At 56.5% G+C, this 56285-nt stretch carries 55 protein-coding genes (2 of these 55 cut by a window edge); 23 read left to right on the forward strand and 32 right to left on the reverse strand.

Going from position 1 to position 56285, the window contains the following annotated elements; genetic code table 11:
• Window positions 1-85: the start of a serine hydrolase gene (locus QCD69_RS05185; RefSeq protein WP_253454758.1), read on the reverse strand. It extends 1118 nt beyond the left edge of the window; only the first 85 of its 1203 coding nucleotides appear in the window; the start codon lies at window positions 83-85; the stop codon falls past the left edge of the window.
• Between the two features lie 234 nt (window positions 86-319).
• On the opposite strand from QCD69_RS05185, the gene QCD69_RS05190 reads away from it, so the two are divergent.
• Window positions 320-976, forward strand: a complete 657-nt coding sequence (locus tag QCD69_RS05190) for an HAD family hydrolase (protein ID WP_301251310.1) — start codon at window positions 320-322, stop codon at window positions 974-976.
• Window positions 977-1021: 45 nt separating this feature from the next.
• On the opposite strand, the gene QCD69_RS05195 is transcribed toward QCD69_RS05190, so the two are convergent.
• The gene (locus tag QCD69_RS05195; protein ID WP_301251245.1) at window positions 1022-2134 is read right to left on the reverse strand and encodes a PQQ-dependent sugar dehydrogenase; all 1113 of its coding nucleotides are present in this window, start codon (window positions 2132-2134) and stop codon (window positions 1022-1024) included.
• A 201-nt stretch (window positions 2135-2335) separates the two neighbouring features.
• Between QCD69_RS05195 and QCD69_RS05200 the strand changes: the two genes are divergently transcribed.
• Both QCD69_RS05200 and QCD69_RS05205 read left to right on the forward strand, forming a co-directional pair.
• Entirely contained in the window at window positions 2336-3043 is a 708-nt protein-coding gene (locus QCD69_RS05200) for a phage antirepressor KilAC domain-containing protein (RefSeq protein ID WP_253454759.1), read from the forward strand.
• 655 nt (window positions 3044-3698) lie between these two features.
• Window positions 3699-4547, forward strand: a complete 849-nt coding sequence (locus QCD69_RS05205) for a manganese catalase family protein (protein ID WP_253454760.1) — start codon at window positions 3699-3701, stop codon at window positions 4545-4547.
• Window positions 4548-4594: 47 nt separating this feature from the next.
• On the opposite strand, the gene QCD69_RS05210 is transcribed toward QCD69_RS05205, so the two are convergent.
• The 6 genes from QCD69_RS05210 to QCD69_RS05235 all read right to left on the reverse strand — a co-directional run bounded on the left by QCD69_RS05210 (window position 4595) and on the right by QCD69_RS05235 (window position 11389).
• Window positions 4595-5044, reverse strand: coding sequence for a DUF4385 domain-containing protein (locus QCD69_RS05210; protein ID WP_253454761.1), 450 nt, complete (start codon window positions 5042-5044; stop codon window positions 4595-4597).
• Between the two features lie 61 nt (window positions 5045-5105).
• Complete coding sequence (gene gsiD / locus QCD69_RS05215; protein WP_253454762.1) at window positions 5106-6011, reverse strand: glutathione ABC transporter permease GsiD; 906 nt, start codon at window positions 6009-6011, stop codon at window positions 5106-5108.
• A 9-nt stretch (window positions 6012-6020) separates the two neighbouring features.
• Window positions 6021-6941 (reverse strand): glutathione ABC transporter permease GsiC, encoded by a 921-nt coding sequence (gene gsiC, locus QCD69_RS05220; protein ID WP_253454763.1) that lies wholly within the window; start codon window positions 6939-6941, stop codon window positions 6021-6023.
• Between the two features lie 55 nt (window positions 6942-6996).
• On the reverse strand, window positions 6997-8529 hold the full coding sequence (gene gsiB, locus QCD69_RS05225) for a glutathione ABC transporter substrate-binding protein GsiB (protein ID WP_253454765.1): 1533 nt from the start codon (window positions 8527-8529) through the stop codon (window positions 6997-6999).
• A gap of 34 nt (window positions 8530-8563) precedes the next feature.
• Complete coding sequence (gene gsiA, locus QCD69_RS05230) at window positions 8564-10417, reverse strand: glutathione ABC transporter ATP-binding protein GsiA (RefSeq protein ID WP_301251247.1); 1854 nt, start codon at window positions 10415-10417, stop codon at window positions 8564-8566.
• 9 nt (window positions 10418-10426) lie between these two features.
• Window positions 10427-11389, reverse strand: a complete 963-nt coding sequence (locus QCD69_RS05235; protein ID WP_253454767.1) for an isoaspartyl peptidase/L-asparaginase — start codon at window positions 11387-11389, stop codon at window positions 10427-10429.
• A 253-nt stretch (window positions 11390-11642) separates the two neighbouring features.
• Between QCD69_RS05235 and moeA the strand changes: the two genes are divergently transcribed.
• The 4 genes from moeA to QCD69_RS05255 all read left to right on the forward strand — a co-directional run bounded on the left by moeA (window position 11643) and on the right by QCD69_RS05255 (window position 15890).
• A complete protein-coding gene (gene moeA, locus QCD69_RS05240) occupies window positions 11643-12878 on the forward strand; it encodes a molybdopterin molybdotransferase MoeA (RefSeq protein ID WP_253454768.1) in 1236 nt (411 codons plus the stop codon).
• Entirely contained in the window at window positions 12878-13630 is a 753-nt protein-coding gene (gene moeB / locus QCD69_RS05245; protein ID WP_301251248.1) for a molybdopterin-synthase adenylyltransferase MoeB, read from the forward strand. Before moeA ends, moeB begins: the two co-directional genes overlap by 1 nt.
• Before the next feature lie 127 nt (window positions 13631-13757).
• Window positions 13758-15302 carry a GGDEF domain-containing protein gene (locus tag QCD69_RS05250; RefSeq protein ID WP_301251249.1) on the forward strand — a complete coding sequence of 515 codons (1545 nt, stop codon included), beginning with the start codon at window positions 13758-13760 and terminating at the stop codon, window positions 15300-15302.
• Between the two features lie 207 nt (window positions 15303-15509).
• Window positions 15510-15890 carry an emp24/gp25L/p24 family protein gene (locus QCD69_RS05255; RefSeq protein WP_301251250.1) on the forward strand — a complete coding sequence of 127 codons (381 nt, stop codon included), beginning with the start codon at window positions 15510-15512 and terminating at the stop codon, window positions 15888-15890.
• Between the two features lie 56 nt (window positions 15891-15946).
• Here QCD69_RS05255 and QCD69_RS05260 read toward each other — a convergent pair whose 3' ends face one another.
• The 8 genes from QCD69_RS05260 to ompX form a co-directional block, all read right to left on the reverse strand.
• Window positions 15947-17539 carry an ABC-F family ATPase gene (locus QCD69_RS05260; protein ID WP_253454772.1) on the reverse strand — a complete coding sequence of 531 codons (1593 nt, stop codon included), beginning with the start codon at window positions 17537-17539 and terminating at the stop codon, window positions 15947-15949.
• Between the two features lie 102 nt (window positions 17540-17641).
• Window positions 17642-19129 carry a sugar porter family MFS transporter gene (locus QCD69_RS05265; RefSeq protein ID WP_253454773.1) on the reverse strand — a complete coding sequence of 496 codons (1488 nt, stop codon included), beginning with the start codon at window positions 19127-19129 and terminating at the stop codon, window positions 17642-17644.
• 448 nt (window positions 19130-19577) lie between these two features.
• Window positions 19578-21140 carry an efflux transporter outer membrane subunit gene (locus QCD69_RS05270; protein WP_301251252.1) on the reverse strand — a complete coding sequence of 521 codons (1563 nt, stop codon included), beginning with the start codon at window positions 21138-21140 and terminating at the stop codon, window positions 19578-19580.
• A 1-nt stretch (window position 21141) separates the two neighbouring features.
• Window positions 21142-22710 carry a DHA2 family efflux MFS transporter permease subunit gene (locus tag QCD69_RS05275; protein WP_301251253.1) on the reverse strand — a complete coding sequence of 523 codons (1569 nt, stop codon included), beginning with the start codon at window positions 22708-22710 and terminating at the stop codon, window positions 21142-21144.
• Complete coding sequence (locus tag QCD69_RS05280; RefSeq protein ID WP_253454776.1) at window positions 22707-23882, reverse strand: HlyD family secretion protein; 1176 nt, start codon at window positions 23880-23882, stop codon at window positions 22707-22709. The genes QCD69_RS05275 and QCD69_RS05280 overlap by 4 nt, the downstream gene beginning before the upstream one ends.
• A 108-nt stretch (window positions 23883-23990) precedes the next feature.
• A complete protein-coding gene (locus QCD69_RS05285) occupies window positions 23991-25106 on the reverse strand; it encodes an SLC13 family permease (RefSeq protein ID WP_301251255.1) in 1116 nt (371 codons plus the stop codon).
• 21 nt (window positions 25107-25127) lie between these two features.
• The gene (gene mntR, locus QCD69_RS05290) at window positions 25128-25580 is read right to left on the reverse strand and encodes a manganese-binding transcriptional regulator MntR (protein WP_253454778.1); all 453 of its coding nucleotides are present in this window, start codon (window positions 25578-25580) and stop codon (window positions 25128-25130) included.
• Window positions 25581-25915: 335 nt separating this feature from the next.
• Entirely contained in the window at window positions 25916-26428 is a 513-nt protein-coding gene (ompX, locus tag QCD69_RS05295; RefSeq protein WP_253454779.1) for an outer membrane protein OmpX, read from the reverse strand.
• Between the two features lie 377 nt (window positions 26429-26805).
• Here ompX and rhtA point away from each other — a divergent pair, with 377 nt between their 5' ends.
• From rhtA to ybiO, 7 genes are all read left to right on the forward strand, one after another.
• A complete protein-coding gene (gene rhtA, locus QCD69_RS05300; protein ID WP_301251257.1) occupies window positions 26806-27702 on the forward strand; it encodes a threonine/homoserine exporter RhtA in 897 nt (298 codons plus the stop codon).
• A 372-nt stretch (window positions 27703-28074) separates the two neighbouring features.
• On the forward strand, window positions 28075-28578 hold the full coding sequence (gene dps / locus QCD69_RS05305; protein WP_125288897.1) for a DNA starvation/stationary phase protection protein Dps: 504 nt from the start codon (window positions 28075-28077) through the stop codon (window positions 28576-28578).
• Window positions 28579-28674: 96 nt separating this feature from the next.
• Window positions 28675-28938: a DksA/TraR family C4-type zinc finger protein gene (locus QCD69_RS05310; RefSeq protein ID WP_253454781.1), complete on the forward strand. Its 264-nt coding sequence runs from the start codon at window positions 28675-28677 to the stop codon at window positions 28936-28938.
• A 266-nt stretch (window positions 28939-29204) separates the two neighbouring features.
• Entirely contained in the window at window positions 29205-29951 is a 747-nt protein-coding gene (glnH, locus tag QCD69_RS05315) for a glutamine ABC transporter substrate-binding protein GlnH (protein ID WP_253454782.1), read from the forward strand.
• Between the two features lie 81 nt (window positions 29952-30032).
• Window positions 30033-30692: a glutamine ABC transporter permease GlnP gene (glnP, locus tag QCD69_RS05320; RefSeq protein ID WP_125288792.1), complete on the forward strand. Its 660-nt coding sequence runs from the start codon at window positions 30033-30035 to the stop codon at window positions 30690-30692.
• The gene (glnQ, locus tag QCD69_RS05325) at window positions 30689-31411 is read left to right on the forward strand and encodes a glutamine ABC transporter ATP-binding protein GlnQ (protein WP_125288793.1); all 723 of its coding nucleotides are present in this window, start codon (window positions 30689-30691) and stop codon (window positions 31409-31411) included. The genes glnP and glnQ overlap by 4 nt, the downstream gene beginning before the upstream one ends.
• A 160-nt stretch (window positions 31412-31571) precedes the next feature.
• Window positions 31572-33803, forward strand: coding sequence for a mechanosensitive channel protein (gene ybiO, locus QCD69_RS05330; RefSeq protein WP_301251311.1), 2232 nt, complete (start codon window positions 31572-31574; stop codon window positions 33801-33803).
• Between the two features lie 21 nt (window positions 33804-33824).
• Here the strand turns inward: ybiO and rlmF are convergent, their stop codons facing one another.
• Entirely contained in the window at window positions 33825-34757 is a 933-nt protein-coding gene (gene rlmF / locus QCD69_RS05335; RefSeq protein WP_253454783.1) for a 23S rRNA (adenine(1618)-N(6))-methyltransferase RlmF, read from the reverse strand.
• A gap of 125 nt (window positions 34758-34882) precedes the next feature.
• On the opposite strand from rlmF, the gene QCD69_RS05340 reads away from it, so the two are divergent.
• The 5 genes from QCD69_RS05340 to QCD69_RS05360 all read left to right on the forward strand — a co-directional run bounded on the left by QCD69_RS05340 (window position 34883) and on the right by QCD69_RS05360 (window position 38350).
• Window positions 34883-35515 carry a flavin reductase family protein gene (locus tag QCD69_RS05340; protein ID WP_253454784.1) on the forward strand — a complete coding sequence of 211 codons (633 nt, stop codon included), beginning with the start codon at window positions 34883-34885 and terminating at the stop codon, window positions 35513-35515.
• Between the two features lie 271 nt (window positions 35516-35786).
• Entirely contained in the window at window positions 35787-36311 is a 525-nt protein-coding gene (locus QCD69_RS05345; RefSeq protein ID WP_253454785.1) for a 5' nucleotidase, NT5C type, read from the forward strand.
• Window positions 36312-36391: 80 nt separating this feature from the next.
• Entirely contained in the window at window positions 36392-37546 is a 1155-nt protein-coding gene (locus QCD69_RS05350) for a M20 aminoacylase family protein (protein ID WP_301251258.1), read from the forward strand.
• 95 nt (window positions 37547-37641) lie between these two features.
• Window positions 37642-38217, forward strand: a complete 576-nt coding sequence (locus QCD69_RS05355) for a hypothetical protein (RefSeq protein WP_253454787.1) — start codon at window positions 37642-37644, stop codon at window positions 38215-38217.
• Window positions 38198-38350 (forward strand): hypothetical protein, encoded by a 153-nt coding sequence (locus QCD69_RS05360; protein ID WP_253454788.1) that lies wholly within the window; start codon window positions 38198-38200, stop codon window positions 38348-38350. The genes QCD69_RS05355 and QCD69_RS05360 overlap by 20 nt, the downstream gene beginning before the upstream one ends.
• A gap of 196 nt (window positions 38351-38546) precedes the next feature.
• Here QCD69_RS05360 and ybiB read toward each other — a convergent pair whose 3' ends face one another.
• The 6 genes from ybiB to QCD69_RS05390 all read right to left on the reverse strand — a co-directional run bounded on the left by ybiB (window position 38547) and on the right by QCD69_RS05390 (window position 44187).
• Window positions 38547-39518 (reverse strand): DNA-binding protein YbiB, encoded by a 972-nt coding sequence (gene ybiB, locus QCD69_RS05365; RefSeq protein ID WP_301251260.1) that lies wholly within the window; start codon window positions 39516-39518, stop codon window positions 38547-38549.
• Between the two features lie 20 nt (window positions 39519-39538).
• Window positions 39539-41701 carry an ATP-dependent DNA helicase DinG gene (gene dinG / locus QCD69_RS05370; RefSeq protein WP_253454790.1) on the reverse strand — a complete coding sequence of 721 codons (2163 nt, stop codon included), beginning with the start codon at window positions 41699-41701 and terminating at the stop codon, window positions 39539-39541.
• A 127-nt stretch (window positions 41702-41828) separates the two neighbouring features.
• A complete protein-coding gene (locus tag QCD69_RS05375) occupies window positions 41829-42605 on the reverse strand; it encodes a DUF3750 domain-containing protein (RefSeq protein WP_301251262.1) in 777 nt (258 codons plus the stop codon).
• Between the two features lie 187 nt (window positions 42606-42792).
• A complete protein-coding gene (locus tag QCD69_RS05380; RefSeq protein WP_253454792.1) occupies window positions 42793-43161 on the reverse strand; it encodes a helix-turn-helix domain-containing protein in 369 nt (122 codons plus the stop codon).
• 70 nt (window positions 43162-43231) lie between these two features.
• Window positions 43232-43504, reverse strand: coding sequence for a type II toxin-antitoxin system RelE family toxin (locus QCD69_RS05385; protein WP_301251263.1), 273 nt, complete (start codon window positions 43502-43504; stop codon window positions 43232-43234).
• 152 nt (window positions 43505-43656) lie between these two features.
• On the reverse strand, window positions 43657-44187 hold the full coding sequence (locus QCD69_RS05390) for a GNAT family N-acetyltransferase (protein WP_301251264.1): 531 nt from the start codon (window positions 44185-44187) through the stop codon (window positions 43657-43659).
• Between the two features lie 217 nt (window positions 44188-44404).
• Between QCD69_RS05390 and QCD69_RS05395 the strand changes: the two genes are divergently transcribed.
• Complete coding sequence (locus QCD69_RS05395; protein WP_253454795.1) at window positions 44405-45136, forward strand: MerR family transcriptional regulator; 732 nt, start codon at window positions 44405-44407, stop codon at window positions 45134-45136.
• A gap of 132 nt (window positions 45137-45268) precedes the next feature.
• Window positions 45269-45373 carry a protein YohO gene (locus QCD69_RS05400; protein ID WP_125288804.1) on the forward strand — a complete coding sequence of 35 codons (105 nt, stop codon included), beginning with the start codon at window positions 45269-45271 and terminating at the stop codon, window positions 45371-45373.
• On the opposite strand, the gene QCD69_RS05405 is transcribed toward QCD69_RS05400, so the two are convergent.
• Genes QCD69_RS05405 through osmF form a run of 4 tightly spaced genes read right to left on the reverse strand, consistent with a single transcriptional unit; the run spans window position 45360 to window position 49102 of the window.
• Window positions 45360-46085 (reverse strand): ABC transporter permease, encoded by a 726-nt coding sequence (locus QCD69_RS05405; protein ID WP_253454796.1) that lies wholly within the window; start codon window positions 46083-46085, stop codon window positions 45360-45362. The genes QCD69_RS05400 and QCD69_RS05405 overlap by 14 nt on opposite strands.
• A 1-nt stretch (window position 46086) precedes the next feature.
• Window positions 46087-47019, reverse strand: coding sequence for an ABC transporter ATP-binding protein (locus tag QCD69_RS05410; RefSeq protein WP_301251265.1), 933 nt, complete (start codon window positions 47017-47019; stop codon window positions 46087-46089).
• Entirely contained in the window at window positions 47016-48170 is a 1155-nt protein-coding gene (locus QCD69_RS05415) for an ABC transporter permease (RefSeq protein ID WP_301251266.1), read from the reverse strand. The genes QCD69_RS05410 and QCD69_RS05415 overlap by 4 nt, the downstream gene beginning before the upstream one ends.
• Before the next feature lie 14 nt (window positions 48171-48184).
• Window positions 48185-49102, reverse strand: a complete 918-nt coding sequence (gene osmF / locus QCD69_RS05420) for a glycine betaine ABC transporter substrate-binding protein OsmF (protein ID WP_301251268.1) — start codon at window positions 49100-49102, stop codon at window positions 48185-48187.
• A 183-nt stretch (window positions 49103-49285) separates the two neighbouring features.
• On the opposite strand from osmF, the gene QCD69_RS05425 reads away from it, so the two are divergent.
• A complete protein-coding gene (locus tag QCD69_RS05425) occupies window positions 49286-50776 on the forward strand; it encodes an MFS transporter (protein WP_301251270.1) in 1491 nt (496 codons plus the stop codon).
• Here QCD69_RS05425 and idi read toward each other — a convergent pair.
• The 4 genes from idi to QCD69_RS05445 all read right to left on the reverse strand — a co-directional run bounded on the left by idi (window position 50745) and on the right by QCD69_RS05445 (window position 54469).
• Window positions 50745-51293, reverse strand: coding sequence for an isopentenyl-diphosphate Delta-isomerase (idi, locus tag QCD69_RS05430; protein WP_301251272.1), 549 nt, complete (start codon window positions 51291-51293; stop codon window positions 50745-50747). The two genes, QCD69_RS05425 and idi, sit on opposite strands and share 32 nt — an antisense overlap.
• A gap of 85 nt (window positions 51294-51378) precedes the next feature.
• A complete protein-coding gene (locus tag QCD69_RS05435; RefSeq protein WP_301251273.1) occupies window positions 51379-52485 on the reverse strand; it encodes a suppressor of fused domain protein in 1107 nt (368 codons plus the stop codon).
• A gap of 159 nt (window positions 52486-52644) precedes the next feature.
• Window positions 52645-53571 (reverse strand): hypothetical protein, encoded by a 927-nt coding sequence (locus QCD69_RS05440; protein WP_301251274.1) that lies wholly within the window; start codon window positions 53569-53571, stop codon window positions 52645-52647.
• A gap of 25 nt (window positions 53572-53596) precedes the next feature.
• Complete coding sequence (locus QCD69_RS05445) at window positions 53597-54469, reverse strand: oxygenase MpaB family protein (RefSeq protein ID WP_301251276.1); 873 nt, start codon at window positions 54467-54469, stop codon at window positions 53597-53599.
• Window positions 54470-54638: 169 nt separating this feature from the next.
• Here QCD69_RS05445 and QCD69_RS05450 point away from each other — a divergent pair, with 169 nt between their 5' ends.
• Window positions 54639-55124: a GNAT family N-acetyltransferase gene (locus QCD69_RS05450; protein WP_253454807.1), complete on the forward strand. Its 486-nt coding sequence runs from the start codon at window positions 54639-54641 to the stop codon at window positions 55122-55124.
• 56 nt (window positions 55125-55180) lie between these two features.
• Here the strand turns inward: QCD69_RS05450 and bglX are convergent, their stop codons facing one another.
• Window positions 55181-56285, reverse strand: the final stretch of a protein-coding gene (bglX, locus tag QCD69_RS05455) for a beta-glucosidase BglX (protein ID WP_253454808.1). It continues 1193 nt past the right edge of the window; the window shows 1105 of its 2298 coding nt (coding positions 1194-2298); its start codon lies off the right edge, out of view — the gene reads right to left on this strand; it ends in the stop codon at window positions 55181-55183.

Genomic DNA, 56285 nt, shown 5'->3' on the forward strand with positions numbered 1-56285 from the left:
CTGCGCGGCTGCTAAAAGAGGCCACGAGCAACAAAACAGGGAGCGTGGCAGCGTGAATTCCGGCGGAGAGGCGCATCATGGTCATGGCGGTTTCTGGCTATCCTTATGAAAAATAAAAGCTTGTCGCATTTACGGGCGAAGGGTCTTTTACGCTAGCGTTTATGGCCGCTAAAAAGAACCTTGATTCAGTAAAGTTTTTTAAAATTTATTAGAGAAACTCACCGCGCCACAGGGGCGTTAGTCTGATTTTGCAGCAGGCTGTTAAGTCCGTCACAAAACTCCGCTAATCTGAATTCAGTCTCTTGGTGGAGTCAACATGATGGATTTAGCCCTGTTCGATCTTGATGAAACGCTTATTTGCGAAGACAGCGCCAGCCTGTGGTGCCGCTGGCTGGTTTCGCAAGGGTATGCGCCGGCCGTGCTGGTAGAGCAGGAAAGAGCGCTAATGGCTCGTTATCGTGAGGGCCTGCTGCCGGCAGAGGAGTATATGCAGGCGACGCTAACGCCGCTGGCAGGCATGGGTACGCTTACCGTTGCCGGCTGGGTCAGGCGCTTTATTCAGCGCGATATCCTGCCTCGCCTCTATCCTGCCGCGCGCGAAAAGCTGGCATGGCACCAGCAGCGTGGCGATAAAGTGATGGTGATGTCGCCAGGCGGCGATCATCTGGCGACGCCTATCGCGCAGCAGCTTGGCGCAGATGGCGCGCTGGCTGTCGGCGTGGAGATCGTCAACGATCGCTACAGCGGCCGCCCCTGCAGCGTAGGCAATAACGGCAGGGATGCGACGGCCAGACTGACGGACTGGCTGGCGCTAGAGGATGACGCGCGGTTTACGCAAATCTGGGCCTATAGCGATTCCATTAACGATCTGCCGCTGCTGGAACGTGCCGATCGCGCCCACGTTATTAATCCAGCGGAGCCGCTCTATCAGCTGGCGCTACAGCGCGGCTGGGAAGTGTGCCGCTGGATCAAATAGCGGGCTGGCCTCGCTTTCCCTGGTAAACCGGCCCCTCGGCCGGTTTTATTTCGGCGCAATGCGCAGCAGTTTGCCGTCTGTTTCATCCGTTAATACGTACAAATAGCCGTCAGGGCCGGTGCGCACGTCCCGAATGCGCTCGCCGCGATCCTTAAGCAGGCGGGCTTGCTCCGTCACCTTTTCGCCGTCCACGGTCAGATGGATAAGACTTTTGTCTTTCAGCGCGCCGATAAAGAGCGAGTTTTTCCATGCCGGAAAGCGATCGCCCTGATAAAACGCCATTCCGCTGAGCGCAGGCGAAACCTTCCAGTAAAGCTGCGGCTGAACCGTATTCGGTGCTTCGCCGCCCTGAGAACCGGGCACTTTGTCGCCGCCATAATCTATGCCCCAGGTCGCCAGCGGCCAGCCGTAGTTTTCTCCCTTACGCAGAAGATTAATCTCATCGCCGCCGCGCGGGCCGTGCTCATTTTCCCACATTTCCCGCGTCGTCGGATTCAGCGCCAGCCCCTGCGGATTGCGCATGCCGTATGTCCAGATTTCAGGCCGTGCGTCCTTTTGCTGCACAAATGGATTATCTTCAGGCACGCTGCCATCCGCTTTCAGCCGCACAATTTTGCCGGTAAGCGTTTTAAGATCCTGCGCCGTCGCGGCCTGGAAATTATCGCCAAAGCTGATGTAGAGATAGCCTTTGTCATCAAAAGCCAGCCGTGAACCTAAATTGGCGCCGCCTGAGAGTTTCGGTTCCTGACGCAGTACAACGCGAAAACTCTCAAGCCCGGTATGGGCTGTATTCAGCCTGCCATAACCTACAACCGCGCCGGCACGTCCCTCTTTATCTGCTTCCGTATAGCTGAGCCAGACCCGACGGCTTTGCGCAAAATCAGGCGCCAGCGCGATATCCAGCAGGCCGCCCTGTCGTTCGGCCCAGACCTTGGGGACGCCTGTCAGCGGCGCCGACAGCCCCTTTCCCTGCTGCCACAGGCGCAGCTGCCCGCCGCGTTCGGTGATCAGTAATCCCTGCTCCTCCGGCAGGAAGGCGATGCCCCAGGGATGATCTAATCCTTTTTGGAGTTCGGTCACGGTAACTTCTTCGGCCACAGCCGTTCCCATGGTCAAAAGCGAGGCGCTCAGCAGGCAAGTTTGCAGCAGTCGGGACATACTTTTTCTCCAGATAAAAGGGGCTGAAATAACTCTAGTGGAGATGCTTTTCAGGCGGGCTACCTTTACAAAAATTCAAAATTGATAGCAGATTCAATTAACTCGATCGCTTAAAAAAAGTACTGGATATTTAAACAGGCAACTGTATAATATTTCTACTGCCCGCTCGGGTGTCTTTTGAAAAGCTTGGGGGTAAAACCTATGATGATTTCGACAGAAAACCTCAGCTCGCTGAATCAATCGGTCACGATGAGCAGCCGGGAAATCGCTCAGTTAGCTGGTATTCCGCACGGCGAAGTAAAACGGCTGATCAAAACGCTGGAAACCACCCAGCGTCTTTCTCAACCGCTGACGATTGGTGTTTACGAGCGTGATGGCGAAACGCGTCAGGAGTATTGCCTGAACAAGCGCGATTCGTTACTGGCCGTGGCGCGTCTTGCGCCCGCGTTTATCACCCAGGCGCTGGACAGCTGGCAGGAACGCGAGAGAAGTACTCGCCTGCCGGATTTCACCAATCCCGCAGCGGCGGCGCGGGCCTGGGCCGAACAGTTTGAACAGCGCCAGGCAGCCGAGCAGCAGCTTGCCCTTTTCGCCCCAAAGGCGGAGTTTTTTGACCGCTTTGTGCAGGTGGAAGATTCGCTGGGTTTTCGCCAGCTCTGCAAAATGCTGAAGGTGAAAGAACCTGAATTCCGTCAGTTCCTGTTTGAACGCAATATTATGTACCGCGCCAACGGCACGCTGATGCCGCAGCAGCACCATGTGCAGGCGGGCTACTTTACGGTGCGCACCAGCGTAGGCGAGAACCTGCACGCCTTTTCACAGGCTCGCTTTACTGCTAAAGGCGTGAAATGGGTGACTAACCTGTGGGCAGCGCATCTTGCTGCACAGCCAAAAGGCGCAGCGGCATAACAGCAGTAATCGGCCATGGACTGGCTGGGTTATAGCGTGTTGTCACTCTGATCGGGTGGCTGATGTTCCGGCTAAAATAATCCGCAGCACGCCCGCTTTCAGAACCGTTGTTTATGCGGAGGCTATCCCTTCCGCTTGTCGGTTATTCCGCCTGGAACACGGTACAGTTGGTCGGCTTTAAGAGCCGTCTTTTATGCTGAGGCTAACCCTCCTGATTGCCGGTTATTCTGTCTGATATCCTGTCTTAAACCCGGTACAGTTAATCGGCTTTCAAAACCATCGTTTATGCTATGACTCTCCCTTCCGCCTGACAGTTTCCTGCCTGAAACCGGCTGCAGTTAGTTATATGGGTTAAACTCGTTGCCTGTTGTAGCTGACCGCTGTTAATCATCCCGCCTGAAGATTTGTGACGCGCTGCAGGCTTCAGAAAAGTCTGTTTTTGCGGGGAGGCTTATCTGGAATATTCCGTTCGGTTTTAAGCGCTTTTCAGCGCCATGCCTGCTTTCCGCCACGTTTTGACGCGCGCTGTATCTGCTTGTTTTCTGGGCATCCGGTGTGGGTAAATGAGAATCTATCGTGTTTGCCTTCCCATTTTTACCAATTTCTACCAGGCTTATTGCGTTGCTTAACTAACGTAATCTACCAGGAGGAAAACATGTTTCATCATTCATCGAAACTGCAATATCCGGTAAAAGTCGACAAGCCCGATCCAGAATTTGCCATGCTGTTGCAGCAGGCCATCGGCGGTGTCGAAGGGGAAATACGCGTTGCTATGCAATATTTTTTCCAGGCGATGGGGACTCGCGGCGATCCACGCATTAAAGATTTGCTGATCTCCACCGCTACCGAAGAGCTGGCTCATATCGAAATGCTTGGTCACGCCGTCGCGCTTAACCTTGAAGGCGCACCGCTCTCCTATCAGGAAGAGTCGGCAAAGGATCCGGTAGTTAACGCTATCCTGGGCGGCATGAATCCGCGTCATATTCTGTCGTCAGGCCTGGCGGCCATGCCCGTCAACGCCAACGGGATGTCTTTTGATATGAGTCACATTTACGCTTCCGGCAACGTCGCTGCGGATATGCTGGCTAACGTTACCGCAGAGGCTACCGGCCGCGTACTGGCAACCCGCCTGTATAACCTGACGGAAGACAAAGGCATGAAGGATTTCCTCTCTTTCCTGATTGCCCGCGATACCATGCACCAGCAGCAGTGGCTGGCGGTAATTGAGGATATGGGCGGTATCGGTGCGTCTATGCCTGTTCCGAACAGCTTCCCGCAGTCGGAGGAGGCGCAGGAGCACTCTTATTACTGTCTGAACACTTCGCTGGATAAACCGCTGCCGAAAGGCCGCTGGAGTGAAGGCCCGGCCTACGACGGCGTAGGGCAGTTTACCGCGAAAGAGAAACCGGACATCCTGGGACAGGAACCTATCCTTGGCCCGGCCAGACCGGGTTCCGGCGCGCAGAAAGAACAGATCCAGCCGGGCGCTCCGCTGGAAAAATAATGCTGTATTCAGGCCGCTTAACCGCGGCCTTTTAACGTTTAACCGCGTTAGCCATATTTCGTCTGATGGGCTTTTTTACGTTTCAGGTAATCTTCGTCCTCACGGATCTTATCCCACCAGACTTTAAAAATAGCCGCCGCTTCCGCTTTCTCTTCATTCACGTGATAAGGCAGTACCTGCCGATCTTCGTCATATTTGCGGCCGCCTTTATGATTGGCGTAGCGCCTGGCTCGCGTATAGCCCATCTGAATAAATTTTCGCGCCATGTCCATACCGACAAAATCATCTTTTGCACGGTACTCTTCGAACAGCGCCATAATTTTTTTAGCCGAGGCTTCCGCAATGGCGGGCGTTCTGAAACGCCAGTGCGGTAATATTTCGCCTTTATAAGGCTCGACCATCAGGACGCCCTGTTCACCGCGCCCAACCTGATAAAGCTCAGGATGCTGACGAAAATCGATGGTTTTAAAATCCTGCTCGTAATCAAATTCCTTCACGGCCCACCTCTGGGTAAAGAGGTAAGCCTGGCACAGGAAAAGAAAAAGACGCCAGCATGGCTCAGTTTTTCAGTTTAGGATCCAGCGCGTCGCGCAGCCCGTCGCCCAGCAGATTAAATGCCAGCACGGTCAAAAAGATGGCGAGACTGGGGAAAATCGCCACGTGCGGCGCCATCACCATATCCGCGCGCGCTTCGTTCAGCATCGCGCCCCATTCCGGCGTCGGCGGCTGCGCGCCCAGCCCCAGAAAAGAGAGGCTGGCGGCGGTAATAATCGAGGTGCCGATACGCATGGTAAAATAGACCACCACAGAGGAGAGCGTACCCGGCAGAATATGGCGCAGGATAATAGTGACATCTGAAGCGCCAATGCTTCTGGCGGATTCAATGTATGTCATCTGTTTCAACACCAGCGTGTTACCGCGCACCAGACGCGCAAAGGCAGGAATACTGAAAATAGCCACGGCGATAACCACGTTCGCCATGCCGCTGCCCATAATAGCGACCACGGCAATCGCCAGTAAAATTCCGGGGAAAGCGAACAGCACGTCGCTGATGCGCATAATAATGCGATCCCACCAGCCTTCATAATAGCCCGCCAGCAACCCCAGCACCGTACCGATGGCCGCGCCGATCGCTACCGAAAAAAAGCCGGAAATCAGCGATAAGCGTGTTCCCAGCAGCACGCGGCTAAAAATATCGCGGCCCAGCGAATCGACGCCGAACCAGTGCATCGCCGATGGCCCTTCCGTCAGGCGATCGTAATCAAAGTAGTTTTCCGCGTCGAAGGGCGCCAGCCAGGGCGCCACAAAGGCAACCGCAATCAGCAGGATAATAAAGAGGCCGGCCGTCATCGCCACCGGCTGGCGACGAAAGCGCCGCCAAAATTCCCGCCACGGCGTGCGTACGCGATGCTGTTTTATCGTTGGCATCGCGGCCAGGGCCGCGCTACGTCGCCAGTTTTTCATCGCCCGTCCTTATTTGTAGCGAATAGTCGGGTTAATCGCCGCGTACAGCATATCGACAACCAGGTTAATAAGAATAAATTCCAGTGAAAACAGCAATACTTCGGCCTGTACCACGGGGTAGTCGCGCATTTCTACCGAATCCACCAGCAGGCGCCCCAGTCCCGGCCAGTTGAACACCACCTCCACCACAATCGATCCGCCCAGCAAAAAGCCGAACTGTAGGCCCATCATGGTGACGACCGGGATCATCGCGTTGCGCAGGCCATGCTTGATCACCACCCACGTTTCGCGCACGCCTTTCGCCCGCGCGGTACGCATGTAATCTTCCTGCATCACCTCCACAAAAGAGGCGCGGGTAAAACGGGCCATCACTGCGGCAACGGCCGCACCCAAAGTGATGGAAGGCAGAATATAGTTGCGCCAGCCATCCGCGCCGACGGTAGGCAGCCAGCCCAGCTCCACGGAGAAGATTTGCATCAGCAGCATGCCCAGCGCGAAGGCGGGAAAAGAGATGCCGGAAACGGCCAGCGTCATGCCGATACGATCCGGCCAGCGATTGCGCCAGACGGCCGAGACGATGCCGATAGTCATGCCGAAAATCACTGACCAGACCATGCTGCTCAGCGTCAGCCACAGCGTGGGCAGAAAACGCTGGGCGATTTCCGCCGAAACAGGTCGACGGGAAACCATCGACTGACCAAAATCGCCCCGTATCGCCTGGCTGATAAAATGCCAGAACTGCTGAATCAGCGGCTGATCCAGGCCCAGCTGCTGGCGTACCAGCGCCACGACGGTGGCGTCCGCTTCCGGCCCGGCCACCAGCCTGGCCGGATCGCCCGGCAGCATATGCACAAACAGAAAGACCAGCACCGCCACGATAAGCAAAGTGGGGATCAGGCCCAGCAGTCGTTTAATAAAATAGTTAAGCATAGGTTTCCTGACACGTTCACGGCGGCGCCCGCCACACCAGGCGCCGCCGGAGCGGTTACTTCAGATCGGCCTCTTCAAAGCTGAACGAAGTATCCGGCATGACATAAAAGCCCGTCAGGTTTTTGGTATTGGCTGAAACCAGCTTTTCCACCACCAGCGGTGCCCACGGGCGATCGTTCCAGATGCGATCCTGCGCGTCTTTATAGAGCGAGGCTTTCTTCTGAGCGTCGGTGGTGTTTAGCGCATCGGCCAAATCTTTATCCACCTGCGGATTGCTGTAGAAAGCGGTATTGAAAATCGTCGGTGGCCAGGACTGCGTGGCGAACAGCGGCGTCAGCGCCCAGTTGGCTTCGCCCGTCGAGGCGCTCCAACCGGTATAGAACATTTTCACGCCGCTCTCTTTCTGCCCTTTATCCTCAACCTGCGCCGCGCGCTGGCCGGCATCCATGGCGGTGACCGTAACTTTAATGCCTACCTGCGCCAGCTGCTGCTGGGTAAACTGCAATACTTTCTGCGCCGTGCTGTGGTTATGCGAAGACCACAGCGTGGTGCTGAAGCCGTTCGGATAGCCTGCTTCTTTCAGCAGCTCGCGCGCTTTCGCCGGGTTGTACGCCAGCGGCGGATAGCTTTGCGCATACTGAATCGATGGCGGCACGATGCCCGTGGCCGGCGTGGCGTAACCGGCAAAGGCGACCTTCACCAGCGCCTGGCGATTGATGGCGTAGTTGATGGCCTCGCGCACTTTGGGATTATCAAATGGCTTCTGCGTGACGTTAAAACTGATATAGCGCTGCATGATGGAAGGCGTAGCCACCAAATCTAATTTGCTGTTTTTTTCCAGCAGTTTGGCCTGCTCGTAAGGCACCGGGAAAGCCAGATTCGCCTCGCCGGTTTGCAGCATTGCCGCTCGGGTATTGTTATCCACTACCGGCCGCCAGGTAATGCTGTCCAGCTTCGGATAGCCAGCCTGCCAGTAGCCCGCAAATTTTTTCACCTTTACAAAATCGGTCTGGTTCCAGGTTTCCAGCTCGTACGGGCCGGTGCCCACCGGGTGGAAGCCGATCTCTTTGCCATATTTTTTCAGCGCGGTCGGTGAAATCATCGCCGCTGCCGGGCTGGCAAGCGTGTTGATAAAAGCGGAGAACGGCTGTTTCAGGGTAATTTTCACGGTAGTGGGATCGATCACTTCCGTGGTCGCCACCGACTTAAACAGGTTGTAGCGCTTGAGGTGATTATCAGGGTTGCTGGCGCGATCCAGATTCACCTTCACCGCTTCAGCGTTGAAATCGGTGCCGTCCTGGAACTTGATGCCGCTGCGCAGTTTAATGGTGTAGGTCAGGCCGTCCTTGCTGGCGTCAAAACTCTCCGCCAGCACGTTAATCCGCTTCATCTCTTTATCAAAGCCGAACAGGCCCTGATAGAAAGATTTGGCGACCGCCTGCGACAGCGTGTCGTTGGCGTCATAAGGATCGAGCGTGGTGAAATTAGAGCCAACGGCGATCACCGCATCTTTTGCCGCCCAGGCCGGGATCGCCGTCAGGCTGCTCAGGATCCCGGCAGCCAACAGCAGCTTGCGTTCAATAATCATGCTTTTTCTCCAGTGATTTTGTTATGCAGCATATTCAGACGCCGCCGACGGCATGACGGGCGACATAGTGCCCCGCGCCGACTTCTACCAGCGGCGCGACTTCAGGCTCTTCGCCGATAGCCCGAATCGGGCTGGGTATCTCATCCGCCAGCAGCGCCCGTTCGCGACGGCGATGCTGCGGATCGGCTACCGGCACGGCAGACATTAATTTACGCGTATAGGGATGCTGGGGATTTTCGAATACCGCCTGGCGCGAACCTATCTCAACGATCTGCCCGAGGTACATCACCGCCACGCGGTGGCTGATCCGTTCCACTACCGCCATATCGTGAGAGATAAACAGAAAGGCGATGCCAAACTCCCGTTGCAGATCCATCATCAGATTGACGATTTGCGCCTGTACCGAAACGTCCAGCGCGGAAACGGATTCGTCAGCGATAACCACTTTTGGATTAAGCGCCAGCGCTCGCGCAATGCAGATACGCTGGCGCTGGCCGCCGGAAAACTCGTGCGGATAGCGCCGGGCGTGTTCCGGCAGCAGGCCGACGCGCTCCAGCAGCCAGGCCACGCGCGCCTCGGCCTCTTTGCCTTTCGCCACGCCGTGCACCAGCAGCGGCTCCATAATAGAAAAGCCAACCGTCAGACGTGGATCGAGCGAAGCGTAGGGATCCTGAAAGATAAACTGAATATCGCGCCGCAGATGAGAAAGCGCCGCGCCGGTAAGGTTGTCGATGCGCTGGCCGTTAAAGGTGATGGTGCCGCCCTGGCTGGCGACCAGCCGCAGCAGCGAACGACCGGTGGTGGATTTCCCACAGCCCGATTCGCCAACCAGCGCCAGCGTTTCACCCGCGCGCAGATCGAAACTGACCTTTTCCACGGCATGAACGCGCCGCGTGACGCGATTCAGAATGCCGCTGCGTATATCGAACCGCGTCACCAAATCCCGCACCTGAAGCACCGGAGGCGCGTCGCTCACCACGGTATCCTGTTTTTCCTGCGCCGTTTCGCTGTCGGCCGTTAACAATGGAAAACGAGCCGGGAAAGGCCTGCCCCGCATCGCGCCCAGCTTAGGCACCGCGGCCAGTAGCGCTTTGGTATAATCCTGCTGCGGATGCTGAAAAATGGCCTCAACCGGCCCGGTTTCTACCACGTCGCCGCGATACATCACCTGCACGCGATCGGCCATTTCCGCCACCACGCCCATATCATGGGTGATGAAAATAACGCCCATCTGCATCTCTTTTTGCAGTACGCGGATCAGCTGTAAGATTTGTGCCTGAATGGTGACGTCCAGCGCCGTGGTGGGTTCGTCAGCAATCAGCAGCGCCGGACGGCAGGAGAGCGCCATCGCAATCATCACCCGCTGACGCATGCCGCCGGAAAGCTGATGCGGAAAGCGGCCCAGCACGTTTTTGGCCTCCGGAATGCGCACCAGATCCAGCATCCGTTCGGCTTCCTTCAGCGCCTCGCGGTGGCTTTTACCCTGATGCAGAACAATCGATTCCGCGATTTGATCGCCGACGGGAAAGACCGGGTTAAGCGAGGTCATCGGTTCCTGAAAAATCATCGCCATATCCGCGCCGCGTACTCTGCGCAGCCCCGACTGCGGCGTGCGCAGCAGATCGATCGCTTCGCCGTTGCGGCGCCGGAGCCAGATTTCGCCGCTGTCGATGCGTCCCCCGCCCTGCTCCACCAGCCGCATCAGCGCCAGCGAGGTAACGGATTTTCCCGAGCCGGATTCGCCTACTATCGCCAACGTTTCGCCACGCTGCACCTCAAGCGAAAGGTTTTTCACCGCCTGCACGGTGTCGCCTTCCTGCGCAAAGCTGACGCTCAAGTTTTTGACCGACAAAACCTGTCCGGCGGACAGATCGGATCCACTGGCCATCCTGACTCCCTATTCTTCGCGATAGATTCCCACGTTTGGCGCATCGCCCACGTAGCCAAAACCCCGATACATGCCTTCGCTGTTAAACGGCAGCGCAATGTTGCCTTCGCGATCTATAGCTATCACGCCGCCGCTGCCGCCCAGCACGCTGATTTTTTCCATCACCACGCGCTCGCTGGCCTGCTTAAGCGACAGGCCGCCGTACTCCATCAGGGCAGCGATGTCATAGGCCGCCAGCGTACGCATAAACACTTCGCCGCTGCCGGTGCAGGAAACCGCTACGTTGGCGTTATTGGCGTAGCAGCCTGCGCCGACGATTGGCGAGTCGCCGACGCGTCCGGCCTGCTTGTTGGTCATGCCGCCTGTTGAGGTAGCCGCCGCCAGATTGCCGTGCCGATCCAGCGCCACCGCGCCTACGGTGCCGAATTTACGATCGGGGTCAAGCGGATCGTCGGACGCCTGCGCCGCGCCGTCATGATCCAGCATGGTTTGCTGCATCTTTAAGGCTCGCTGTAACTGCTCGTAGCGTTCCGGCGTAGAAAAGAAGTCGGGCGGCACCGGCGCGAAGCCTTGCTCAACGGCAAACCGCTCCGCGCCCTCGCCAATAAACAGCACGTGCGGGCTTTTCTCCAGCACGGCACGCGCGACCAGCACCGGATTGCGTACCTGCCTGACCCCCGCGACCGCGCCCGCTTCCAGCGATCTGCCGTCCATCACGCAGGCGTCGAGCTCATGGGTGCCCTGATGGGTAAAGACCGCGCCTTTTCCCGCATTGAACAGCGGGCACTCCTCCAGCAGGCGCACGGCTTCCGTTACCGCATCCAGCGCGCTGCCGTCCTGCGCCAGGATAGCCTGTCCGCTGGCGACGATGTCGGAAAGCGCCTCGATATAAAGCCGTTCTTTTTCCGCGCTCAGGCTGGCGCGGGCAATAGCGCCAGCGCCGCCATGGATGACGATTGCTGCTCTGCTCATAATCCTTTTACCCTGCGTGCCAAATCGGCAAGAAAAACACTGTGTTAGAATGGTTTTGTCAAATTGTGACCGTTTTTGACTATAGGCAGGCTGTAAAGTGATGTAAAGCGGAAAGTGGGTACGGCGGTAATAACGAAAGCTTATGGTTTATAACCTGTTGGTAGCTTTACGTGACCGCGTCAATAATTCACGCCATACTATTTGCCATCTGATTGTATACGCCTGCCCGGCTGTCGGGCATGCCGAGGACGTTATGGAAGCTTTTACTGCGGGACTTATCTCCCTTGACGACGCGCTGTCTACCATGTTGGATCGCGTCACGCCGGTTGCAGAAACCGAAACGGTGCCGCTGACCGCGGCCACGGGCAGAATTACCGCCGCCGCCGTTATCTCTCCTGTTGATGTTCCCCCCTTTGCCAACTCCGCTATGGATGGCTACGCCGTACGCCTGGCCGACCTGGCGACGGGAAATCCGCTGCCCGTCGCCGGGAAAGCCTTTGCCGGAACGCCCTTTAGCGGCGAGTGGCCGGTCGGCAGCTGCATTCGCATTATGACCGGCGCGCCTGTACCGGCAGGTGCGGAGGCCGTGGTGATGCAGGAAGAAACCGAACAGGCTGGCGAAGCGGTGAAGTTCCTGGCCACGGTCAACGCCGGGCAGAATATTCGCCTGGCCGGTGAGGATATTGCTCAGGGCGCCAGCGTGCTGAGCGCCGGTATTCGTCTGGGCACGGCGGAGCTGCCGCTGCTGGCCTCGCTGGGCGTGCCGGAAGTGGCCGTTAAACGTCGGCTGCGCGTGGCGGTATTCTCTACCGGTGATGAGCTTCAGCCGGTCGGCGAACCGCTGGCCGCCGGCCAGATCTACGACACTAACCGTTTTGCCGTGCGCCTGATGCTGGAAAAGCTGGGCTGCGAGGTGATAGATCTTGGCATTATTCGCGATAATCAGGCCGCGCTGCGCGCCGCCTTTATTGAAGCGGACAGCCGGGCCGACGTGGTGATCAGCAGCGGCGGCGTTTCGGTGGGCGAAGCAGACTACACCAAAGCGATGCTGGAAGAGTTGGGCAAAATCGGCTTCTGGAAGCTGGCGATCAAGCCGGGCAAACCTTTTGCTTTCGGCCGGCTGCAAAACAGCTGGTTCTGCGGCCTGCCGGGCAATCCCGTTTCCGCGGTGCTGACCTTTTATCAGCTGGTGCAGCCGCTGCTGGCGAAGCTTAGCGGCCTGACCGCTGCCGCGCTGCCGCCTCGCCAGCGGGTGAAAAGCGCCAGCAGCCTGAAAAAAACGCCGGGCAGGCTCGATTTTCAGCGCGGCAAACTGTCGCGCAACGCGCTGGGCGAGCTGGAAGTCAGCAGCACCGGCCCACAGGGATCGCACGTCTTCAGCTCTTTCAGCCAGGCGAACTGCTTTATCGTGCTGGAGCGCGATCGCGGCAACGTGCAGGCCGGGGAATGGGTGGAAGTCGAGCCGTTCAACAGCCTGCTGGAGGGGTAATGAAACCGGAACTGAGCGACGAAGAGATGCTGCGCTACAACCGGCAAATTGTGCTGCGCGGCTTCGATTTCGACGGCCAGGAAGCGCTGAAGGCGGCAAAAGCATTAATCGTTGGGCTGGGCGGTTTAGGCTGCGCCGCCAGCCCTTATCTGGCTTCCGCTGGCGTGGGTCATCTGACGCTGCTCGATTTTGACCACGTCTCCGTTTCTAATTTGCAGCGGCAGATCCTGCATCGCGATGCGCAGGTTGGCCTGCCGAAGGTTGACTCCGCGCGCCGTCAGCTAGGTGAAATCAATCCGCACATCGTGCTGGAAAGCATCGATCGCCAGCTTGACGAGGCAGAACTGGCCGATCTGATCGCCCGGCATGACGTGGTGCTGGACTGTACGGATAACGTGGCGACCCGCGAGCAGCTAAACCGTCTCTGCTTCGCCAGCAAAACGCCGCTGGTTTCCGGCGCGGCTATCCGTATGGAAGGCCAGATTAGCGTCTTTACCTGGCAGGAAGCGGAGCCTTGCTATCGCTGCCTGAGCCGCCTCTTTGGCGATGCCGCGCTCAGCTGTGTGGAAGCGGGCGTGATGGCGCCGCTGGTCGGCGTCATCGGCTCGCTCCAGGCGATGGAAACCATCCGCCTGCTGAGCAAATATGGCGACAGCGTGGCGGGAAAACTGCTGATGTATGATGCGATGACATTACAGTTCCGCACGCTTAAGCTTGCCAAAGACCCCTGCTGCGAGGTTTGCGGCGGCTGACCTTCTTAGCGCGCCTGTTTTTGCAACGGCGCGCTCATTACTTGCCCGCTTAGTCTGTAAAAACAAGCCATTCTTCCGGCTGCCGCTATAGTTAGATCACTGCGAATGTCGCGCCAGGGAGTATTGCATGAGTGAGGAGCATCACCCGCAACCGGATGTCAGCATGCAGAGTCTGCGTCGCCTGCTGGTTGTATTTTTGCTGGTGATAGGCTGTGCCGTTGTGCTGGTGAACGGATGGGTGATTTACAGTATTTGGCAGCGCGTTGTGAATGAAACTCAAAATAACGCCCGGAATTTATCACAATCGCTGTCACGACAAGCCGAAGATACGCTGCTGCCGGTCGAGCTGACGCTGCAGGATCTACGCGATCGTATTACGCTGGTCGGTCTGGACGCCGAGCGGCAAAACTACCTGCGCACGCTGTTAATGGAGCGAAAAGCTTCGCTGCCGCAGCTGCACGGCCTGTTTGTCTACGACCGCGCAGGCAACTGGGTGCTGACTTCTCAGGGAATGCTTAACCAGCGCAGCAATAATGCCGATCGCGCCTACTTTAAATATCATCAGCAGCATAGCGATTTGGATCTGCATATCGATGAGGTCATTCGCAGCCGCACCACCGGCGAGCTGGTTATTCCCGTTTCAATGAGGCTGAACAACCGCGACGGCACTTTTCGCGGCGTGCTGCTGGCTACGCTGCGCATCGACTATTTTCGGCAGATTTTTGGCTATTACAGCCTGGGTGACAAAGGCCTGCTGGCGCTGATGACCCATACGGGCAATATTCTTTACGTTCGTCCTTTTGTCGATAATCTGCTTAACCGCAATATAGCCAACAGTCCGCTGTTTACGCATCTGTTAAAAACTTCCCCCAACGGAACGGCAAGCTACAAAGCCGCGCTTGACGGCGTCGAACGTATTTTTGGCTATGCGAGCCTGAAACGCTATCCCTTGGTGATTACCGTCGGCTATGACAAAAAGCAGCTGGTGCAGGCCTGGCTGGCCGAGCTGGTGGTTTATTTGTCGCTGTGCGCGCTGCTGCTGCTGGTGATTGCCGCGCTGGGCTGGCTGCTGCTGCGTAATATTGGCCATACTATCCGCGATCAGGAGGAGCTGGCCACGGCGCGCGACCGGCTGACGGCGATAAACCGTACGCTGCAAACGCTGGCGCTGGTGGACAGCCTTACCGGTCTGGCGAATCGCCGCCAGTTCGACCTCTATCTGGATCGCAGCCTGGAGCGCGCCAATAAGCTGCGTTCGCCGATGGCGCTGCTGATGATAGATGTGGATTCATTTAAGCGGTTCAACGACACATACGGCCATCTGGCCGGCGACGAGTGTTTGAAATACGTCGGCAACGCCCTGTTGAACATTGGGCTTCGCTCCGATGACCTGATCGCACGCTACGGCGGCGAGGAATTTGCGGTGATCCTTACCGATTGCGGCCAGGAGGCGGCGATGAAAGTGGCGGAAAGGATAAGAGAAGCCGTTGCCGCGCTGGAGATCCCACATCGTAACAGCGAAAGCGCGGCTAAAGTAGTGACTATCAGCATAGGTCTCCATGTGATGCAGAGCAATCAGCCGGAAGATCGCCAGACGCTGATAGGCCAGGCGGATAAAGCGCTTTATCAGGCAAAATTAGCCGGAAGGAATAGAGTGGAAATATTCCAGTAATTTCCAGAAAACATCAAATAGTTGCGCACCTTCACCTTTTTCTGCGCTGTTATCCTTTATTCTTTACGCGCCAAACCAGCCAGCCCTTTGCTTATCTCGCCCCGCTGGCGTAGTTTACAGGACACAAGGAACAGGGATATGGGTAGCTATTTATGCCCGTCTGACATGAGTGATGTCTGGCATAAGGACGAAGGAAACGGAGAAAATATGGATATTCTGGAACAGCGCGTCGAGCGACTTGAAGAAGATACGCGACAGATAAAACTCGATCTTGCCGTGCTTACGGCTCGTTCAGAAAATTTTGCCACCAAAACGGACGTGGCGGAACTCAGAGCCGAGTTGATAAAAGAGATAGCGGCCAGCGAAGCGCGCACTAATATCAGATTTGAAAAGATTGATGAAAAATTCGAGCGAATAGACGAAAAATTCGAGCGAATAGACGAAAAATTCGAGCGAATAGATGAAAAATTCGAGCGAATGTTTGAGAAGTTTAACGATATCAACAGCAGGATCACCTGGACGCTGATGATCCCGGCGCTGGTGGCCGTTCTTCTGTGGTTTATTAAAACCGCGATCCTGAAAATCTGACCCGATAGCTTACCGGGCCAATAAGGCGGAGCAGATGCCCCGCCTTTTTATTTAATTCAGGCGATACCTTTGCTGCGCAGGTAATCTTCGTAGTTGCCGGTGAAGTCGTGGATTTTGCCCGGCGTCATTTCAATCACGCGGGTCGCCAGCGAGCTGACGAACTCACGGTCGTGAGAAACGAAAATCAGCGTGCCTTCGTACATCTCCAGCGCCATGTTCAGCGCCTCGATGGATTCCATATCCAGGTGGTTGGTCGGCTCATCCATAATCAGCACGTTCGGCTTTTCCATCATCAGCTTGCCAAACAGCATACGGCCCTTTTCGCCACCGGAGAGGACTTTCGCTGGCTTTTTGATATCGTCCTGGCTGAACAGCAGGCGACCCAGAATGCTGCGTACCGCCTGCTCGTCATCCCCTTCCTGCATCCACTGGCTCATCCAGTCGAACACCGTCAGGTCGTTGGCAAAATCATGCGCGTGATCCTGCGCATAATAGCCGATGCGGGCGTTTTCTGACCATTTAACCGTGCCGTTATCCGGCTGCTGTTCGCCCACCAGCGTTTTCAGCAGCGTGGATTTACCGATACCGTTCGGCCCGATAATCGCAAGCTTTTCGCCTACTTCCAGCAGCAGGTTAACGTTTTTAAACAGCGGGCCCTGATCGAAGCCTTTGGTCAGCCCTGCCAGCTCCAGCGCGTTACGGAACAGCTTTTTATCCTGCTCGAAGCGAATAAACGGGTTCTGACGGCTGGAGGCCTTCACCTCATCCAGCTTGATTTTATCAATCTGCTTGGCGCGGGAAGTTGCCTGACGCGATTTAGAGGCGTTGGCGCTAAAGCGGCTGACGAAAGATTGCAGCTCGTTAATCTGCGCTTTCTTCTTGGCGTTATCGGCAAGCAGACGTTCGCGCGCCTGGGTTGCCGCCGTCATGTATTCGTCATAGTTGCCCGGATAAACGCGCAGCTCGCCGTAATCCAGATCGGCCATATGGGTGCAGACCATATTCAGGAAGTGACGGTCGTGCGAAATAATAATCATGGTGCTGTTACGTTCGTTCAGCACCTGCTCCAGCCAGCGAATGGTATCGATGTCCAGGTTGTTGGTTGGTTCGTCAAGCAGCAGGATCTCTGGATTAGAGAACAGCGCCTGCGCCAGCAGCACGCGCAGCTTCCAGCCCGGCGCAACTTCGCTCATGGGGCCGTAATGCTGCTCCAGCGGGATCCCCACGCCCAGCAGCAGTTCGCCAGCGCGCGATTCTGCGGTGTAACCGTCCATTTCGCCGTATTTTTCTTCCAGATCGGCCACTTTATAGCCGTCTTCTTCGCTCATTTCCGGAAGCGCGTAAATGCGGTCACGCTCTTCTTTCACTTCCCACAGCTCGCCGTGGCCCATGATGACCGTATCCAGCACCGAGTACTGCTCAAAGGCGAACTGATCCTGACGGAGTTTACCGATGCGCTCGTTAGGATCGAGCGACACGTTGCCCGCAGACGGCACCAGGTCGCCGCCGAGAATTTTCATAAAGGTGGACTTGCCGCTACCGTTGGCACCGATCAGGCCATAGCGGTTGCCGCCGCCAAATTTGACAGAGATGTTTTCGAACAGCGGCTTACTGCCAAACTGCATGGTGACGTTGCTGGAAACTAGCACAGGATTGCCTTTCATTTACGATGGGGGAATAAATCAGCGCATAGTATGCCAAAAAAAAGGGGCGGCGAATACACCGCCGCCCGCTGAAGCTTCCCGATTTCGCTAATGACTTTCCGCTTTACGTTCCGGCGATCGTACGGCTCGTGTCTCAACGTCGTTACTCAGCCAGTCATGCAGATAATGTTCGATCTGCTCCAGGCTGCGGTTGCGCGTTTCCGGCACGCATTTGATAACAAAGACCGCGCCAAACAGGCCAATAAAGGCGAAGATAAAGAACGCGCCGGAAAGCCCTACCGTGGCCAGCAGCATCGGGAAAACCAGCGAGATAATGAAGTTGGCAATCCACATAGCAAATACCGCGCCGCCCATAAAAATCCCGCGCAGGCGAGTCGGGAAAATTTCCGAAAGCAGCAGCCAGGTGACCGGCGACAGCGCGCCCTGCTGGAAGCTAAGGAACATCAGCATGCCCAGCAATACCAGATAGCTACGCATCATGTCCGGCTGGCCATTGACCGTTTCCGGCATAAAATAGCTGATGCAGCCAATAAACAGCAGGCAGGCGGTGCAGCCGAACTGACCGATCATGGTCAGGGTGCGGCGTCCCAAACGGCCCAGCAGCCAGATCCCCACAAAGGTCATCAGTACTGAAATCACGCCGTTGGCGATAGTGGCAAACAGCGCAGCGTCGGTGCTCATACCCACCGCCTTCAGCATGGTAGGCGCGTAATACATAATGGTGTTTACGCCGGAAAGCTGTTGGATCACCGCTACGCCGATCCCGATAAGAAACAGTTTGAACAGCCAGGGCTTGCGCAGCTCTTTCAGGCTGGGCTTGTTTTTGTTTTCCTCTTCGCTGAGCGTTTCCTCAATTTCCGTCATCTCCCACTCGACGTCACTTTTGGCACGGGTTCTCTCCAGCACCTTGCGCGCCTCCGCCAGACGTCCTTTCATCGCGTACCAGCGCGGCGTATCGGGCATAAACATCATGCCGAACCAGAGCGCTACGGCGGGTACGGTAGCGACCGCCAGCATCCAGCGCCAGGTCTGCTCGCCGCCCCAGGCCGCGTTAAAACCGGCATTGGAAATATAGGCCAGCATCTGACCGGACACGATCATCAACTCCTGGAGCGTAACCAGCTGTCCGCGCTTGTTGGCAGGCGCGATTTCGGCAATGTAGACCGGCACGGTTGCCGCCGCGCCGCCTACCGCCACGCCTAATACCAGGCGGAAGAAAATCATCCAGTGCACATCAGGTGCCAGTGAGGTTCCCAGTGCGCCGATGGCGAAAATGACGGCGAGAACGATAATGATTTTCTTCCGCCCGGCTGCCGCGGCGAAATGACCGGAAATCAGCGCGCCGAACGCAGCGCCGAACAGCAGCGAACTGGTCACCAGGCCGGTAGTGAATGGCGTAAGATGCAGCTCCGTGCCCATAAACAGCAGCGCACCGGAAATAACCCCGGTGTCGTAACCAAACAGCAGGCCGCCCAGCGTGGCGATAACGGCTATCACTTTGACGAAGGGTTCCGTTCGCGACGTGCTGTTAGGCCCCGAGGCCCGATTGGGCGTGAGATATTGTTCTTTAGGCATTATGTTGACCTCTTCGTTATTCGCAGGTCAGGCCGCCAGAAATAAAGTGGCGCCTGGTGTGTTCTCCAGGCTCTTAACTTAGTGCATTTCTTTCATTTAAAATAACAATGAAAATTAAATTTTGCGGCACAGCTCTCACCGCATCGCTGCTTTTGTGACGCAAGTATCATAAGTGGGGCGCAACCTGTCGCCACACCCTACCCTGTCTGGGTTAAAACAGAAAAGCGCACCCTTATCCAACTAAAACTTTTATTTCATTTTAATGAAAAAGCATCGGATAATTTTGCCGTGGGCGGTTTATGACCGTTAAGCATTTCGATCATGGAGGGAAACACGGCTGTAACAGGCGAGGCAGATGTTTTCATAAAAGGCCGCACTGGCAGGAACGGGCAAAGCCAGGTAAGGCGACCGGCGGCGACGTTGCGTTACCGCTGGTCGGGCAAGGGCCTCAGCCCGCCGGCGTATCGCCGCTTTCTGCGGGGCCGAAAACGGAGTAGTCCGGCAGCTGCACGTTTTGATAAAGCTCCCAGCCGCCGCCCAGCGCTTTATAGAGCGCGACCAGATCCAGGCTGCTCTGCACCCTGGCAGATGCGGCCTGCTGCTTCGCCTGAGCCAGCTGGCGCTGCGCGGTTAGCGCGTCGATAAACGAAGAAAGCCCCTTGCCATAGCTGTCGTTAGCCAAATCGAAGGCGTTTTGCAGCGCGTCAACCGTTTGATCCAGCCCTTCCACCTGCTGCTGATCGGTGCGATAGCTGACTAACGCGTTTTCCACATCCTGCAAGGCGGTCAGAACCGTCTGCCGATAGCCAAGCGCGGCGCTGGCCTGCTCCGCTCTGGCGAGTTTTACGCCAGAAACCAGCCTGCCGCCCTGGAAAATCGGCAGCGAGACCGAGGCGCCGTAGCTGTAGAAATGGCTGCTCCAGTTATCCAGATAGCTGGCGTCGGTATTACGCATTCCGAACTGCCCGGTCAGCGAGAAATCCGGGAACAGCTGCGCGACGGAAACGCCAATACTGGCTGTCGCCTCATGCAGTCTCGCTTCCGCCTGGCGCACGTCCGGACGCCGGCGCGCCAGCGTGGACGGCAGACCCACCGATACCGCTTTTGGCAAGGCCGGCATCGCTTTCGGCGCGGCCAGCTCGGCATCCAGCGCCCCCGGCGGCTTGCCGATCAGCACCGCCAGCCCGTTCATCGCCTGATGCATTTGCGATTCATACTGCGGCAGCTGCGCGCGCAGAGAATGCAGCTGGGCGCGAGCGTTTTCCACGTCCATCTGAGGCGCGAGGCCGTTGCGCTGCTGGCTTTGCGTCAGCTCCAGCGTTTGCTGCGCCACTTCAATCTGCGTTTGCAGCGTCTGGCTAATCAGCTGCGCGCCGCGCAGCTGTAAATAGGTGCGGGCCACCTCAGCCTCAAGCGAAACCAGCGCGTCGTTACGGCTTTCCAGTGACTCCTGCTGCTGCGCGCCTGCTGCCTCAACCTGCCGACGGACTTTGCCCCACAGATCCAGCTCCCAGGAGGCGTCGAAGCTACCCTGGTAAAGCCCGACCGGCTTGGTCAGCCCGTTCAGCGCCGAGCGAACGTCGGTATCGCCGCTGACCTCATCCAGCTGGCTGTAGACGCCTTTCGATTCCAGCTCGCCTTTCAGGCCCAGCTGCTGGCGCTGTGCCGAGGCGGCACCGTTGATCGAGGGGAACCATGCGCCGCGAGCCTGATTAAGCTGCTGACGAGAACCGGCGATGCGCAAAACAGCCTGCTGCAGGCTCAGATTGCCGACGATGGCGCGATCGATCAGGCTGTTTAGCTGCGGATCGTTAAACGATTTCCACCAGCCCGGATTGGTGACGGTGGCCTGGGGACGAGACGCGCGATCCGACGCCAGCGAGTTGAAAGCAGCGGGCGTGGACGGTTTCGGCGCCCGGTAGTCCGGCCCGACGCTACAGGCCGACAGCGTAATAGCCGCAACCAGCAGCACGCCGAGCCGCGAACGCGTAAATAAAGGAGTAACGTTCATGTCAGTGTGCTCCTGCACTGCCCTCGCTCTTAATCGGCGCCAGCAGTAAACAAAATGGAATAAGAACCAGGGCGACAATGCTCAGGCCCATAAAAACGTCGATATAGGCCAGAATACGCGCCTGGACGATCATCTCTTTATAGACCTGCCCTGTCGCTATCGTAATCGGATCGCCCACCGCTGAGGTAAAGTCTCTGACCCCCTGCGCCCAGCGTTCTACCGTCAGATTGAACGGCTCGTTAAGCGGCGTCATGTTATGCACCATGTGCGCGCTACGCGCCTGCTCCCGCTCGGTAATCATCGCCGTAGAAAGCGAAATGCCTATCGAACCCGCCACGTTACGACACATGGTGAACAGCGCTGACGCATCCGCATTTAGCTTTTGTGGAATAGTCACGAACGCAATGGTCGTTAACGGCACAAACAGGAAACCCAGCCCGATGGTCTGCGCGCTGCGCATCATCACCAGCGTGGTGAAATCGATATTGGGCGTCAGCTTCGCGGAATAGAGAAAAGAGACAAACAGGCAGGTAAAACCGAAGGCGATAATCCAGCGCGTCTGGACGATCGGCATCAGCTTCAGCACCAGCGGAATGGTCAGCACAATCAGCACCGCACCGGGCGAAAGCACCAGCCCTGACCAGGTGGCGGTATAGCCCAGATCCTGCTGCGCCAGCTGGGGGATCACCACCGAGCTGCCATAGAGGATGGCCGCCATGCCGGACATCAGAATACTGGCGACGGCAAAGTTACGGTCTTTCAGCACGTGCAGATCCACCACCGGCTTTTTGGCGTACAGCAGCCAGTAAACCGCGCCGACCAGCCCGATGGCGCTCAGTATGGCGAAGGTCATAATAAAATTAGAGCTGAACCAGTCGTCATCTTCGCCGCGATCGAGAAAGACCTGCAAACAGCCCAGTCCCAGGGTAATTAAACCGATACCGATATAGTCGATATTCAGTTTTCCTTTCGCCCACTTACGCTCCCACGGCGGATCTTCCAGCAGCTGATAGATAGCCAGCACGCTGAGGATGCCGACCGGAATATTGATAAAGAATACCCAGCGCCAGCTGTAGTTATCGGTGATCCAGCCGCCCAGCGTCGGGCCAAGCACCGGCGCGACGATAATGGCGATAGAGGAAAGACCAAACGCCTTGCCGCGATCTTCCGGCTTAAAGTAGTCCAACAGTACCGATTGCTGTACCGGCTGCAGGCCGCCGCCGAAAAAGCCCTGCAGGATCCTGAACAGAATGATCTGCCACAGCTCGGTAGCGATGCCGCACAGGAAAGAGCAGACGGTAAACATCACAATACAGATCAGAAAGAACTGCTTGCGGCCAAATACGCGGCTGAGGAAGGCGGAGATCGGCAGCACGATGCCGTTCGCCACCAGATAGGAGGTCAGCACCCAGGTTGACTCGTCATAGCTGGATGAGAGCGAACCGGCGACGTGCGGCAGCGCCACGTTGACAATGGTGGTGTCCAGGATCTCCATAAACACCGCCAGCGTCACCGTCATCGCGACCAGCCAGGGGTTACTGGCCGGCTGCCAGCTCTGGCTTTGACTCATTCCACTGTTACCTCAGGCTCCACCGACAGCCCCAGCGGCAGCGGCTTGTTCGGATCCAGTCCCTTATCAATAACGATCTTGACCGGCACGCGCTGGACAATTTTCACATAGTTGCCGGTCGCGTTTTCCGACGGGAAGGTAGAGAAACGGGAGCCTGAACCCATCTGAATGCTTTCCACGTGCCCTTCCAGCTTCATATCCGGCCAGGCATCCACGGAAATATGCACTTTATCGCCAGGGTTCATTCTTTCCAGCTGCGACTCTTTAAAGTTGGCGGTGATCCAGACATCTGGCGAAACCAGCGAAAACAGCGAGGTGCCAGCCTGAACCAGCGTGCCGACCTGCACGTTACGTTTAGTGACGAAGCCATCGTAAGGCGCGCGCACTTCTGTATAGGAAAGGTTAAGGTTAGCCGTGTTCAGCTGCGCTTTGGCCTGTTCGACCTGCTGCTGACGAGCTTCCACGTTGGTTTCCTGCTGGCGAATTTGCAGCTGGATTTGCGAAGCGACTTCTACCTGCGCTTTCGCGCTTTCCAGCTCGGCCTTCGCGCTTCTTAACTGCGCGCTGGCCGCATCAATATTACGCTGCGAGGTTGCACGCGGATCGACGCCGCGCTGGCGTTTGTAATCTTCCTGAGCATTAAGGAAGTTAGCTTCCGCCTTGGCCTGCTGCGCCAGCGCCTGATCTTTCTGCGCCGGATACTGCACTTTAGACAGCGCCAGAGAAGCCTGCGCCTGATGCAGCTGCGCCACGGCCAGGCCAAGCTGGGCCTGAGCCTGATCGCGCTGCGCCTGGGTATCCTGCGGATCGATAACCACCAGCAGATCGCCCTTTTTCACCCGCTGGTTATCGGTAACCAGCAGCTTAGTGACGTAGCCGGAGGCTTTAGGCGCAATAGTCACGGCGTCCGATTCCGTAAAGGCGTCGTCCGTCGTTTCTATATTGCGGCCGGTAAACCAGAAGTAAAAGCCGACAATAATCATGACGATCACCACAATCGCCAGAATAATCAGCGGCTTTTTGCCGGGGCGTTTACGTTCCGCCTGGCCCTCGTCCTGCTGCTGGTCGTCCTGCTGCGGTTTGTCGTTTTGGTCGTCAGACTGCGAATTATTCTGCGGATGACGCTGGTCATCATCTGAGGAAGAATTTGATTGATTAGCCATAGTTCTCATCAGGTTACGGCGGGCTCAAGCCGAGCCCGCAAGATTCACGCTGTTATAAACATAGGGCCTAAATTGACAAATGCCAGTGTTTCTTTACAAAGTCAGAAAAGATTCAGGCTACAGCGCATCAATGCCTAAAAGCAGCACCCAGCCCAGCGCCATCGCCCACAGCAGCATGGGCAGCGAGTAGAAGTGGAAACGCAGCCAGACAGAGCGATCTTTCGCCATCCGCAGCGCGATAAGGTTTGCCAGCGAACCGGGCAGCAGCCCGAAACCGCCGATATTCACCGCCCAGGCCAGCAGCGTGCTGGCTGGCAGATTCGCCAGCAGTAAAATAGTAGCCGGCACGTTGCTGATAATCTGCGACAGGCCGATCGCCAGCAGATATTTCCCGCCCTCCGGCAGCTGCGGAATTTGCTGGAGCAGATGCTGTAAAGCGGGAAGTCGGGTTAACAGAAAAACATCCACGAACATGGCGATAAATACCGCCAGCAGGCTCCAGTCGATCGCCAGCAGCGTGCGGCGTGCCATCAGCAGGAAAACGCCAAATACCAGCAGAACGCCCCAGCCCGCATAGCCCATCTCCAGCGCGATAATAAACAGCAAATAGAGCACGACGCTGGCAATCAGCAACGAGCGCTGCCATTGCGTTTCCGGCGAATGTGACGAGCGCTCGATCCGTTTCGCCGAAAAACTGACGGCGGTAAGCAGCAGCAGGCTGGCCAGCAGCGCCCCGCCCAGCGGCAGCATCTGGCCGATAAAACCGGCGAAGCCGACGTGGCCGTGTTGCCACAGCAGGATATTTTGCGGATTGCCTATGGGCGTGAGCAGCGATCCGGCGTTAACCGCCAGCGCCTCAAAGATGACCAGCCGGGCGATCGGCAGCGAGGAGTAGCGACGCAGCGTCAGCGTCAGCGGCACCAGGATAAAGAGTGCGACATCGTTGGTCAGGAAAGTGGACAGCAGCGCGGCGGCAGCGGTCAGAAACAGCGCCAGCGAACGCTCTGACTGAAAGCGCTGCACCAGGCGACGTCCCAACACGTCGAAATAACCGCTGGCTTCGATGCCTTTGGTCAGCATCAACAGCCCGCCCAGCGTCAGTATGGTCGACCAGTCCACCGCCGCAGGCAGCTGCCGCAGCGAGAAAGGCGCAAAGCAGGCCAGCAGCAGGCCCAGTAAAATTAACAGATGCAGAAAGCGATCGTGCAAAAAAGGCCTGAGCAGCGTTGCCATACGGACTCACCTGAGAGGAAATTACTGACGGCTTTCGTAGAATTGCTGAAAAATAGCCAGGGTTTCGTCACTAACGTGATGTTCCAGCCCTTCCGCATCGCGGCGGGCGGTATCAGGGCTGATGCCCAGCGCCAGCAAAAACGTTTCCACAATATGGTGGCGTTTGCGGCTTTCTTCCGCCAGCGCCTCTCCTTCAGCAGTCAGGAACACGCCGCGATAGGGAACCTGCTCGACCAGTCCAACCGTAGCCAGGCGTTTCAACATTTTGGCAACGGTAGGCTGGGAAACGCCGAGCCGCGCCGCCATATCAACCTGGCGGGCTTCGCCAAATTCACGGATCAGATCGGAAATCAGCTCAACATAGTCATCAATTAATTCACGCCGATGGGCTTCACGGACCTGACGGAAGCCTTCGACATGCTCTTCTATCTCTTTCAGTGGCGCAGGCACTGCGGTTTTAGCGCGACGACTCATTCAGCTTCCTCATTATTATTTCTGGCGCGTGCGGGCGCTCGCATCAGCCTGATGGTGCCACATTGTAAACGAAGCGCACGGAAGCACAAAATCTCGCGCAATAGCGCTGGCTACGAATTATAGCCTGTGCTATACCTGTACATAAAGCGAACGGAGGAGACCATGAAAAAACCACTTTTACTACAGCTGCTCTGTCGTTCGCCTTTTACGCTACGGCTGATGCTGCTGGAGATGCTGACAGCAGAAAAAAATCCCGGCGGCTGATTCAGCCATAAAAAAAATCCGCCACGTGGGCGGATTTTTTATCAACCAACCGAAGCTGGTTTCAGGCAATCTTAGAAGCTGTAGCCAACACCAGCAATCCAGGTGCCAACGTCTACGCTGCGGATGCGGCTCTGCTCGTAACCAACGTCCAGAGCAACGTTTTCGATGCCTGGGTTGAACTGCAGGCCCGCACCGTAGGAAACACCTACGTCGCTTGAGTCAGACTTGTCACGCGCTGGTGCGTTCTGCTGGAATTTACCGTAACCGATACCAACCACGCCATAGATGCTGGCCCAGTCGTTCAGACGGTAAGCAGGACCACCGGTGATGCCGTAGTACTGGCCTTTGTTATAGACGCCAGCGTCGGTACGATCTTTCTCGGTGTAGGTGAAAGAACCGATCCAGCCCAGTGGATCGCTGCCGTTTTCGTAGCGGTATTTCAGGTTGAAACCGTTAGCTTTGTTAGCCACGCCCTGCATATCGCTTTGTGCGTAACCACCGGAAACTGTGCTCTGTGCCATCGCTGAACCAGCAGAAACTGCCAGTACACAAGCCAGTGCTGAAAGACATGCAATTTTTTTCATAACCACCTCAAATGTGAAAGTACTTATCTCCTGACAACGCTGAAAATATAACAAACCTCAGCCAGAAACTCTGCCCCGTTTTTGTTGTCCAAGACAATGTTTGGTGTAACAGGACGTTAATGATTCTTTCTATCTCATTCTTTTTACTTATGTTTCTCTCTTTGCCGCTTCGCCTGACCAGCAATGTAAAAATTTGTTCATTGAGATAAATCTTAATTAAACTGACACTTCTTTACCCGTCTGCGTGCGCTTGACGACGAATTTTTCGAATTTCTTTAACGTTTTCCCAGGCCATTTTTGCCTGGTTTGCACAATCTGTTGGTACACTTCGGGGAACTTTTCTCCCGTTCGATGGACAAATAAGGTTGGTCAAAAGGATGTCTCCCTCTTCACGCGGTTCTTCAATCTGGTTTCCTGTCTTACTGCTCTTGCTCGCCATGACCTCAATTCAGGGCGGGGCCGCGCTGGCAAAAACCCTGTTTCCGGTAGTCGGCGCACCGGGGATCACCGCCCTGCGTCTTGGGCTGGGCACGCTTATTCTTTGCCTTATCTTCAAACCCTGGCGGCTGCGGTTCAGCCGCGATCGCGTAGTACCTCTGGTTTTGTATGGCCTGGCGCTGGGCGGCATGAACTATACGTTTTATCTGGCGCTGCGTACCGTCCCGCTGGGCATTGCCGTTGCGTTGGAATTTGTCGGTCCGCTGACGCTGGCGCTGGTGGGGTCGAGAAAGCCTCGCGATTTTCTCTGGGTGGCGCTGGCGTTGCTTGGGCTGTGGCTTTTGCTGCCTCTTGGCAAGAGCATGTCGGGCATCGATCCCAAAGGCGCATTTTTTGCGCTGCTGGCTGGTGCCTGCTGGGCCATCTATATTCTGAGCGGCCAACGCGCAGGAGCGGAGCACGGCCCTGCTACCGTCGCCATGGGATCGCTGATCGCTTCGCTGGTCTTTGTCCCTGTTGGCTTTACGTTTGCCGAAAGCGGCGTCTGGAACCTGGCAGTTTTACCGGTTGCGCTTATTGTCGCCATTCTTTCCAGCGCGTTCCCCTATACGCTGGAGATGGTCGCGCTGACCCGGCTGCCGGCCAGGACGTTTGGCACACTGATGAGCCTGGAGCCGGCCATGGGCGCGCTTTCCGGCATGATTTTCCTGGGCGAGCTGCTGACGCTGCCGCAATGGCTGGGCCTGCTGTCGATTATTATCGCCTCGGCAGGCGCTACGCTGAGTCTGCGTCCCGCTAAGCAAAAAGTCGTTCCGATTAGCGAGCTGCGTGAATAGCTATATTCAGAAAAGTTTATCCCGGCAGACAAATTTAAAGAGGCGTCTGTTAAAAAAGGAATATGTCATATATGGCTCGGATAATTCTGAGCCAATTTAATAAATCGTGGCTTTTTAACAGGGTTTTTTACGCAATTTGTAACGAAACGATAAATTAAAAATCTATTTTTTATCAGTCATTTATCTTTATCAATCTAAATGAGAATATTTATTAATCGCATTCGATAAATTATTCCTCTTTAATACCAGTCAGTTAAACCCTAAGGCCGCTACTATTTGTGCGATAGGCAGTATCGTGATGGCAATGTTGAAAAGCGCTGCTATACTTATTCGGTACATTCAGGACAACTGACCATTAAGAGGATATTAATGATGAGTACCGCTAAACTGGTAAAAACGACTGCGACCGATCTGCATTACACCCGCAACAACGTGGCCGATGAGGAAAAGAAAGCCACCATTGAGGTGTTGAATCGTCTGGTAACGGAATTCATTGATTTGTCCCTGATTACCAAACAGGCGCACTGGAATATGCGCGGCGCTAACTTTATTGGCGTACACGAAATGCTGGACGGTTTCCGCACTACGATTACCGATCATCAGGACACCATTGCAGAGCGCGTAGTACAGCTGGGCGGCGTGGCGTTGGGCACCACTCAGGTAGTGAACGATCGCACTCCGCTGAAAAGCTATCCGCTGAACATTCATACCGTTCAGGATCACCTTAAAGCGCTGGCAGAACGCTATGCCGTTGTTGCTAACGATACTCGTAAAGCGATTAGTGAAGTTGAAGACGAAGACACCGCTGATATCTTTACCGCCGCTTCCCGCGACCTGGATAAATTCCTGTGGTTTATCGAATCTAACATCGAGTAAGTCGATGCGGGCTGCGCTCAGTAGCCCCACTTTTCATAGCGTGGTTTTGCGAGCAGATGAGGCCTTTCATCTGCTCTTCTTATATGGAGGAAAGCGATGGCCAGTGGTTGGGCACGTGATGATGCCGTACAGGAACAGATCGACTCAACGGTAGAAGATGCCGTTAATCGCGCCCGGCGCGCCATTCATCATGGCGCCAGCGCAAAATATTGCGAAGAGTGCGGGGATGCCATTCCTGAAGCTCGCCGTCTGGCCCTGCCCGGCGTGCAATATTGTATTCAATGCCAGGCACAGCGAGACAAACAGCAGCAGTCGACGCTTTTTAATCGCCGCGGCAGTAAAGACAGCCAGCTGCGTTAATCACGCGAGCGCTCTCGCACCCTTTCCTTTTTTACTTTGTTTTTTATCCTCCGCCAGGTTAAAACTGGATTGCACCATAATGAAACCAGCGCACTGTTTTGGTGCCTCATTATGGTGCATCGCGCTACTTAAGGCGTAATTATCCCTGTTAAATTGACTCAACGTGCTGTTTTCAATATATTTTGAAAACCTGGCATAGTTTTTTCATATGGCTGCTGGCATTCAATCGGACAAGGCGCTTGTCCGACTGCAATAAGGATAAAAAGATGAAGTCACTTGTTAAGTTTTCCCTGGCTGCGCTGACGCTGGCGTTTGCCGTCTCTTCTACCGCCGCAGAAAAAAAGCTGGTTGTCGCCACCGATACCGCCTTTGTTCCTTTTGAGTTCAAACAGGGTAACCAATATGTGGGCTTCGATGTGGAGCTGTGGGCGGCTATCGCGAAGGAACTGAAGCTGGACTATACCCTTAAACCAATGGATTTTAGCGGTATCATTCCGGGTCTGCAGACGCGTAACGTCGATCTGGCGCTGGCCGGTATCACTATCACTGACGCCCGCAAGCAGGCGATTGATTTCTCCGACAGCTACTATAAAAGCGGTCTGCTGGTGATGGTCAAAGCCAATAACGACAAAATTCAGGGTCTGAAAGATCTTGATGGCAAAGTCGTTGCGGTGAAAAGCGGCACCGGCTCCGTGGATTACGCTAAGCAGCACATCAAAACCAAAGATCTGCGCCAGTTCCCTAATATCGATAATGCCTATATGGAGCTGGGCACGGGCCGTGCGGACGCCGTGCTGCACGATACGCCAAACATCCTTTACTTCATTAACACCGCAGGCAAAGGCCAGTTCAAAGCCGTAGGCGAATCGATCGAAGCGCAGGATTACGGTATCGCCTTCCCGAAAGGCAGCGACGAGCTGCGTGAAAAAGTAAACGGCGCGCTGAAAACGCTGCGTGCAAACGGTACCTACAACACAATTTATAAAAAATGGTTCGGTTCCGAGCCTAAATAATCGCTTTTACTTTTCGCAGGCGCGCTGTGCGCCTGCGTTTTCCACACCAACGAAATATGGTTTTGATCCGGAGAAATAAGAATGCAGTTTGACTGGAGCGCCATCTGGCCATCTATTCCGGCCCTGCTCGAGGGCGCCCGCCTGACGCTGTGGATATCCGTCCTCGGCCTGATTGGCGGCCTGATTATCGGCCTTATAGCGGGTTTTGCCCGCGCTTACGGCGGCTGGCTGTCGCGTAATATCGCCCTGGTCTTTATTGAACTGATCCGCGGCACGCCGATTGTCGTGCAGGTGATGTTTATCTATTTTGCGCTGCCGATGGCCTTTAACGATTTGCGCATCGACCCTTTTAGCGCGGCAGTGGTCACCATCATGATTAACTCCGGCGCTTACATCGCTGAAATTACCCGTGGCGCCGTGCTGTCAATCAATAAGGGCTTTCGTGAAGCCGGTCTGGCGCTGGGTCTTTCCAGTCGCGAAACGCTGCGCTACGTTATCATGCCGCTGGCGCTGCGCCGTATGCTGCCGCCGCTGGGTAACCAGTGGATCGTCAGCATCAAGGATACCTCCCTGTTTATCGTTATCGGCGTGGCGGAGCTGACTCGCCAGGGCCAGGAAATCATTGCCGGTAACTTCCGCGCGCTGGAAATCTGGAGCGCCGTAGCCGTTATCTATCTGTTTATTACGCTGGTGCTGAGCTTTGTTCTGCGTCGCATTGAAAAAAGGATGAAGATCCTGTGATTGAATTTAAAAACGTCTCCAAACATTTTGGCGAAACGCAGGTTCTGCATAATATCGATCTGACTATTAAACAGGGCGAGGTCGTGGTGATTATCGGGCCGTCCGGCTCCGGCAAATCCACGCTGCTGCGCTGCATTAACAAGCTGGAAGAGATCACCACCGGCGAGCTGATTGTGGACGGGCTGAAGGTCAACGATCCTAAAGTAGACGATCGCCTGATCCGCCAGGAAGCGGGCATGGTGTTCCAGCAGTTCCATCTGTTCCCGCAGATGAGCGCGCTGGATAACGTCGCTTTTGGCCCAATCCGCGTACGCGGCGCCAGCAAAGCCGATGCGCAGCGTCTGGCAAAAGAGCTGCTGGGCAAGGTCGGCCTGGCCGAACGCGCGCACCATTTCCCGTCGGAGCTTTCCGGCGGCCAACAGCAGCGTGTGGCCATTGCCCGCGCGCTGGCGGTCAAGCCGAAGATGATGCTGTTCGATGAGCCAACCTCCGCGCTGGATCCGGAGCTGCGTCATGAAGTGCTGAAGGTAATGCAGGACCTGGCGGAAGAAGGCATGACCATGGTTATTGTGACGCACGAAGTGGGCTTTGCGAAGAAAGTCGCTTCACGCCTGATCTTTATCGATAAAGGCCGCATTGCGGAAGACGGCGATCCGGCAGAGCTGATTGATAACCCGCCGGGCGCACGCCTGCAGGAATTCTTACAGCACGTCTCCTAATTTTTTGGGGCGGTCAGGCCGCCCCGCTTTCCCGGCCCGCTCTTAAAAAACTCTTCCCCCCCTCTCTCCTTTTCTTTGTCCGGCTATACTTGCTGCTCGACGCTTCTTTGCGCCGTTAAAGGAGAATATGATGTCGGGAACCCCGCCCTTCTGGCGCTGTATGTTCAGATGGCTACCGTTAGTCGCTGCTGTTTTTTGCTGTCAGGCTGAGGCCGTCAGCCTGCCTGTCGCCGCCGTTGCGGCGTCCCGGTCGCAACCCGCGGCCGATGCTTCCGGCGAACCGAGCCTGGAAGAGAAAAAAGCCGCCTACGCCGCGCTGGCCAACATTTTGCAAAATGATCAATCGCGAACCGAGCTGATTAACCAGCTGCGGAGCGCTTCCGAAAGCACTGCTAAAACTGAAGATCCCGTGCTGACGCCGCCGGATGAAGAAGAGGATAAAACGGTGCTGGAAAGCGTCACCGACGTCAGCCGTCAGTTTGGCAGCGAGGTGCTGGGTAAAGTAGAAAAACTCCACCGCAATATCGTTAACGCTCCTCATAAAACCTTTAACCCAATAACTTTTTATAACGCGCTGAGCCACTTTGCGATGCTGGCCATCGCCCTGTTCGCTTTCTACTGGCTGCTCTGCCGGGCGGCGACGCCGCTTTATCGCCGCATGGGGTCATGGGGCCGCCGTAAAAATAGCGAGCGCACCAGCTGGCTGCACCTTCCGGCGATGATCCTGGGCGCGTTTATCATTGATTTGCTGCTGCTGGGCATCGCGCTGTTTGTCGGCCAGATGCTCAGCGATACGCTCAATGCCGGTAGCAGGACGATTGCCCGCCAGCAGGGCCTGTTCTTAAGCGCTTTTGCACTGATTGAATTCTTCAAGGCGATCCTGCGGCTGATTTTCTGCCCGCGCTATCCGCAGCTGCGTTTTTTCCATCTTTCTGACGAGCGCGCTAACTACTGGAATACGCGGTTAAGCTGGCTGAGCAGCGTTATCGGCTACGGACTGCTGGTTATCGTGCCTATTGTTTCTAATCAGGTTAACGTGCAGGCGGCGGCGCTGGTTAACCTGGTTTTGATGTGTCTGATCACCGGGTGGGCGCTTTATCTGATTTTCCGCAACCGCCGCCCCGTACAGCTGGCGCTGGTTCAGCTGGCCGACCGCTCGATGAGCTTTTTTTCACTGTTTATCCGCGCTTTCGCCGTCATCTGGCACTGGCTTGCCAGCGCCTATTTTATCGCGCTGTTCCTGCTCTCGATCTTTAACCCCGGCGACAGCCTCAGATTTATGATGTCCGCTACCGTGCGTTCGCTGGCAATAATAGGGCTGGGCGCGCTGATTTCCGGCGTTCTCAGCCGCTGGATCTCAAAAACCATTATTCTCTCGCCAGAGCTGCGTCGCAATTATCCCGAGCTGCAAAAAAGAGTGAACGGCTGGGTTTCCATGATGCTGAAGCTGGCGCGTACGCTGACGGTGTTTGCCGTCTGCCTGCTGCTGCTGAACGCCTGGAATCTGTTCGACCTCTGGCATTGGCTGACGGTTGGCGCAGGCGTGAAGCTGGTAGATGTGATCATCCGTATTGTCATGATCCTGTTTTTCTCGGCGGTGGGCTGGACGCTGCTTGCCAGTCTGATCGAGAGCCGTCTCGCTTCCGATTCTCACGGCAGGCCGATGCCCAGCGCCAGAACCCGCACGCTGTTGACGCTGTTTCGCAACGCGCTGGCCGTGGTCATCAGTACCATCACTATCATGATCCTGTTGTCGGAAATCGGCGTGAATATCGCGCCGCTGCTGGCGGGCGCAGGCGCGCTGGGCCTGGCGGTATCCTTTGGTTCGCAAACACTGGTTAAGGATATTATTACCGGTATTTTTATTCAGTTTGAGAACGGAATGAACACGGGCGATTTGGTCACTATCGGCGCCATTACCGGCACGGTGGAGCGCATGTCAATCCGCTCGGTGGGCGTCCGCCAGGATACCGGCGCTTACCATATTATCCCCTGGTCTTCGATCACCACCTTCGCCAATTTCGTGCGCGGCATTGGCTCTTTCGTGGCGAATTACGATGTGGATCGCAGTGAGGACAGCGATAAGGTGAATGCCGCGCTGCACGAGGCGGTGGACGAACTGATGCAGGACGAAACCATTCGCGGCATGGTTATTGGCGAGCCTAATTTCGCCGGACTGGTCGGGCTGACCAACCAGGCCTTTACCGTGCGCGTCTCCTTTACTACCCAACCGCTGAAGCAGTGGACGGTGCGTTTCGCGCTCGACAATAGGGTGAAGAAGCATTTTGATGCGGCGGGGATCAAAGCGCCGCATCCAACGGTGCAGGTCATGCAAAACGGCAGCGGGCTGGACGCCGCCGCCGCTGTGCCTGCGTTGCCTGCGCCGGAGTAACGGATGGCCGTACTGGCGGTATTAAAGACGGCTCATCTGGCGTTCGCGAGCCGTCTTTTCCATAAAGGTCCAGGCGATAAAACGGCTCTGCTTTTGGCCCTGAGCCATTTCCACGGTGCGTACGGCCACCGCATCGACCTGCTCCAGTGCACGCCACAGCTCGGGCAGGTTTTCGCGGCGGGACACCAGCGAAGTAAACCACACGCACTGTTTCGCAAAATCCACGCTTTCATTAATCATGCGGCTGATAAAGGCTTTTTCGCCGCCTTCACACCACAGCTCCTCCTGCTGGCCGCCGAAATTTAACGGCGCGTTTTTATCCAGACCGAGATTACGCACCTTGCGCTGGGTGCCCTGCTGCGCTTCGCTGGCGGACGCGTGAAACGGCGGGTTGCACAGCACGGCATGATACTGCTCGTTTTTATGAATAACGCCGTGAAAAATCGCCTGCGTATTTTTCTGACGACGCAGGCGAATACCGCGATTCAGGCCCGGATTGGCGGCGATAATGGCGTTAGCGGCGCGCATCGCCTCTTCATTGATTTCGCTGCCGGTAAAGCGCCACTCATATTCCCGATAGCCAATCAGCGGATAAATGCAGTTGGCACCGCAGCCGATATCGAGCACGTTAATATTGCGCGGCGCGACGGCGCGGTTATCTTCCGCCAGCAGGTCGGCCAGATGATGAATATAGTCAGCCCGGCCCGGCACCGGCGGACAAAGAAAACCATCCGGGATCGCCCACTGTTCAACCTGATAGAAATGCTTCAGCAATGCCTGATTTAACATTTTTACCGCGGCCGGATCGGCGAAATTCACCGATTCATCACCGTACTGATTAACCGCCACAAACTCCGCCAGCGGCGGATGACTGGCAATCAGGGCAGGAAAATCATAGCGGCCACGATGGCGGTTACGGGGATGAAGCTGGGTTTTTTCGACAATCTTTTTCATGAACGGCTCTCTTATCTGCAGGCGCGTAAGATACCTGCTGCGGTAAAGATCGTAAACAATTCCCGCCTTTTTTCCCACGGCGAAGCGGCTACTATGTAATAACTATCCCTTTATCAGGAGTTCAGATGTCCTCTTCCCGCCATACTTATCAACCGCGTCTTGGCCACGGTCTGCCTCATGATCCTTTGAACGCCATTATCGGCCCGCGTCCCATCGGCTGGATCAGTTCCCAAAGCGCCAGCGGCGAGCGCAATCTGGCGCCCTACAGCTTTTTTAACTGCTTTAACTATAAGCCGCCTATTATTGGTTTCTCCAGCCAGGGCTGGAAAGACAGCGTGGCGAACATCGTGGAAACAGGCGAGTTTGTCTGGAACCTGGCTACCCGCGAGCTGGCCGTGGCGATGAATGAAAGTTCGGCTTCGCTGCCGCGCGGCGAGGATGAATTCGCTTTTTCCGGCGTGACGCCCATTCCCGGCACGCAGGTAGCGGTCAGCATGGTAGCCGAAAGCCCGGTGAATTTTGAATGCAAGCTGACGCAGGTTATCCAGCTGCAAGACGCCGACGGCGGCAAGCTGGAGCAGTGGCTGGTGCTGGGCGAAGCGGTGGCGATACATATCGATCACAAGCTGCTGGAAAACGGCATCTATCAGACGGCGAAAGCCAACCCTATATTGCGGGCGGGCGGCCCCAGCGCCTATTACGCCATTAGCGACGATTTACGTTTTGATTTGGTACGGCCGGACGCGCGCCAGTCCTGAGCCGTTCTGTGCCGCCTTGTACAGGGCGGCTTAGATCGCTTTCTTTTAGCTTATACAGCATTGCTATCAGGCAAGCTCGCCGGGCAGCCTGGCGCAGACATGCTGGCGGCCGCGCCGTAAGCGGCCGCAGCCACGAAAAGCCTGAGTGAACGGCCACGCCCCGCGCTGTTTTTAGACGGGCAGCTCTGCTTTTCAACGCGAGCAGGAAACCCTGCTGCGCACCTTTTTTTGGTATGATGTTATGCATCCCGAAAGCCATCATGGAGTGATAATGAAGAGAATTGCTATTGATATGGATGAGGTCATTGCCGATTTCCATCCTAAAATGGTCGCCACGTTTAACCGCCATTTCTCGCTGGAACTGGCGCACAGCGAATTCAATCTGTTCAGCCTGGCAGAGGAAAAGCCCGAGATGCTGCAGGAGATCTTTAGCCGGGTCAGCGAAGACGCGGAATTTTTTGGCGATCTGGGCGTAATTGCCGACAGCCAGCGCGTGATTGAGGCGCTAAGCCATCGTTACGAGATCTTTATCACCACGGCCGCCATGCAGATGCCCTCTTCGTTTAATGCGAAATTCCGCTGGTTAAATACCCACTTCCCGGCCATCAAACCCAGTAATATTGTGTTCTGCGGCAACAAAAGCATTATCAATGCGGATTATATGATTGATGATAACGCCCATAATTTCACAGGGTTTTGCGGAGAAGGCATCCTTTATAGCGCCCCGCACAACCTGCAGGTAACCGGCTACAGGCGGGTTAAAAACTGGCAGGAAATAGAGAACCTGTTGCTCTGAGCTCCCTCACTTTTGAAAAATACCTGTCAGGCAGCAGTGCCGCGCTCGCCTTCCGGCTTATCGTCCGCAAAGGAGAAGATATGATCCCCGTTTCGCTGATTCAGGAAGCCATTGAATGGCGCAGACAGTTTCACTCAAGGCCGGAGCTGGGCTATCACGAAGATGAGACTTCACAGCGCGTAGCGGCGCTGCTGCGCGAGTTTGGTTTGCAGGTGCATACGGGCCTGGCAGGCACCGGCGTGGTGGGCACGCTGGAGAACGGTCCCGGTCCCGCTATCGGTTTTCGTGCGGATATGGACGCCCTGCCCATCACCGAGCTGGGCGATGCGCCGTGGCGCTCCTCGCAGCCTGGCGTGATGCACGCCTGCGGACACGATGGCCACACGGCCATGCTGCTGGCGGCGGCGAAACATCTCAGCGCCACGCGGCGGTTCAGCGGCACGCTGCATTTTGTTTTCCAGCCGGCGGAAGAAAACCTGGGCGGTGCCAGAAAAATGGTCGCCGACGGCCTGTTTACGCTGTTTCCCATGGACGCTATCTACGGCCTGCATAACTGGCCAGGCCTGCCGGTCGGTCATGTGGCGGTGAACAGCGGCCCCATGATGGCTTCGCTGGACGCTTTCGAAATTACGCTGCGCGGGAAAAGCTGCCACGCGGCGATGCCGGAAAACGGCGCAGATCCGATCGTAGCCGCCGCGCAGCTCATTCTTGCGCTGCAAACTATCCCGGCCCGACGCCTGTCGCCGCTCTCCTCTGCGGTAGTCAGCATCACGCAAATTAATGGCGGCGAAGCCATTAACGTTATCCCGGAAAGCGTGGTGCTTCGCGGCACGCTAAGATGCCTGCAGGCCGATGTGCGTAGCCGGGTGCGCGGCATGATTGACGACTTTGTCACTACTTTTACCGCGCCGCTGGGCATTGACGGCAGCATTGACTACCTGACCGATTACCCGGTGACCTGCAATCACGCCGCCGCCGCACAGCAGGTTCGCGACTGCGCGCTGGCATTACTGCCGACAGAACAGGTGCACTGGGAAACCAGCCCATCAATGGCGTCGGAAGATTTTGCCTGCATGCTGGAAGCCTGCCCCGGTGCCTATTTCTGGATAGGTGCAGACGGCGAGGTGCCTTCTGCTCCGCTGCATAACGCCCGCTACGATTTTAACGATGATGTTATCCCGGAAGGCGTTACGTTCTGGACGGCGCTGGCGGAAAAGCTTCTGCCGCTCGGATAAGCGCCATGCGCTTTCCGGCCCGACGGGAAGGCTGCCTCGCTTTTTAGATCCACTTCAAAAAAGAATGCAAGAAGCAGGCAGGCACGTAAAAAACTTTGCGTGACCTGTTCCGCTTCATGAAAACGTCGCTGACTTCACGGCCAAACCGCTTTATCCTGACGGCAGATTTTTCAGGGAAGGCGGGATTTATGCACAGAACGCGAAGCGTACTGCCGGATGGCAGACACGCCATGTTATATCGGGTTGAGGCAGGCGAAGCGGGCGTTTACCTGGTGCAGTTAACGGAAATTGTTACGGTTGAGGATTCACTTATTAATTTGCCGCAGGGGCTACTGACAGGTAAACGTCCGCACAGGCTAACGTTGAAGGGCGGCTGTTATGATATCGCTTTTGACAGCCTGGATAATATCGAAGCCGACACGCCCTTTTTTAAAAGGCGATTTAGGGGTCAGCGCGCGCAGGCTCTGAACTGCATTATTGATTATATAATCGACAAGCACTACACTGCGTACCGGCCTTATTGCTATACGTTTTTGGCTTTTGACGAACTGCTTTCACGAGCTTATCGCTTGCGAATACTACAGCTCAGCAGAAGCCAGCCGCAGCGGATAGCCGCCGTTTACCCAAACCTTGATCCTCACAGGAGGGGTTATGCCGTTAAACTCAGATAAACCCACCAGGCCGCTGACGCTGGAAGAGGCCATCGCGCTTAAAGCCCGGCGGATGAAAGCTGTTTATGAGCACTTTCAGAAGCAGGACAAAAAGCGCAGCGCATCCGTTATTTTTTTCAGGCCGGATGCGTAACCGCCAGGTAAGGCTTGCAAAGCCTTACCTTTCGAACGCTTACCTGCCCGGCGAAGCCATCCATCCGGCAAAACGTTCAACCTCAGCCCGGCGAAGCGTTCAATCTCAGTCAGGCGAAACGTTCAGCCTCAGCCCGGCAAAATCGTTTCCCCGATAAACAGCTTATCGCCGCCCTGGCTAAAACGCCCGGTCCGGCTCAGTATCCGGCCTTCGCGATTTGCTCCAGCGCGCTCTCTACGTCCACCGCGCGGCCCGTAGCGACGTAACAGCAGGCGATCTGCTGACGCAGCGACTGCGGTACCGCTACTTCGCGATTGAGGCAACGCCTGATCCATTCAGCCGTTGTTTCAGCCTCTTTACCCGCAGGCAGCGCGTCGCGGGCGATATGGCTTTCCGGCTGGCGTGGTAACAGCACCTCTGGCTCCTCTCCGGCAATCAGGTTCAGCGCCGGGCAGCGCTGCGGATTGGCATAAACCTCGCCTTCCGTACCGTTAAGCAGCAGCGCGCGGCCGCCGATGGCCTGGAAGAATTTGCCCACGCGCGGGATATATTCCGGGTGCGACACGCTGGAAAGCCGCAGCGCCGCATCTTCGCCAAACGGCGTCAGCAGCTTCGCCAGCGTATGCGCGCTGTTGCGTACGCCCAGCTGCCAGCGCAGCGAGAGCTGCCGTGCCAGCGGCGCGCAAAGCGTTTCAACCGACACGAAGACCAGATTGCCCTCTTCCAGCCGCTGCTGCGCTTCCTGCATGTCCGATACCGCCTTAACGCCCAGCGCGGCAAACACCGCCTCACTGGTAACGCGAGTCGGGTCATCGCTAACGCCGTGCACCACCACAGGAAAACCGAGCAGGGAGAGCAGTAGCGCCAGCAGCGGCGTCAGGTTCGCCTGTTTACGCGCGCCGTTATAGCTTGGGATCACCACCGGCATAGGCAGGCTGGCAGGCGGCTGTAGTTTCAGCACGCGCGCCTGTACGGCCTGATAAAAGCCGAGCATCTCCTCCTCGCCCTCGCCTTTGATTCGCAGCGCAATCAGGATAGCGCCCATCTCAAGCGGCGACACCTCGTCCGCCAGCATCCGGCTGTAAAGCTCGCTGGCGGTAGCGAAATCAAGGTCGCGGGCATGATTTTTCCCTCGGCCGATCTCTTTAATAATTTTTGTATAGTCCATGCTTCTGCTCTGTTGGGTGGTTAGCGACGGCGGCGACGTACGGTTTTCTTACCCGGTACGGCCGCAACGGCTTTTGGCGGCTCCCCCGGCGGCATAGGCGGCTGCTCAATGGGGAAAACCGGTAGCGCGCCCAGCAGGCGCGCGCCATAGCTTTTGGTCAGCAAACGACGATCGTAAATCACTATCTCGCCGAAACAGTCGTGGCTGCGGATCAGCCTGCCCACCTGCTGGATCAGGTTAAAGGAGGCGCTCGGCAGGCTTTGTACTTCAAAAGGATAGCGCTTCAGGCTTTTCAGCCATTCGCCCTCCGTCAAAATAACCGGACTGTCCACCGGCGGAAAGGCAATTTTATGGATATGCACCTGCGACAGCAGGTCACCCTTCAGATCCAGCCCTTCGGCAAAGGATTGCAGGCCCACCAGCACGCTGGTTTCGCCCTGCTCCACCTTTTTACGATGTAGCGCCACCAGCGCCGGACGCGGCCTGTCGCCCTGCACCAGCAGCATCAGCCGCAGCTCCGGCAGGTAAGAGATAAACTGCTGCATCGCCCGCCCGCTGGCAAACAGCACCAGCAGCCCTTTGTGTTTGCCTTCTTTAATCTGCTGGCGGAAAAAGTGCGCCATTTCCGCCAGGTGTTCCACTTCGTTAGCCAGCATCGGCTCGTAGCGCATCTGCGGGATAATCAGCTTGCCCTGCTCAACGTGGTTAAAAGGCGAATCCAGCGCGACAAAGCGATCGCCCGGCTTTTCGCTCAGGCCCGCCATTTCCTGCAGGCGCTGAAAGCTGTTCAGCGAGCGTAGCGTGGCCGAGGTCAGCACCACGTGCGGGATTTTACGCCACAGCAGTTTTTCCAGCTGCTCGCTGACGCGAATACCGGCGCAGTGAAACAGCAGGTGCGGGTTACCTTCACGCAGCTCACGCGTCACCCATTTGGACACCGGCGCGCCGGAAGCCTGCGCCATTGAGGCGAGCCGCCACAGCTTGCTGCTGGCCTCGAACCAGCCCAGTGCGCGGTTCATCTGGATCAGCGTACGGTGCAGGCGCACTACGTCGAACTGCCCCGTTTTTTCACTGAGATCGTTCAGCAGCGCCTCTGCCAGCCCGCGCAGCCCGTCGCTGAGTTTGAACAGGCGCGCGCACAGCGTCATCACCTCTTCCGGCAGCTGGCCCATCTCGAAACGGTATTCGCCTTCCTGATTGCCGGGCGGCAACAGCTGCACCAGGATTTGCGACAGCTGTTGCAGCTGCTCGCGCACCTCTTCACAGTGGGCTTTAAGCCGCTCCGGATTGCCAAGATGCGGCGGCTTTTTCGGCCGGAACTGCGCCATACACTGTTCAACCAGACGACAGAAAAGGTCGAGCTGTAACGTGCTCCAGGCGGGCGTGATATCCCCGCTCATTTCCAGCGCGTCGCGCGCCACATCCGGCAGGTGGTGCCCTTCATCAAGTACCAGCAGCAGATTTTTCGGCGGCGGCAGCACCGATTCCGTTTCCAGGGCCGCCATGACCAGCGCATGGTTAGCCACCACCACGTCGGCGTTTTCGATTTCCCGCCGGGCCAGGTAGAACGGGCATTCACGGAACCAGTGACAGTTGCTGCCCAGACAGTTGGCTTTATCGGTACTGATGCGCTGCCAGAGCGAATCTTCAATCGTCTCTTCGCAGTGGTCGCGCAGGCCGTCCCACTGATGGCGATCGAGGTTTTTCGCCAGCGTAGTACAGAGCGCCCGCTCATCCTTGCTGGCGGTCATTTCATCATCAAGAAACAGCAGCAAATCGCCCTGCTTTTCTTCATCGCCGCCCAGCGCGGACAGGTTGCGCGGGCAGACGTAGCGACCCCGGCCAAACGCGGCGGTAAAACGCAGATCGGGGATGATCTTCTGCAACAGCGGCAGATCTTTCGTGAAGATCTGATCCTGTAGCGCCACGTTGGCGGTGCTGACCACCAGCGGCTTATCTTCCGCACGGCTGACGGCGATGCCGGGGATCAGATAGGAGAGCGTTTTGCCGACGCCGGTCGGGGCTTCAATCGCCAGATGGCGCCCTTCGTCGCCCGCCAGCGTTTTCGCCACTTCGGCAATCATCTGCCGCTGCGGCGCTCGGGAAATAAAATCGGGGATTTGCTGCTGGAGAGCCTTATACCAGCCGGCAATTTGCGCTTTTAACGCGGCAGTTAGCGCCATATCAATCACTTTTTATTGAAACGGCCTGTATTTTTACACAGTATTTCGTTCAGCAATAGTCCCTGAAGGTTAATCCTGCGGCACGGCTCGCAACCTGGTGCTGTCCGCGCCTGCTGACGGGCCGAATTTACTCGCCGCTGTCCGTTTCGATTTTATTGGTGCCCAGCCTGCCGGTAAAAGGCAGCCGCAGCGCCGGATGCTTAAAATCGATGCCGAAATTAAAGGCCAGCACGTTAAACTCTACGCCTTCCTCCGCACCCAGCGTCAGCCCAAGCACGCCCAGCAGTGAAACCTGCAAGCCTTTGCCTGAGGCGGGCAGCCCCACCGGACGGCTCAGCGGGCGGAAATCTTTACCGATGGCGTTCGCAGGCAGATCGAGCTTCAGCTCCGGCACTTCTCTGCCGATATGGGCCAGAAAAGTATTGCTGTTGGGGCCGGGCCAGACCCGATAGCTGTGCGGCCAGGGATAGCTGCCGATAGCGGCTTCGATCGACGGGATCATCGCCGCCGCGCGTTCGCCGCGATGATCGACCAGCAGTCTGGGCTTAGCGCCAAACCAGTAGCCGTCGGGCAAAGCGTAATTATGGCGAATAACGTTGCTGCTGCCCCAGCTGACCACCTCGTAGCGGTGATACTGGCTCTCGCCGGCCTTTTTAAAAATGATCCACGGATGGACGGCGAACAGTCCACGCCAGCCAAAGGTCGGCGCGGTATAAACCTGCACGATGGCCGTATCGATAAACTTCTGCGGATCGGGCGCCATCTCTGCCGAATCACGTCTGGCTGTGGACCAATGTTGGCCATTGATGGCGACGCCGCTGTGGGTCGCCTTAACGTAGCTCTGCGCGAAAGAGAGCAGCAGCATACAGATAAAACTGATACCTATCACTTTTACAAGGAACATAATACCTTTGGCTGCCCGCAGCTGCGGGTCGGATCAGAGAGTGGGATAACATCAGCGAGCAGCATGCTGTCGCTTAAGGTGTGAGCAGAATCACATTACTGAAAACCGGCGCGGCATTCAATCTTTGTCCACCGCATGCCGTCGTGAGTAAAATTCACAAAAACCGGCCGGTTGCCCGGCCTTTTAGTTATTCGTCAGTTAATTGCTCTGGCTGGCAACCGTACAGCTCCGCCAGCTTGTGCAAATTAAAATTGCGTGGTCTCTCGCTTTTTTCCATGGCTGATACAGAAGCCTGAGTAATGTTCAGCGCCTCAGCGACCTGCTTTTGGGTCAGGCCACGATAAAGACGCCACGCCGCATGAAGCGTTACGCCTTTTTGCACAGAAATATCGACTACCTCGCCGGGGATAAAAGCATCATCATTTTTTCCCGCAACATAGGGTACTGATTCCCATAATTCAGCCAGATCGGCGCTTTGCGTTAGTTTTTCAAATAGCGCTATTGGCACTATTGCCGCCTTGCGATTTCCGGCGCTGTCAGTGATGAATTCAATCATATCGTTTCTCATTGTAGTAGACCGGCAATAATGAAGTTATTTAAGACAAATTCGGCAAATCGAATTTTATTCAATAAGTTTTGCTGGTACGCCTCGCAATTTGCTGGATGGCAATGATTTTGGGTTCCCCGTCTTTTACATAGTCGAATAATACCCGATAGTTACCCCATCTTAGCCGGTAATCGGCTTCACCTGCCGTCAAGGGCTTTACGTCCAGATTTGGCGTGTGCAGCGGAAAATTTTTTAACTCATTCACCGCTGCGTTAATCGCTTCTCTGTCGCTTTTGCTTTTGATAGCAAGAAGTTGTTTCCGCGCTGCTTTGCGCCATTTCAGTTCCGGCATTCCTTGCCCACCTTTTAAAGGATACATCCTTATCAAACTCGATAAATATAGATATTATATTCTATGAGAACAACATAAAAATAGAACTACGTCGTGTTTTTATCTATAAAAACTGGCGACGGCTATTGTATCCGGGACTGCGAGGGCTGTAGCTATACACCCGCCGTGACCCGTTTGTACATAACGGTAGTCGCTTCCGCTTCGCCACGGGTTGAGAGAGCAAAATACGGGATCTGCCCGCAAACCTGCCAGCCCTGCGCCAGGTAAAGCTGCTCGGCCGCATCGCCGGAGCGCGTATCAAGCACCAGCAGCGTTTTGCCCTCCTGCTCCGCCAGCCGTTCAGCGCGGCCTAACAGCTCACGAGCGATGCCCTGCCGTCTGGCATCAGGATGTACCAGCAATTTGGCGATTTCTGCACGATGAGAGCCGTTTGGCTTGCCGCAAAATTCTACGATGACCGTGCCGACAATCTCCTGCTGTCGACGTGCAACCAGCAGCCGCTTTTCGCCGCTGGCGAGGCTGGCGATTACCCCTGTCCAGAACTGTTTCATAGGTGCAGGTTCGTTACTGACAAAGCCGATACTGGCGCCCAGCGCAACACAAGCGCTCAATACATTGTATAATTCATCCTGGCCTTTAGCGGCCTCTTCTGCGGTAAGAAGCGAATAAGTGATAGTGGTCATAAGTAGCAGATCGTCCTGTAAATCGTGCTTTGGCGACACGTGGATTAACGGGTAGACTACCGTTATCGTGCGTGACGGAGACTGAGGGTTTCCCGCCGCGTTTCAATAAGATATACGACGTGGCGCCTCGCCCGGCAAGTTGTACAATTAAATAATAGTTGTACAACAATAGAGAGTTGGTTAGGCTCAGGGGAGTCAAACAGGTTTAAGGAAAGGCATGGCTTTATACAGTATTGGTGACGTCGCCGAACGCTGTCGGATAAATCCTGTTACGCTTCGTGCGTGGCAGCGCCGCTACGGTTTGCTGAAACCACAGCGCACCGAAGGCGGCCATCGTCAGTTTGATGATGAAGATATACAGCGTATTGAAGAGATTAAACGCTGGATAGAGAGCGGCGTACCGGTAGGCAAAGTTAAAGCGCTGCTGGAAGGCGAAAGCGTTAACGCGCACGACGGCTGGATGACGCTACAGGAAGAGATGATGACGGTATTGCGTCACGTCAGGCCCGCTAAGCTCAGAGCAAAAGTGGCAACGGCCGGTCGGGAACATCCGGCGGCGGCGCTGATTGACCATGTTTTTATTCCTATCCGCCAGCGACTGAACCTGGATCAAAATACGGCCAGAACGATGTGCAGCCTGCTTGACGGCATCCTGATCGATTACGTGACCTTCTGCCTTGCAGGCAGCCGCAAGAAGCCCGGCAAGGATGCGCTGATTATCGGCTGGGGCACGGAAGATCGTACGCGCATCTGGCTGGAGGCCTGGCGTCTGTCGCAGCAGGGCTGGCGTATGGAAGTACTGGCCGAACCGCTGGAGATGCCGCGTCCTGAACTTTTTCCCGGCCAGCAGCTGTTTATTTTCACCGGCAAACCTCTGACGCGCCGCCAGCAGGAGCAGATCGCCCACTGGCAGGAACAGGGCTACGCCGTGGCGCATCAGGCCGCATAGCTTTATGGTCATCGTCGCCAGCGCCCTGCTGGCCTCGTCCGTTTTCTCCTGCTAAAAACCAGCAAAGGCTTAACGTCCGCTCAGTAAAAGCGATATACTTTGCTCTCTTTTTTACGGCAGGCGGATAACGGTATGAACTGGCAGAAAATCGGCGTAATTTTTATCTTCTTAATGATGGCGCTGGGCGGTATCGGCGGCGTCATGCTGACCGGCTACACCATCCTTATTCGCGCTTAAACCGCCGTAGCAGGCGCTCGAAAAGGCGGTCCGTCACGATCGCCAGCAGCGCTACCAGGCAGGCTCCCTGTAAGATATAGGCGGTATTAAAGCCGCTCAGCCCGATAATCACCGGCGATCCCAGCGTGTTAGCGCCCACCGTTGAAGCGATGGTGGCCGTGCCGATATTAATAATCACCGAAGTGCGGATCCCGGCCAGGATCACCGGTGCGGCCAGCGGCAGCTCTACCTTAAACAGTATTTGACGCGGACTCATACCGACGCCCGCCGCCACCTCGCGCAAAGTCGGCGGCACCGCGTCAATACCGGCCAGCGTGCCCTGTAAGATCGGCAGCAGCCCATACAACAGCAGCGCGACCATCGCAGGCTGTTCGCCAAAGCCGATAACCGGCACCGCCAGCGCCAGCACGGCCACCGGCGGGAAGGTCTGGCCTGCGGCCACCAGCGTTTCTACTACCGAGCGAAACGCCTTTCCCGCCCGGCGCGTTACCGCAATACCGGCGCCCAAACCCACTATCACCGCAGCGAAGCTGGAGAACGCCACCAGCCGGATATGCGCCAGCGCCAGCCGGATAAAGCTTTCCTGCTGGTAAAGCGGCCTGTCGAGCTGGGGAAAAGCGCGCGCGAACAGCGGGCCGCTATAGGGCATCAGCAGCAGCAGCGCTACAAACAGTAAAATCAGCCAGAGGAGCGGATCGCGAAGCAGGCGCATATTATGGCTTCTTCTGCCGCAGTAAATCAGCAAAGTGCAGCACGCCGAGCGGCTGCTGATTGCTGTCCCGTACCGCCAGCCGGTCGGTTCCACGTGCGATAAACAGCGACAGGGCTTCGCGCAGCGTCAGCGTTTCCGCAATGCCTTCCTCCTCCAGCCATTCGTCTCGCCGCGCCGCCTCGCCTGCCAGCCCCAGCGAAAGCAGGCGAATACCCCATTCGCTCTGGCCGAAAAAGCGACGCACAAAGTCATTAACGGGTTTTGTCAGCAGCGCCGTCGGCGTGCCCTGCTGCACCACTTTGCCGCCGTCCATTAAGACCAGCCGGTCTGCCAGCGCCAGCGCCTCGTCGATATCGTGCGTTACCAGCACTATCGTCTTGCCGGAAAGGCGATGAATACGGGCAATTTCCTGCTGAAGCGTGGCGCGAGTCACCGGATCGAGCGCGCCGAAAGGCTCATCCATCAGCAGCACTTCCGGATCGGCTGCCAGCGCTCTCGCCACGCCAATACGCTGCTGCTGCCCGCCGGAAAGCTGATGCGGATAGCGATGGCGAAACGTCTCTTCCATATTTAGCAAGGCCAGCAGTTCACTGACGCGCGCGTCGATTTGCGGCTTGCTCCAGCCCAGCAGTTTCGGCACGGTGGCGATATTTTTTTCTACCGTCCAGTGCGGGAAAAGCCCGGTGGACTGGATAACGTAGCCCATTCGCCGCCGCAGCGCCTGCGGGTCGAAGCGACGGATCTCTTCGCCGCCAAAACGTATCGCGCCCTTATCGTGTTCGATCAAACGATTAATCATCTTCAGCGTGGTCGATTTACCGCAGCCGGACGTGCCGATCAGCACGGTAAATTCGCCTTTGGCGATATGCAGCGTCAAATCGCTGACCGCCGCCTTGCCCGCAAAATATTTACTCACCTCTTTGAATTCAATCACTGGCGTTGTATCCCGGAGAGCAACAGCTTAAATAACGTATCCACCGCCACCGCCAGGGCGATAACAGGGATCACCCCCAACATGACCAGATCCAGCGCGCTGCTGAGCAGGCCCTGAAAAATGACGGCCCCGAAGCCGCCCGCCCCGATCAGCGCGGCGATAACCGCCATGCCGATGGTTTGCACCGCCGTGACGCGCAGACCGGCAAGCAGTACCGGCAGCGCCAGCGGCACCTCGACCTGGCGGAATATCTGGCCGCCGCTCATGCCCATGCCCCGCGCGGTTTCAATCACCGCTTGCGGCACGTTCTGCAACCCGCTGACGACGCTACGCACCAGCGGCAGCAGCGCATAGAGCACCAGCGCGATTAGCGCGGGCGCCATACCGATGCCGCTGATGCCTAACGTGGTCAGTGCCGGAAACTCGCGCGCCAGCCCGCTGAGCGGGGCGATAAGCAGGCCAAACAGCGCGACGGAAGGCACGGTCTGAATGATATTCAGCGTGGCGAAAACCGATGACTGTATGGCCGGACGACGACAGCAGTACCAGCCCAGCGGCACGCCGATCAGCAGCGCCGGTAAAAGCGTGCCGCCCAAAATCAGCAGGTGTCGTGACAGCGCCTGGTCGAAGACATCGCGCCGGTTGGCATACTCTTTCAGCAGGGAAAGCGCGTCGAGCTGGCCGCTCAGCAGCAAAAAGACCGCCGGCAGCCAGATCTGCGCGTTCAGCAGCAAACGCCATAACGCCTGTCGGGTCAAACGGCTGATGGCATCTGTCGCCATCAGCAGCGCCAGCGCGGCTGCCAGCCAGAAGCCGCTGCCCAGAGAGGTTCTTGCCAGCGGATGGCCCTGCTGCGCCAGCGAGGCGGCCGCATAACCGCCAGCGGCGATCAGCGCGATAAACAGCGTTTCGCTACAGAGCAGCGTTAAGGCCAGGCTGGTGCGCTTCTGCGGCCAAAAAGCGAGCAGCATCAGTAACAATGCGGGCAGCAACAGCCACCAGCCCAGGCCGTTGGCTACCTGTTGCAGCCCAAGCGGCTGACCGGAAACAAGCCGGTTCGGCGCCCAGTTGAGAAACGGCAGCGCCGTCAGCGCTGCCGTCAGCAGCAGCGCCAGCGTCAATGTGACGCGGTTATGTACCCGAATAGTCATTTTGCCGCGCGTGGCTACAGATTTTTCTGTTGCAGATAGTCGGCGGCCACTTTTTTCGCGTCCATCCCTTCTACCGCAATTTTGGCATTAAGCTGCTGCAGCGTTTTTTCATCCAGCGAGGCGAAAACCGGCTTCAGCCAGTCGCCGATTTGCGGATACGCTTTCAGCACCGCTTCGCGGATAACCGGCGTCGGCGCGTATACGGGCTGCACGCCCTTGGGATCGCTCAGCGTTTGCAGGCCAAGCGCCGCTACCGGGCCGTCGGTGCCGTAAGCCATCGCCGCGTTAACGCCGGAGGTTTGCTGCGCTGCCGCTTTCAGCGTAACGGCCGTATCGCCGCCCGCCAGCGACAGCAGCTGATCCTGATCCAGCTTAAACTGGTAGGCACGCTCAAAAGCGGGCAGCGCGTCGGGCCTTTCGATAAACTCCGCCGAGGCCGCCAGCTTAAATTCGCCGCCGCTTTTCAGCCAGGCACTGAGATCGGCCAGCGTGGCGAGTTTGTTTTTCTGCGCCACATCGCCGCGTACCGCGATGGTCCATGTATTGTTAGCGGGCGACGGCGTCAGCCAGATCAGATGATTTTTCTCGCCGTCGAGCTTCTTAACCAGCTGATAGCCTGCCTGGGCATTTTTCCAGGCGGGGTTTTTCTCGTCGTGGAAGAAGAAAGCGCCGTTGCCGGTATATTCCGGATAGATATCCAGTTCGCCCGCCGTGATGGCGCCCCTGACGACCTGCGTATTTCCCAGCTGAATTTTGTTCACGGTTTTTACGCCGTGTTTATCCAGCACCTGTAAAATCAGGTTGCCCAGCAGCGAACCTTCCGTATCAATTTTCGACCCGACCTTTACCGCCTCCGCCGCCTGCGCGCCGCCCGCCATCGCCAGCCAAACCGCCAGCGCCAGCGCGCCGCCCAATCTTATGCTTTTAGCCATTTCGCGTTTCCCTGTTATCGACTCAGCTTCAAGAGTAGCTGAAGAATTAACCACTTAAAACCGCCGCCTTACAACTAAATTACATTGCACCGTTTGGTTGTAACTTATAACGAGCGGGAATTTAACTCTGCCAGCGCCGGGAGTATGCTCACAAACCACACCACTAAAACTGAATATAACCTCATGACTGACTTAACGGCTGAATCGCATGTCGCCACGGCAGGGAGCGAGCCAACGGGCGAAACGTTGTTTATCCGTCAGGCTGCGGACGTTGCAACGCTGGTCAACAACAGTACCCAGGCGCGTAGCAATGCGCATATCGTGATCGCGATTGCGCTGGGTGGCGTGTTTCTGGACGCCTACGATCTGGGCGCGCTGGCGTTTGGCATGAAGGACGTAACCAAAGAGTTTGGCCTGACGCCTGCGGGCGCAGGCATGGTGGCTTCCGCTATTGCCTTTGGCGCTATCGTCGGCGCGCTGATTGGCGGCTATCTCACCGATAAAATTGGCCGCTACCGCGTGTTTATGGCCGATATGTTTTTCTTTGTGGTGGCCGCGCTGGCCTGCGCTTTTGCGCCAAACGAATACGTACTGGCGGGCGCGCGTTTTGTGATGGGGCTGGGCGTGGGCATCGATCTGCCGGTAGCGATGGCTTTTTTAGCGGAGTTCTCAAAGCTGAAAGGACGAGGCAACAAGGCGGCCAGCATTGCCATGTGGTGCCCTACCTGGTATGCCGCTATTTCTGTCTCTTATCTGCTGGTGCTGTTTTTTTACTCGGTGCTACCGGAAGCACAGGCGGGCTGGCTGTGGCGGATTATCCTGGGCTTTGGCGCGGTACCCGCGCTGCTGATTATCGCCGTTCGCAGCCGCTATATGAGCGAATCGCCCGTCTGGGCCGCTAACCAGGGCGATTTGCATGGTGCGGCCGCTATTTTACGGCGCTCTTACGGCATCAATGCACAGGTGGCGAAAGAAGCCGATCTGACGCCCGCCGTGCCGGTTCGTCGCGCCAGCTGGCGCAACTATGGCGAACTGTTTAAGGGCATTTACCTGCGTCGTACGCTGCTCGCTACCGTTACCGCCGTCGCTTCGGCTTTCGCCTATAACGCCGTTGCGTTTGGATTGCCGGTGATCCTCTCCAGCTTTCTGGCGCAGTCGATGCTGACCACCATCCTGGTCTCGCTGGCGCTGAATCTGCTGTTCGCCTTTGTTGGCGGGCTGCTGGCGGTACGTTTAGTGCCGCGTCTGGGCGCCTGGCGGATGACGGTAGCTGGCTACGGCTGCCAGTTTGTGGCGCTGCTCGGCCTGGCGCTGGTAGGCAGGCCGGACGACGGCACGCAGGCGGCGGTGTCTGTCGCCATGCTGGCGCTGTTTCTGCTGGGCCAGGGCTTTGGGCCAGGCTCGCATACCATGACTTTTGCCTCGCTTAGCTATCCAACCTCGCTACGCGGCGTGGGCGTGGGTATGAACCAGACGCTGATGCGCGGCAGCTCTACCCTGTCGCTGTTTCTGTTTCCGCTGCTGTCGGCGGCGCTGGGTACTAACGTATTCTGGGTTATCGGCCTTGCGCCGCTGGCGGGCCTGCTGGCGCTGCTGCTGGTACGCTGGGAGCCGTCAGGCTACGACGTGGACGCCGAGGATTTTACGGCTGAACCGCCAGCGCGGCCGCAGTAAAGCGGGCAAATTCGGCGGGGATGCGGGCAAAGGTATGCAGAAACCACGGCGTAAAACGCTCGGGGTGCGCCGCCATTTCCTGCTGAATTTCCGGCAGCGAAGCGTAGCGCCAGTCGTCTGCTTCTTCCGGATTAGGCTGCGGCAGCTCATCGCTCAGGGTAAACAGGACGTGACCATATTCATGTTCGATCAGGCCATTTGCCAGCGGCAGGTAATAGCTCAGCTCAAACATGGGCTGTAGCCTCAGCGATAACCCCATTTCTTCATTGAGGCGTCGCTCGGCCGCGTGTCGCGTCGACTCTTCCGGGTAAGGATGGCCGCAGGTGGTATTGCTCCACAGCCCGCCGCAGTGGTATTTACCGCTGGCGCGCCGTTGCAGCAGCAGCTGATGGTGGGAGTTAAACACGTAAACGGTGACCGCGCGATGCAGCAATCCTTTCTGATGAACCTCAAGCTTTTCCATTCGACCGATGGCGCGATCCTGGTCGTCGACCAGGATAACTTCGATTGCAGACATGCACACCTCTTAAGAATTATCTCAGATAATTGTGGCATATCTTTGGCGGCCGTGGCTGGGTAAAATCGTGCGAAAGTATGACGGCTTAGCCAGCCGGCGGATCCACCAGCTCGGGCCGCGCCCGGAAGACAGGATTACACCCCGCCTCGGTTAAGCGTTCCACTAATTGCAGGCCGCCTTGTGGTTCCTGTTCGACGAATTCCTGCTCGGCGGCCGTCACCGGCGTGGCCCATAACAGCGTCACTTTTTCTCCTTCGCGCGGCGGCAGTGTGAAACTGTCGCCCAGCGAGGCCGAAAGCAAAAAGCCTTCAAAACCTATCGGCGCGACGGCGGAAGAGAGCGTGTGCCCTTCGCCCAGCCAGCTGAGGCGCGCCCAGGGAAAATGCGCAAAGCTTGCCAGCGCGCTGGCCATCTGCACCGCGTTCTCTTCGCTCATCACCTCGCCGTCGATCGCCATCGCCAGCTCGATACGGCGATGATCGGCAGCGTCTTTATCCTTATAGAGGAAATCGATCCACGGCATGGGCCGGATGCTCATACCCAGCGTCAGAAAATACCAGTTGCCCTGATGATAGTGCTGCGAGATGGCCATTGGCGGCCAGCTGCCCTGGTCGATAGCGTAGTACTTTAGCGACTCACCATATTGCGCCTCGTAGCAGCGCAGCATTTCTCGCTGAATGCCTTCCCACGGCTGGGCATCCTGCCAGTCGCGCCAGAAAAGACGATCTTTCTCCGCCCGCGCGTACCAGCTGTTGGTAGAGGCGGAACCCAGCGGCGCGGTCAGCCGGTTCTCTTTGATGCAGCCAGCGGAAAAGCTGACCTGTTTATCCTGATACAGGCTCCAGCCGGGAATAACCGCCAGCAGCTGCCCCTGATACCAGAGCGCCGCACCGTCATCGCCGGGCGTCCAGATAACCTGCAGGCCTGCCGGATGCAATATCGGCTCCGCTTCCAGCGTGCGGCAGTATTCGGCGCTGAGCAGCGGCGGAATGCCCTGCGCCATCGCCTCGCTGTCTTCCTGCGCGGGCGCAGGCAGCAGGTTTCTCAGCCAACAGCCGCGCACGGCAAACTGGCCGCGAAACGGCTCGGCCGGACGAATGTAAAAATAGGCGGTGCGCTCATCCTGCTCAACCGTGGCAATAAGGGTTTGTTGCTGATTAAAGACTTCAGCCAGCCGGTACGTCTGTGTCATAGCGCCTCGACAAGGGTTCAGGGTCATCCCTTTTCCCGGAATTTCCCGGAGAATAGAGCAGGATGCCCGTGCGCGCCATGTCACAACAAGGGTAATAATCTCAAAATAGGCCCGAAAGGGCATGTTGTACAAACCAGTTTTTGGTTGCCGTTCAATCGATTAACCAAGGATACGTAGACGCTGTATTTGTTGAATCACCCATATTAAGAGCAGCTGATCCTCTTTTAACCGAGGAAACATGTGCTGCGTTACACATGCTAATCGGGAAACATTTTTATCATTAATCTCTGACATATCAGGATGTTGCAATACGCGAGCCAGATTGTAACTTAGTTCGAAAAGTCGGGACATCGCTTTATCATTGGTCGCGAAGAAAATGCGTGTTGATGTTATTTCTTTACGCCAGGCTTCTTGTACCTGCGCGCACATGCTCCAGAAAAGAAAAAGCGCGGAAAAGTCAGAGCGAATATTATAAAGTGTAACAGGATTAATGCTACCATTACTAAATAACGAAGCTGCTTTCAATACTGTCCCTACTTCTCCTTTTCTTTTAGTTTTTGAATCGCCAAGCAGATCGCTTAATAAGGCTAAAACCAAGAAGGGATTGATTCCGCTTAGCCTTTTTTTTATATCCAGACGTAATTCGTAATTATCAAAAATATAATCAAGTCGATTCTCGATTGACTGACCGCTTAATGCCAGGTAACCTTCCAGGTAGGAATGCTCTTCCGTTAAATAGCGAAGCATAGAGGGAATTATTTTTTCATACAGTACAGCACTATCATCCGTCACGTGCGCATCGCCAAACTTTTTTCGAAGCTCGCTTTGATATTTATGAAACTGCTGATGAAGTTCCTCTATAGTCGGCACGCGAGAAGCATTAGCTTCCCATATAGCGTAAAGTGCTGAAAATCTGATATTATCGAGAGGTTCTTTTTTTGGGAAATCCTCAATCTTTAGTCGACCTACGATATTTCGGTCGAGAAAAATAATACTGTCACACTTATAGTCATCTTTTATTTGTAGAAACTCACCTAGTGTGGAAATGAAACCAGGCATAAAAATTTTTATTTGATTGATATCCATTGCTGCTAATTATTCCTGTTAGCCACTAAAGAATTCTTCCCATGCGCTGCATGGCACGATAATAGCCGCCGCGACGCACGCACCAGCGCAGCCCGGCCGCCAGCCATTTCATCCGCTGCCGGATTAGCGCCCTGCGCCAGCCGGGAAAGCGAAAGCCAAACTGCTGCTGGGTCCATTCGGGCAAAAGCTCAATGCCCGCCATCATCATAGTGCGCATGGCCGGACGCGCCTGCCAGCTCGGCGCGGGCATGGTCAGCAGCACGGCGAGCACCGCTCTGGTACGTTCGTCACAGCGCAGCTGCGGCCGCATCGCCGTCAGATAAGCCTCAACTTCCTGTACCGTTTTCGGCACCTGTTTCGCACCCAGCGCTTCGGCCACCACGGCGGCTTCCGCATAATAGCGATCCTGATCCTCGCGGCTGAGCTGCGGATTTTTATAGCGCAAATGGGCAGCCAGAAAGCGGCTGGTTTCCGCCACGTGTACCCAGGTCAGCAGCGCCGGATCGCTGGCGGCATAGGGGTTGCCCTGGCCATCAACGCCCGTTACCCGCAGATGGATCCGTTTTACGCGCTCAATTAACGTATGGGCGTCCGCCGTGTTGCCAAAGGTGGTCACGGCGATAAACTGGCTGGTGCGCCGCAGTCTGCCTGACATATCCTCGCGAAAGGTTGAATGATCCCAGACGCCTGCCAGCGCCTGCGGATGCAGCATCTGCATCAGCAGCGCGGAGATGCCGCCGCACAGCATCGACGAGAAATCGCCGTGCACCTGCCAGATAACGCTGTCCGGCCCGTAAAGACCGGGATCGCCAGGCGGCTGGCTGAGGTCGAAGTCGTTCATCGCCAGCCCGTTCAGGCGAAAGACCTGCTGCTGGATCCTGTCTCTGAGTGAAAGCATAATTCCCCGCTGACAAAAAGGCCGAAAGCGCCTTCCGACCTGCTTTTTACCGCTCTTGCGTCAGTTTATCAGTTTCTGACGGCCGCAGGCGCCGCCATGAATAAACTTAATTCCGCACGCAATAACCTTTATGCTTATCCGCTTTAACCCGCAGGGAAAAGGAAAAGCCATGAGTATCACTATCCGCCAGGCCCGTCCGGCAGACGCGCAAACCATTTACGCGATGATTTATGAACTGGCCGTTTATGAAAAAGCGCCGGAAGAAGTTGTGACCACGCCGGAGGAAATTCGCGAGACGCTGTTTGGCGCAGAAAGCAAAACCGAAGCGCTGATTTGCGAAGTGGACGGCACCGCCGTCGGCTATGCGGTGTTTTTTACCAGCTACTCAACCTGGCTTGGCCGCAACGGCATTTATCTGGAAGATCTCTATATTTCGCCCGATGCGCGCGGCAACGGCGCGGGCAAAGCGCTGATTAAGCATATTGCGCAGCTGGCCGTGCAGCGCCGCTGCGGTCGTCTGGAGTGGAGCGTGCTGGACTGGAATCAGCCCGCTATCGACTTCTATTTAAGCATTGGCGCCGTGGCGCAAAGCGAATGGGTGCGTTATCGCCTGGACGGCGACGCGCTGCTGAAATTTGCCGAAGCAGGAAAGTGAAAAGGAGGCGAATATTCGCCTCCTGATGTCTACAGCCGGGCCTTCACGCCCGGTTTTTACAGGTAATTAAATTCCGCATCGCTGGTGTGAACAGAATCCAGCCCGATCATCACGCTGAATTTACCCGGTTCCGCCACCTGCTGCATTTTGGCGTTCCAGAATTTAAGCGCCTTCACGTCAACAGGGAAGGTCACGGTCTGCGACTCGCCCGCTTTCAGCATAATGCGCTTAAAGCCCTTCAGCTCCTTCACCGGGCGGCTAACGCTGGCGACCTGGTCACGCAGGTAAAGCTGCACCACGGTCGCGCCGTCAAGCTTGCCGGTGTTGGTCACCGTGACCGAAGCCGAAACCTGACCGTTACGCGGCATGGTTTTAGCCGAAAGCGTGACCGGCGATACCGTAAAGCTGGTATAGCTCAGCCCGTAGCCAAACGGATAAAGCGGGCCATTCTCTGCATCATAGTAATGCGAGGTATATTTGTTCGGCCTTGCCGGATCGTAAGGCCGCCCCGTGTTCAGGTGGTTGTAGTAGATTGGGATCTGCCCTACCGAACGAGGGAAAGACATCGGCAGCTTGCCGGACGGATTGTAATCGCCGAACAGCACGTCCGCGATGGCGTTGCCGCCTTCGGTGCCGCTGAACCAGGTTTCCAGCAGCGCATCCGCTTCGCGGCTCTCTTTAACGATAGCCAGCGGGCGCCCGTTCATCAGCACCAGCACCAGCGGCTTGCCGGTCGCCTTCAGCGCGCTAATCAGCGCCTGCTGCGAAGGCGGAATGGTGATATCGCTGCGGCTGGACGCTTCATGCGCCATGCCCTGCGCTTCGCCCACGACGGCAACCACCACATCCGCTTTTTTCGCCGTCTCTACCGCTTCGTCCAACAGCTGCTGCGGGGTGCGCGCATCTACCGTGACCGCTTTTTCATAGAGGTTCAGAAAGTCCTGGATGCCCTTGTTGTCGCTGACGTTAGCGCCTTTGGCGTAAAGCAGCGTGGCTTTGCCTGCGGTAGCGTTTTTAATGCCTTGCATGACGGTAACGGACTGCGAGGCGACGCCTGCCGCCGACCAGCTGCCCATAATATCGCGCTGGCTGTCGGCCAGCGGGCCGATCAGCGCAATAGTGCCCGCTTTTTTCAGCGGCAGCGTGTCATTGCGGTTTTTC

It is taken from the genome of Erwinia sp. PsM31 (assembly GCF_030433775.1).
Classification (GTDB): domain Bacteria; phylum Pseudomonadota; class Gammaproteobacteria; order Enterobacterales; family Enterobacteriaceae; genus Erwinia; species Erwinia aeris.

What these genes read in the sequence shown, in the direction of transcription:
- QCD69_RS05190 (WP_301251310.1), top strand. Translation starts at nt 320, where the DNA reads ATGGATTTAGCCCTGTTCGATCTTGATGAAACGCTTATTTGCGAAGAC.
- QCD69_RS05195 (WP_301251245.1), bottom strand. Translation starts at nt 2,134, where the DNA reads ATGTCCCGACTGCTGCAAACTTGCCTGCTGAGCGCCTCGCTTTTGACC.
- QCD69_RS05200 (WP_253454759.1), top strand. Translation starts at nt 2,336, where the DNA reads ATGATGATTTCGACAGAAAACCTCAGCTCGCTGAATCAATCGGTCACG.
- QCD69_RS05205 (WP_253454760.1), top strand. Translation starts at nt 3,699, where the DNA reads ATGTTTCATCATTCATCGAAACTGCAATATCCGGTAAAAGTCGACAAG.
- gsiD (WP_253454762.1), bottom strand. Translation starts at nt 6,011, where the DNA reads ATGAAAAACTGGCGACGTAGCGCGGCCCTGGCCGCGATGCCAACGATA.
- gsiC (WP_253454763.1), bottom strand. Translation starts at nt 6,941, where the DNA reads ATGCTTAACTATTTTATTAAACGACTGCTGGGCCTGATCCCCACTTTG.
- gsiB (WP_253454765.1), bottom strand. Translation starts at nt 8,529, where the DNA reads ATGATTATTGAACGCAAGCTGCTGTTGGCTGCCGGGATCCTGAGCAGC.
- gsiA (WP_301251247.1), bottom strand. Translation starts at nt 10,417, where the DNA reads ATGGCCAGTGGATCCGATCTGTCCGCCGGACAGGTTTTGTCGGTCAAA.
- QCD69_RS05235 (WP_253454767.1), bottom strand. Translation starts at nt 11,389, where the DNA reads ATGAGCAGAGCAGCAATCGTCATCCATGGCGGCGCTGGCGCTATTGCC.
- moeA (WP_253454768.1), top strand. Translation starts at nt 11,643, where the DNA reads ATGGAAGCTTTTACTGCGGGACTTATCTCCCTTGACGACGCGCTGTCT.
- moeB (WP_301251248.1), top strand. Translation starts at nt 12,878, where the DNA reads ATGAAACCGGAACTGAGCGACGAAGAGATGCTGCGCTACAACCGGCAA.
- QCD69_RS05250 (WP_301251249.1), top strand. Translation starts at nt 13,758, where the DNA reads ATGAGTGAGGAGCATCACCCGCAACCGGATGTCAGCATGCAGAGTCTG.
- QCD69_RS05255 (WP_301251250.1), top strand. Translation starts at nt 15,510, where the DNA reads ATGGATATTCTGGAACAGCGCGTCGAGCGACTTGAAGAAGATACGCGA.
- QCD69_RS05265 (WP_253454773.1), bottom strand. Translation starts at nt 19,129, where the DNA reads ATGCCTAAAGAACAATATCTCACGCCCAATCGGGCCTCGGGGCCTAAC.
- QCD69_RS05270 (WP_301251252.1), bottom strand. Translation starts at nt 21,140, where the DNA reads ATGAACGTTACTCCTTTATTTACGCGTTCGCGGCTCGGCGTGCTGCTG.
- QCD69_RS05275 (WP_301251253.1), bottom strand. Translation starts at nt 22,710, where the DNA reads ATGAGTCAAAGCCAGAGCTGGCAGCCGGCCAGTAACCCCTGGCTGGTC.
- QCD69_RS05280 (WP_253454776.1), bottom strand. Translation starts at nt 23,882, where the DNA reads ATGAGAACTATGGCTAATCAATCAAATTCTTCCTCAGATGATGACCAG.
- QCD69_RS05285 (WP_301251255.1), bottom strand. Translation starts at nt 25,106, where the DNA reads ATGGCAACGCTGCTCAGGCCTTTTTTGCACGATCGCTTTCTGCATCTG.
- mntR (WP_253454778.1), bottom strand. Translation starts at nt 25,580, where the DNA reads ATGAGTCGTCGCGCTAAAACCGCAGTGCCTGCGCCACTGAAAGAGATA.
- ompX (WP_253454779.1), bottom strand. Translation starts at nt 26,428, where the DNA reads ATGAAAAAAATTGCATGTCTTTCAGCACTGGCTTGTGTACTGGCAGTT.
- rhtA (WP_301251257.1), top strand. Translation starts at nt 26,806, where the DNA reads ATGTCTCCCTCTTCACGCGGTTCTTCAATCTGGTTTCCTGTCTTACTG.
- dps (WP_125288897.1), top strand. Translation starts at nt 28,075, where the DNA reads ATGAGTACCGCTAAACTGGTAAAAACGACTGCGACCGATCTGCATTAC.
- QCD69_RS05310 (WP_253454781.1), top strand. Translation starts at nt 28,675, where the DNA reads ATGGCCAGTGGTTGGGCACGTGATGATGCCGTACAGGAACAGATCGAC.
- glnH (WP_253454782.1), top strand. Translation starts at nt 29,205, where the DNA reads ATGAAGTCACTTGTTAAGTTTTCCCTGGCTGCGCTGACGCTGGCGTTT.
- glnP (WP_125288792.1), top strand. Translation starts at nt 30,033, where the DNA reads ATGCAGTTTGACTGGAGCGCCATCTGGCCATCTATTCCGGCCCTGCTC.
- ybiO (WP_301251311.1), top strand. Translation starts at nt 31,572, where the DNA reads ATGTTCAGATGGCTACCGTTAGTCGCTGCTGTTTTTTGCTGTCAGGCT.
- rlmF (WP_253454783.1), bottom strand. Translation starts at nt 34,757, where the DNA reads ATGAAAAAGATTGTCGAAAAAACCCAGCTTCATCCCCGTAACCGCCAT.
- QCD69_RS05340 (WP_253454784.1), top strand. Translation starts at nt 34,883, where the DNA reads ATGTCCTCTTCCCGCCATACTTATCAACCGCGTCTTGGCCACGGTCTG.
- QCD69_RS05345 (WP_253454785.1), top strand. Translation starts at nt 35,787, where the DNA reads ATGAAGAGAATTGCTATTGATATGGATGAGGTCATTGCCGATTTCCAT.
- QCD69_RS05350 (WP_301251258.1), top strand. Translation starts at nt 36,392, where the DNA reads ATGATCCCCGTTTCGCTGATTCAGGAAGCCATTGAATGGCGCAGACAG.
- QCD69_RS05360 (WP_253454788.1), top strand. Translation starts at nt 38,198, where the DNA reads ATGCCGTTAAACTCAGATAAACCCACCAGGCCGCTGACGCTGGAAGAG.
- ybiB (WP_301251260.1), bottom strand. Translation starts at nt 39,518, where the DNA reads ATGGACTATACAAAAATTATTAAAGAGATCGGCCGAGGGAAAAATCAT.
- dinG (WP_253454790.1), bottom strand. Translation starts at nt 41,701, where the DNA reads ATGGCGCTAACTGCCGCGTTAAAAGCGCAAATTGCCGGCTGGTATAAG.
- QCD69_RS05375 (WP_301251262.1), bottom strand. Translation starts at nt 42,605, where the DNA reads ATGTTCCTTGTAAAAGTGATAGGTATCAGTTTTATCTGTATGCTGCTG.
- QCD69_RS05380 (WP_253454792.1), bottom strand. Translation starts at nt 43,161, where the DNA reads ATGATTGAATTCATCACTGACAGCGCCGGAAATCGCAAGGCGGCAATA.
- QCD69_RS05385 (WP_301251263.1), bottom strand. Translation starts at nt 43,504, where the DNA reads ATGCCGGAACTGAAATGGCGCAAAGCAGCGCGGAAACAACTTCTTGCT.
- QCD69_RS05390 (WP_301251264.1), bottom strand. Translation starts at nt 44,187, where the DNA reads ATGACCACTATCACTTATTCGCTTCTTACCGCAGAAGAGGCCGCTAAA.
- QCD69_RS05395 (WP_253454795.1), top strand. Translation starts at nt 44,405, where the DNA reads ATGGCTTTATACAGTATTGGTGACGTCGCCGAACGCTGTCGGATAAAT.
- QCD69_RS05400 (WP_125288804.1), top strand. Translation starts at nt 45,269, where the DNA reads ATGAACTGGCAGAAAATCGGCGTAATTTTTATCTTCTTAATGATGGCG.
- QCD69_RS05405 (WP_253454796.1), bottom strand. Translation starts at nt 46,085, where the DNA reads ATGCGCCTGCTTCGCGATCCGCTCCTCTGGCTGATTTTACTGTTTGTA.
- QCD69_RS05415 (WP_301251266.1), bottom strand. Translation starts at nt 48,170, where the DNA reads ATGACTATTCGGGTACATAACCGCGTCACATTGACGCTGGCGCTGCTG.
- osmF (WP_301251268.1), bottom strand. Translation starts at nt 49,102, where the DNA reads ATGGCTAAAAGCATAAGATTGGGCGGCGCGCTGGCGCTGGCGGTTTGG.
- QCD69_RS05425 (WP_301251270.1), top strand. Translation starts at nt 49,286, where the DNA reads ATGACTGACTTAACGGCTGAATCGCATGTCGCCACGGCAGGGAGCGAG.
- idi (WP_301251272.1), bottom strand. Translation starts at nt 51,293, where the DNA reads ATGTCTGCAATCGAAGTTATCCTGGTCGACGACCAGGATCGCGCCATC.
- QCD69_RS05435 (WP_301251273.1), bottom strand. Translation starts at nt 52,485, where the DNA reads ATGACACAGACGTACCGGCTGGCTGAAGTCTTTAATCAGCAACAAACC.
- QCD69_RS05440 (WP_301251274.1), bottom strand. Translation starts at nt 53,571, where the DNA reads ATGGATATCAATCAAATAAAAATTTTTATGCCTGGTTTCATTTCCACA.
- QCD69_RS05445 (WP_301251276.1), bottom strand. Translation starts at nt 54,469, where the DNA reads ATGCTTTCACTCAGAGACAGGATCCAGCAGCAGGTCTTTCGCCTGAAC.
- QCD69_RS05450 (WP_253454807.1), top strand. Translation starts at nt 54,639, where the DNA reads ATGAGTATCACTATCCGCCAGGCCCGTCCGGCAGACGCGCAAACCATT.